Origin of the sequence: Parasediminibacterium schistidii, assembly GCF_046546515.1 — a bacterium.
Taxonomy (GTDB): Bacteria; Bacteroidota; Bacteroidia; order Chitinophagales; family Chitinophagaceae; genus Parasediminibacterium.
On record NZ_JBKHKJ010000007.1, the window covers coordinates 1 to 57,671 of the forward strand.

Below are 57,671 nucleotides of genomic sequence, written 5' to 3' on the forward strand. Positions count from 1 at the left end.
CCCTCAATAAACTATCATTTTCCTATCAATAAACTATCATTCTATTATCAATAAACTATCATAAAATTCACTTAAATTATCATAAAAAATGAGGCTTAAAAAACATAAACAACTGAATATCAATTAGTTACAGGCCAAAAATGGAAAACAGCAAAAAAAATAAACCACCAAAAAACAAAAAATAACCCATTTCAAACCCGGATTTTGCAATAGATTCAACTACAAAATTTGGGTTAAACTTTCTTCCTCTTTGTTACTTCGTGCATTTGTGGCAAATTGCCTTTTAATTGTAGTTTAATAATAACAATTTAAAATGGTTAATTTGTAAATTATTTCAACGGAGGTTTACACATAATAAGAATGATAAATAAGAGGATGGCTACTTGTAAATATATGCTTTTGTTGGTGGCACTATCCATTTGCCACTTTGGTTTGCTTGCACAAATAACTGCCAATGGCAAGTTATTGCAAAAAAATGCCAATGCTTATCATCAAATGGCAAGCACCAATAAGCAAAAGGCTTACGAACTGGCCAGGCTAAAACACTGGGACACTACCAAAACAAGCGGCAGCCACAGTTTTGCACGGCTAATGGGCATAGACAGGTTTAACTACCCTGTTTATTACACCACTTTCAATAATATTGACGCAGCAGCTACCATTGGCACCAACCAGCTATGGAAGGGCGGCACATCGGGGCTAAACCTTAGTGGGTCTTCTGCTAATATGAAAAACAAGCTGGCCATTTGGGATGCTGGGCGTGTTTTGGACACCCATGTGGAACTGGCTGGCAGGATTGTGCGGATGGACAGCTCTAATTACACAGGCGGCGGATCCGACCATGCAACGCATGTAACTGGCACCATGATAGCAACTGGCATTAACCTAAATGCAAAGGGCATGAGTTATGGCTTGCAAAGCATGTTGGCTTACGATTTTGACAATGACATAGCTGAAATGGGCTTGCAAGCAGATAAACTGCTTTTGTCCAACCATTCTTATGGAGATGCTTGTGGGTGGTTTTATAACAGCGTTTATGGGTATTGGGAGTTCCTAGGCAGGGCAGGTGAAAATGAAGACTACAAATTTGGTTACTATGATGATGGTGCCGCATCCTTGGATGGCATAGCATACAATGCCCCTTATTATTTAATTGTAAAAGCAGCGGGCAACAATAGGAATGTAACTGGTCCGCCCGTTGGCGGTGATTATGTAAGGGTGGACAGTACAGGCACCAAGGTAGATGGCACGCGGCCTGCGGGTATTTCCAGCAACAACAGCTATGGCATTATACCTACTAACTGCAATGCAAAAAACATCATTACCGTAGGTGCTGTGTATGCTATTACAGGTGGCTATACCAGCAAAAACGATGTGGTAATGAGCAATTTTAGCAACTGGGGGCCAACAGACGATGGTCGCATAAAACCAGACCTCGTTGCCGATGGCATATCGGTATTGTCAACCTCGGCAAGTGGCAATACCAGTTACCTTTCAGAAAGTGGCACCTCAATGGCCGCACCGGGTGTTACAGGTTCTTTGCTGCTGCTGCAGGAATATTACGCGCAATTAAATGACAGCAGCTTCATGCGGTCTGCCACGCTAAAAGGGCTGGCCATCCATACTGCAGACGAAGCTGGGGATAACCCTGGCCCCGATTATAAATTTGGATGGGGCTTGCTGAACACGCAAAAAGCAGCAGCTGTGCTTACAGCAGCAACCCCGTCAAAAAGCGAGGGCAACTCAAAGCACCATATTTTTGAATATTTATTAGAAAATCATGTAATTAATGGCTACAATTATACAGCCCTTGGTGATGGCAAACTAACAGCCACACTTTGCTGGACAGACCCTGCTGGCAATGTAGAAACAGTAAACGTGCTGAACAACCCAACCCCAAAACTGGTAAACGACCTAGACTTGAGGGTAACAAAAAATGGCACTACTTACTACCCATGGGTATTGAACCCCATTATACCCGCTGCTGCCGCAACAAAAGGAGATAATACCTTGGACAATGTAGAACAAGTGGTAATTGATAGCTTAAAAAAAGGGGATGTGTATAGTATAGAAATAAGCCACAAAGGGAGTTTAACGAATGGCGAACAACTATATTCATTAATCATCACAAACCCTTTTGATACCATCCTGCCATTGCGGTTATTGAGTTTTTCCGCTTCGCTAAATGGCACTAACGCATTACTGAAATGGGCTACCACCAGCGAGGTAAACGCACAGTCATTTATAATAGAACACAGCATAGACGGCATAGCGTGGCAACAAGTGGCTACCCTACCTGCCAATAATACAATAGGCACCCATAATTATTCCACCTATGCCACACCCGTTGATGGCATCAATTACTACCGTTTGAAAATGATAGATTTGGATGGGGCATTTACCTACTCTCCAGTACAAACAGTACAAGCAAAAGAGCGAGATGATTTATTTATTATTGCCCCCAACCCCGCATCAAACAAAACAGTTATTAGTTTTAAAAACGGCATACAACAAGCTGTATTAAACGTATATAATGCAGATGGAAAATTGATGCAGGCGCATCAGGTAAACTTGCCAAATGGCGGCAATTATGTTTTATCAACATCTACCTTAGCGGCTGGCAATTATACGGTAAGCGTAAAAACGGGTGGCGGGGTATTTACAAAGAAATTGGTGGTGAAGCAAGGTGCAGGTTATTAAGCCACCCCCTACCCCCTCCAAGGAGCTAGAGTATATACACATCTTTTTAGCCCTTTTAGTTTAACCAAAATTGATAGATGCAAGGGGAATTTATCATAAAATCTCTTGAATTTTGTCAAGCGTTGGCTCCCCCTCGCCTTTGGAGAGGAGGTTGGGGGGTGAGGTTTACATGCAAGAGGGCAACATTTGCTTCAATGAGATTTGTGTATATACTCTAGCCTAGAGGGGTAGGGGGTGGGTTTCCGAGCATTTGCAATACTTTATTTATCAGAAAAAATACAAAAACATAAATCAGCATTTCCCCCAACCACATTATACAAATGAATAAAATACGCACCCTATCATTTATAATTGCCTTTATTTTCAATTGCAATGGCATCTACGCCCAAACTGTTACCAACGAAAAAGCTTTGGAATCAACAGCAACAGTTTTAAAAACCGATGCTGCAAATAACCTGCAAAAAGCTTACGCCTTTGCAAAAGCCAAGAATTGGGACATGGGGAAACAAACCCGCAATAGGCTATACAGCCTAATGGGCGTAAACCAGTTTAACCACCCTATTTATTACACCACTTTCAACAACATCATTGCTGCTGCCACAGTAGGTACAGACCAGCTTTGGCCGGGTGGCTCATCTGGGCTAAGCCTGAATGGTTCTTCCGCCAATATGAAAAACAAACTTGCTATTTGGGATGGGGCACGTGTGTTGGAAACGCACGTGGAACTAGCTGGCAGGGTAATGCGGATGGACAGTTCAAGTTACAGCGGCGCCAATACGGATCATGCTACCCATGTTACCGGCACGATGATAGCCACAGGCATAAACCCCTTGGCAAAAGGTATGAGCTTTGGCCTGCAAAGTTTGCAGGCTTATGATTTTTACAACGACAATAGCGAGATGAGTGCCGCAGCACCTAGCTTGCTTTTATCCAACCATTCTTATGGCATCATCTGCGGATGGTACCAAGATGGCAGTGGCAATTGGATTTTTGAAGGCAATAATGGGGATACTGCCGATTATAATTTTGGCTACTACGATGATGTTGCATCCTCCTGGGACAATATTGCTTATAATGCCCCTTATTATTTAATAGTGAAAGCTGCTGGCAACAACAGGAACGTAAATGGCCCTGCCGTGGGTCAACCTTATGAATATTACGATAACAGCGGTAATTTGAAAACAGCCAACAGGCCTGTGGGCATATCGAACAATGACGGCTACGATATTATTGGCACCAGTGGCAATGCCAAAAACATTATTACAGTTGGTGCCGTTGCTGGCATACCCGGTGGGTACACAAGGAAGGAAGATGTGGTAATGACACCTTTTAGCAGTTGGGGACCAACAGACGATGGCAGGATAAAGCCAGACTTGGTAGCCGATGGCGTGAATGTGCTATCCTGCTCTGGCAGCGGCAATACAGACTATATTACAGAAAGCGGCACTTCTATGTCCACGCCCAACGTTACAGGGTCGTTGTTGTTATTGCAAGACTATTATGCGCAGCTAAAAAATGGGGCTTTTATGCGTTCTGCAACCCTAAAAGGGCTAGCCATACATACTGCCAGCGAAGCGGGCGATTTCCCAGGCCCTGATTATAAATTTGGCTGGGGCTTACTGAATATGCAGCAGGCAGCAGCCGTGATCACGGCTGGGGTGGGCAGCAACAATGGTTTTAGCAGCAAGCATTTATTGTTCGAAAATGTATTGGTAAACAAACAGTCCTATACCTTGAATGTTATAGCAAATGGCAGCAGCCCCCTTACTGCTACCATTTGCTGGACAGACCCTAAAGGAAACGTGGAAAACGTAAATCTGCTAAACAACCGCACCCCAAAACTGGTGAACGACTTAGACATAAGGATTACAAAAGACAATGCCACTTTTTTCCCATGGAAATTAACCCCTGCTGTGCCAGCAGCAGCGGCCACCACAGGCGACAACACTTTAGACAATGTAGAAAAAATAGAAATAGACAGCGTAGTGCCAGGGCAGGCATACACCATACAGGTGTCGCACAAAGGCACATTGACCAATGGCTCGCAAGCATATTCCTTATTGGTTAGCGGCGTTGGGGGAAATGCCTACTGCACTTCTGCCCCAAGCAGTTCGGCAGGTACTACCATAGATAGCGTGGCTTTTGCAGGCATTAACAATAAAAACAAAACGGGTTGCACCACATACAGCAATTTTACCAACCTCACGGCCAGCATAAAACCCAGCCAAACATTACCTATAACGGTGAAGCTAGGTAGTTGCGATGCTACCCAGCAAGACAAAACCGTGAAAGTATTTATTGACTATAATGCCAATGGCAGCTTTTCCGACTCGGGCGAATTGGTGGCCATTGGTCATGTAACGGCAGCAAATAGTAAATTTACTGCTAGCATTGTTACGCCTTCAAACTTAGTTGTTGGCACTTATGCCCTCATGCGTATCGTGGCAGTAGAAACCACTAATGCAGACAGTGTAAGCCCTTGTGGTCAATATGGCAAAGGCGAAACACAAGACTATAAAATACTGGTTATACAGCCAGACAATGATATTGCAGTAACAGGCATACTCACCCCTACCACGGGCGACTATTCCAACAGTTCGCAGTTAATTGCTGTTAAAATAACCAACAAAGGCTCTTTTACCCAGCAAGCAATAGCATTAACAGCAGTTGTAAAAAATGGCAATTCATCCACAACCTTTACTGGCATTTACCCATCCCCCATATTAAGTGGGGCATCGGCAACTTATACATTCCAAGCACCTTTTGTAAGTTTGCCAGCTACCAATTATACCATTACGGTTACAGCCACTATACCCTTGGATGAAAACACTACAAACAATACTTTTTCTGCCAACATTGCCACTGCAGCCCCAGTTGCTGCCACAGCAAATGACTGCAACAACACCATTAACCTAAAAATTGCCAACCCTTCAAGCAGCACTTACTACGCTTGGTACAATAACTTCTCGGCAGTTGCACCCATTGCTACTGGCAGCAAAGCCACTACAACTGTTATGCCTCCAGATGGCTTATTTTATTTGGGAGCCGGGAACAGGGGTAATGTAGGGCTGGCAAACAAAGGCAGTTCCTCTGGCGACTACCAAGCAAGTGGCAACAATTACTTGAAATACACTGCCACTGCCGCCTCGGTACTAGAAAGCGCCCGTTTATATACACGCTACCCTGGCACGCTAAACATCATGGTAGCAGACATTAGCAATGCTACTGCCACTGGCTACGATTTTAAGGTGCTTAGTTCTAAAACAATTGATGTGTATGCCACCAACCCATCGCCTGCAGTGGGCAGCACAAGCGGCAACGACCCGGCAGACACTGGGGCTGTTTTTTATATCAACCTGCCATTGCCGGCTGGCAGCCATTCCATCATTGTTTCTGCAACAGATGCAACCATTTTTAGGAACAATGGCTTGGCAAAAAATGCCACTTACCCATACAGCATCCCCAACTTTTTTTCCATTACTGGCAATGGGGCCATTTCGGCAACAGATGCTACGGACACTACTTTCTATAAAGCATTTTATTATTATTTGTACAACATGAAAGTAAGGGCGCAAGACTATGTAGGCGATAAAATACCCGTGCCGCTCTATGTATCCCCTACCCCAATAATTAGCGATGTAAACGATACGTTGGTAAGCAGTGTTGCCACGGGCAACCAATGGTATGCAGATGGCGTGTTGGTAGCAGGGGCTACTGGAAAAACATATACGCCAACCAACACGGCACCGGCGTATTCAGTTACAGTAACAGACAGCTTTGGTTGCCAAACAAAATCATTGCCTTTCTATATTGGGAAAATAGTCCCTATCATTGCCCCCAACCCTGCAAAAGGAGCATTTAAGGTAAGTTTTTATGCAAATTTGCCCACTAATTTTTCCCTTTCATTAACCAGCACGGATGGCAAGTTGCTTTATACAAAAACTGTAACTGGCTTCAAGGGCAATTTTTCTGAAATGATTAATATCAGCAGCTTGGCATCGGGCATGTATATTTTGGAAGTATTCCACAATGGGACGATGGACAGAAAAAAAATAATAATACAACAATAATTAGGAATTATAAATTAGGAATTGGCAGCATTGTAGAAATTCTTAATTCCTAATTCTTAATTCCTAATTCCTAATTCATAATTAAAGATGGCTTTAATTTTAAATATAGACACATCAACCGAAATTGCAAGTGTAAGCATCTCTGAGGATGGCAAAGTATTTGGCAGCGAATCCAATCCTGATCCGAAAAACCATGGGGCTTTCTTACAGCCTGCAATAAAAAAATTATTGGATGATGTTAGGGTAACCTTTGATAGCCTTGATGCCGTGGCTGTGGCAAACGGGCCTGGTAGCTATACAGGGCTAAGGGTGGGGCTGTCTTCTGCCAAGGGCATTTGCTATGCCATGAGCAAACCATTAATTACTATCAACACCCTCCAAGTATTGGCATTGGCATCGTTGCAGGCAACTGCCATAGATAGCAATAAAACCAATACATGCCTTTTATGCCCAATGATAGACGCAAGGAGGATGGAAGTGTTTACTGCCCTTTATAATGTTAAAATTGAAACCATAATGCCGCCACAGGCAATTATATTGGATGCAAATTCCTTTAACGGGCAATTAGCAAAAAATACAATTGTTTTTTCGGGAAGCGGAAAAGAAAAGTTTAAAAACATTATAAATAACAATAATGCTTTGTTTGTTGATATACAGGATAATATTGCTTCAATGGCAGTATTGGCACATCAATATTTTTCACGAAAAGATTTTGCCAGCCTAGCTTATGCTGAGCCATTTTATGTGAAGGAAGTTTATTTTGCCGAGAAAAAGTAGCATTTATACAGAAAAATTACCGTTTTCATATATTTAATCGGTTTCGTTTATGTAAAATGGCTATTTTTAGGTTGTTGTATAATCTTTTAAACTACCAATCAAATTTTATGACACAATCACTTACGACATTATCGCTCACGAATGGAGAGATAACCGTGAAATTAGACTTTGCGCAGACAAAAAAAACGGCAGCTATCCTACGTGCGCTCAATCACAAATTGAGGCAACAAATGTTAAAACTTTTGAATGATCAAAAAAAAATGACGGTTACTGAAATGTATGTAAAGCTGCGCATTGAGCAGTCTGTTGCATCGCAACACCTAGCCATTTTGCGCCGCGCAAATTTGGTAAGCACGAAAAGGGATGGCAAATTCATTTTTTATGCGGTGAACTATGCCCGACTCGAAGAGGTGAACAAGTTTATAAAAGATTTGGTAGCATAATTTTTTTATTTGATTACCCTAAATTTATACGTGCATGGCTGAATAGTTGTAGCTAATTTTGCCTGCAAATAGATATTATGTTTGTAAAACAATTATATACTAGCTGTATTAGCGAAGCAGCCTATTATGTAGAAAGCGAAGGAGAGGCAGTAATAATAGACCCTCTTAGGGATATAGAAGAATATTTATTGCTGGCAACTGAACGAAAAGCCACAATCAAATATATTTTTGAAACACACTTCCATGCCGATTTTGTAAGCGGCCATTTAGATTTAGCTGCATCTACAGGGGCTACCATTGTTTATGGCCCTAATACCCAAACAAAGTTTAAAGCGCATGTTGCCACAGATGGGGAGGTTTTTACCATTGGCAATATAACCATAAAAGTATTGCACACGCCAGGGCATACGCTAGAAAGCAGTTGCTACTTGCTTTGCAATGAGCAAGGGCAAGAATATGCTGTTTTTACAGGTGACACGTTGTTTGTAGGCGATGTAGGCAGGCCAGACTTATCGCAAAAGGAGGAACGGCTAACCACAGAAGCCTTAGCTGGGATGTTGTACGATAGCCTACAATCGAAAATAATGCCTTTGGCAGACGACGTTATCTTATACCCAGCACATGGTGCAGGCAGTAGTTGCGGCAAAAACCTCGGTACAGAAAACGAGAGCACTATTGGCGAGCAAAAGCAAACCAACTATGCCTTGCAGCCTCAAACCAAAGAGGAATTTATAAAAGCCATAACCGAGGGCTTGCAAGAGCCGCCCAAATATTTCCCTATTAATGCCCAAATAAATAAAGAGGGGTACGAAAACTTGGAAGCCTTACTTGAAAAAGGGATGCAACCTCTTTCGGTTTCAGCATTTAAAGAGAAAAGCAAGCAAGACGAGTGCATTATTGTTGACACAAGGCCTGCTGCCCTTTTTGTGGATGGCTTTGTGCCAGGGGCTATTTTCATAGGGCTAGAAGGCCGCTTTGCAGAATGGGCTGCCAGCATACTTCCGTTTGACAAACGTATTTTACTAGTAACCGAAGATGGAAAAGAAAAAGAAACCATTACCCGTTTGGCAAGGGTTGGGTTCGAGAATATAGATGGCTGCCTTAAAGGCGGATTTGAAGCATGGAAAAACGCCGGCGAACCCATTGATTTATTGATAGAGGTAGATGCTGATGAACTAGCCATGGACATACCTTTTGACGACAACCTAGTAGTAGTAGATGTAAGAAAGGAAACCGAATATGGCAATGGGCATTTAAAGCAAGCCATCAATATACCACTGGAAAACCTGACAGACCCCGCCAGCATGGCCGACCTTGACGACAACCATAATATATATGTGCATTGCGCAGGTGGGTACAGGAGCGTGATTGCTTCCTCATTATTAAAAAGGGAAGGCATACACAATATCAGGAACATTACAGGTGGCTGGGATGCCATATTGGAAGAAAAGGACAGGTTTGTTATTGAAAAAACAGAAGCTGTTTTGAATTAAGTTTTTTTGCCACAAAGTCAGGAAAACACCAAGTAGCAATAAGAAAGAATAAGGGGTATAAAGCATAATTTCCTGCTTTGTACCCCTTATTTCTTCTGTTACTAATAAGGTGCAAATTGGCAATAAAACTATTTGTTTAGTTTTTCAGCGAGGCCATGTCAATTACAAAACGGTAATGCACATCGCTTTTCAGCATCCTTTCGTAGGCTTCGTTAATGTCCTGTATCTTGATGATTTCAATTTCAGATACAATATTGTGCTCGCCACAAAAATCCAGCATTTCTTGTGTTTCTGCAATGCCGCCAATGAGCGATCCTGCAACAGATTTTCTACCTAAAATTAAAGGAACCGTATTTAAAATAGGTTCCAGCCCACCGAGATAACCAACCAATACCAATGTGCCGTTGATGGTTAAAGTGCCAACATAAGGGTTTATGTCGTGGACAGATGGTACAGTATCAATAATCAAATCGAATTTTCCTGCTACTGCCTTTATTTGATTTTCGTCAGTAGAGATAACAACTGCATCTGCTCCCAATTCCAACGCATCTTTTTCTTTGCCCGGTGTCCTTGAAAACAGCGTTACTTCTGCACCCAAAGCATGTGCTAGTTTAATGGCCATATGGCCTAAGCCGCCTAGGCCCACAACGGCTACCTTGCTACCCTTGCCCACTTTCCAGTGGCGCAGTGGCGACCAAGTAGTGATACCTGCGCAAAGCAACGGGGCTGTTGCTGCCAAATCTAGGTTTGCAGGAACTTTTAATACAAAATGCTCATTCACAATCACTTTCTCGGAATACCCGCCAAAAGTCTGTGTCCCTAAATGTTTGTCTTTCCCGTTGTAAGTGCCTACCATCCCCCCTAAACAAAATTGTTCTAGGTCTTGCCTACAGCTACTACAGGTACGGCAAGAATCTACCAAGCAGCCAACGGCTGCATAGTCCCCAACTTTCAGTTTTGTAACCTCATTTCCTACCTTGGTAACCTTGCCTACAATCTCGTGACCGGGTACTGCGGGGTAAACGGTGCCGCCCCAATCGTTCCTTGCCGTGTGCAAGTCGGAATGGCATACGCCACAATACAAAATGTCAATTTCAATATCTTTTGCAGTTACTTCCCTGCGCACGATGTCTATTTGCTTCAAATCGGCATCTGGTGCTGCTGCACCATAAGCTTTTACGTTTGTTGTTGCCATGTTTTTTTATTGATTTTTTTATTGAGTACTATTCAATTTAAACAAGTTATTGCACTTAAAGTTCTCGGCTGGCCTTACTTCTAGGTTTTCAAATTGCTCATTCCATTTTTAACTAGGCATGGCTGGCTGCATATTCTTCATCGGTAACAGGGTTTAGCCAGTCAACTGCCCCTTTTTCGGTTATATTGGTAATGGCAATATGGGTAAAATGGCTGTCTTTTGTTGCCCCATGCCAGTGCAGGGTATGGGATGGTATTACCACAACATCGCCCTTTTTCAATTGCCTTGCAGTTTTGCCTTTCTCTTGGTAAATGCCCAACCCTTCGGTAACAAGCAGTACCTGTCCTGCTGGGTGCGTATGCCAGTTGTTCCTGCAGCCCGGTTCAAAAGAAACATCCCCAATTGAATATTTGCCAGTTTCATCTTTTGGCACTAAGATATTTACCCAGGCATTGCCTGTAAAATAATCAGGCGAAGCTTTTTCGCCTTTTGAAAAAATTGAACTTTTATTTTGAGAAGTATCCATCATTATCTTTTTTTGTTACTGCTTAGTTATGTTTTTGCCTCATAGCACGTAGCCTATGTGGTGAGCGATAAAACTGTATTTATGTCACAGCAAAGTTCGGGCTAGAAAAGGTGTTGCTACTAATACAATTCAAACATATCATTACAAAAATCACACATTAAGGAATATTAACGGGATAGGGGTTTTTTCTTCTTTTTCCGCTATTTATTTTTTATCAAGACTGCCTTTTTGTTTGTAACTCATTGTCATTCAGCTATTTTTTGTTTTTTTAACCTCGTTTTTTATGATAATTTAAGTGAATTTTATGATAGTTTATTGATAGTAGAATGATAGTTTTACTATAGTAGAATGATAATTTATTGATAATAGACTGATAAGATTTTGATAGTGAATTATCATTTTCCAAAACCAACTACCATCCGATGCAAGAGCTAAAACTAAGCTGGTTAGTTCCTGTTTTAAGGTAAAGTTGGCATAGATAGGTATATAGCCCAAAATAAAAATCCTATATGGGGGAAATATGCCCCCATAAGCATCCCAAATTTCCCCCATATAGGATTTTGACACTGAGGCTAGTCATAGGTGCATAAAAGCTTCTCGCTTAAGCTATCAACATTTTCATAAATCTACACTAATCCCATCGGGATTTCACGTCTATAGAAATCAAAAATGCCCTTATTCTTCGACCCCGAAGGGGGCGCATGTGCCTTGTATATCAATTGTTTTCTATAAACGTTTGATGCCGATGGCATCAGCCCAATTAAATAAACAGATATTTTCATCCTAAAAGTTAGCGTTGTACCAATAAAGCTAAAAACTTTTATGCCCCATTATTTATTTTGTTACCAATTGTACCCAATGAGCCGAATATTGAGCTTATTCGGCTCAAAATAAAGGATATAATGAGCCGAATATTGAGACTAATCGGGAAATACCATTTATTTGTTTAGTTGTGATGCGCTTCGCTAACATTATGCCTGATGGATATGCAAAACAGGAGTTTTGAAAACACAGGGGGCGTAGTCAGGAGACATACGCCCAGCAGTGTTCTTTATTTTAGGAATTCTAAGCCGAACAGGGGGAGATGATTATAATCAGGTGAGTAGGCAGTGGTCAGTGGTCAGTGGGGAGCAGGGAGTTGTGGATAGTTTTAGACTTTATTTTTTATCAGGAAAGCGGAGTTAACTATTATTTGGTTATTTTAAAACACTTATTTTGCTTTTGATTATTTACAACCATTGGTTGGAAGACGAAAACAGATGACAATGAACGCACAACAATTTGCCGAGAAATGGATAAGCTCCTGGAACTCTCATGATTTGGAGGATATTTTATCGCACTATGCGGATGATATTGAGATTACGACACCGATGATAAAATTGGCGGCGGGTATTGACAGTGGCTCACTAAAAGGGAAAGAGCAGGTGAGGAAGTATTGGAAAAGGGCATTTGAGAAAATACCCGATTTGCATTTTGAGTTATACGAAGTAACCACAGGGGTAAATTCAGTTGCTTTGTTCTACAAATCGGTTATGAACAAAAAAGCTATTGAAGTTATGTTTTTTAATGCGGATGGGAAGGTGAATAGGATGTTTGCATTGTATACGGAGTGAGGGGGGCGACTAACAACTAATTTGAACGACTGAAAAAGCAATTTCTACTGGTGCAGCTGGGTATTTATGCCCAAATAGAGTTGCTAGCCTTCAAAAGGTTGACAACCCCACAATAAAACTAACCAAAGCGGAAAAAATATTTACCCTCGTGTTTTCCCCCTCAATCATAAATTCCCTATATTCGTTTTGGCTATTCTAATACAGCAACACTAATTTTTGAGAAACAATGACATATAAACTGCTTACTAATATGGCAAGCCTAGCCGAGAAAAAATTATACGTATACACTTTCACGGTTTCCGTTAATACAAATGTCGCATACCTAAATACAGATAGCGTATCTGTTAATACAAATACCGTATTTGCCAATACAAATGCCGCATACCTTAATACAAATAGCGCATTTGCCAATACAAATGCCATATACCTTAATACAAATAGCCTATACCTTAATACAAATGAGGTAATTGTAAATACAAAAACCATTACCGTCAATACAAATGCTGTATTTGCCAAGACAAATTAGGCTACCAACAACACGTTTTCGTTAACAATCATTATAAACCATTTAACCCTAAGCACATGACAAAGCAAAGGATTATTACAGACTACAGCACACTAACAGATGCTGATTTAGACATTACCGCCAGTGCAGGCATTAAGGGCATGACAGGCAACACTAATTTCACTTTCACGCACAGTGAACTAACCAATGCCACCACTGCCCAAACGGACTATCACACAGCATTGGCTGCCTTAACTACTGGAAGCAGCGCAACTGTTACTGCCAAGAACACGGCAAGACAGAAATTGATTGACACTTTGTATGTATTGGCTGCGCAGATAAACATACAGAGCAATGGCGACCTGAAAATATTACAAGGCACAGGTTTTCCGCTGGCGAAGAAAGGCAGCCACCAAACGATGGGCGAGATAATCAATTTCCAAGTACGCCGTGGCACCGTGGCAGGAACAATGGAACTAAGCGTTGCAAACCCTGGCTACAGCCACCACGGCACTGTGTTTGCCTTCTGGAACCCCGACCTCGGCGCCACCCCCAAAGATATTGACGACTGGTTTCAACGCTCTGCCAACGGGCATAGCATTACCCTAACAGGCCTTACCCCCGGCAAAACCTACTCCTTTTCCTCCGCCTACAAAGGCAGCGACGATGATGATTTGGTGTGGGGCAGTATTGTGAGTAAGATGGTGGGGGATTAGGAATGATGCAGTAAAAAATCTGGAGATTTGTAAACACAACGACATAGTCGAAAGACTAAGCCGAACAGGGGGAAGTGCAGGAATCGATTTCTTTTGTATTTCCCCCTATTAGATTTTCTTTTCTCCCGATGTTCAGAATCATCCCTCTCCCTAACAACAACTATTTTGTTGTTGGTAATATAGTAATGAGATTTGCACTTAAAATCCCAGTTTCCTATTGATGGATATAAACTAATTGACTTCCCATCAAAAATTAGTTTCCAGTCTTTAGGAGTTATAGGGGTAACCACTTTATTACCACATCCACAAATGCATTTGTGTACCGCTGTGCGATATTCAATAGTAATGTAAATTATCCCTTCTTCTAAAATATCTGGAATATACTCCACGAACTTATGCTGCAAAGTCTTCATTAATTAGTTTATTAGTATTGATGAAAAAAAGACTGTTATGCTCCTCTTTTAAATCTTGGTAAAACCCGTTTATCTTCTTCCATTTAATTACAGCTAATACAGCATTCAGACAGTTCAATTCTGCAATTTGAATATTAGTAGAATACTCATTTTCCTCCTCATTTTCCATAGAGCCAATTCGATCTGCAAGATGATCATTCTTCAAATTCGTTCCAGCAGTAACTCGAACTGTGCCTATTAGATGGTCATCTACTATCTTAACACCTAACCCAACATCTATGAAAGCTATATTCATTGACAAAAGATTATTAATGATTTCACTTCTAGCTGTATTGCTATCAACACTAATGAAAACTAAATCAAACCCACTCAGATTTTCAATATTCTCTTTAGTTACGTATTTATGATGTGGAATTATGCCACCATGTATATTGGAGTAAATTTCAAAATAATAACCTACTTTAGTTAATCTATCTAATTCGTCAAACTTATCTGTAGGCGTAGCACCAGGAGCCCTAAAGGCATTATGCAATTGAAAAGTATCTCCGTCAAAAAGATGAATTTCTTTTACAGGTGTTTTTGATACAAAATCTAAAATGTAAGAACCAGTGCCGCCTAAGCCTATTATCGCAATCTTTTGGTTCTCGAACTTATAATTCAGATAATCTATCTTAGCTCTTGAAGAGTTGGTATCAGGGTATTTAAATATATCATTTTTCATCTTAATCAATTTTTAAACGAGGTTTATATGTAACGGAACTATCGAGAGCTCTTGCTTGAGAACTAAGGATTTCTGAATAAGTTCTTATTTTTTCATAATGGTTATCATAATAACCTATTGAAGGTTTACTTGAGAAATAAAAATCCGCCACAATACTTTCCGTCAGTTGTTGCTTTGTATTTGAATTGATTACTCGACTCAACGCATTCCCCTCAATATCACAAGGTGTTTCGCCGCAAAAATAAATTGTGTGGTCTTGAGGTTTGCCTACAATACTTGGGGTTACAAGCGTCAAAATATTGACTAAAGTGCCATATTTAACGTCTTTAGCGGGATTTAAATAAGGTATGTGGTGGACGAGTAAATACCGTCCACCAATAACCTCCATTTCATAGCCCTCATCCAATAACCTCTTTAGGTCTGGATTAAGATTTATCAGTTGCTGTTGCATGAAATATCATTTTATTTTTTACAAAAACTTCCGAATCTTTAATCATAGAACCTTCTGGATTTTCTTTAGGACCATCTTCATAGCCAACAGTGTATGTCCAGTTATCTTTAAAAGTCCCATATGCTAGAATAATTACCTCTTTAAAGTTAATTTTCTTCTTATCCCACTTTTTAGGACTTCCGTCAACAATAATGATTACTTCTTTGTGTTTTTCCTTTGAAAAGAAATGCTCTTTCCCTTCAACCGCCAAATCAATACTGTCCTCATCTTTAATTAACTGATTTTCCCAACCTTCTTCTACTTTTAGGAACACCTCATCTTCCTCTGGAATGTTTCCTATCTTTTTAATCTCAGCACCGGTTATGTACTGTTTGTGTGACTTAAATGGTTCCCCATTGATTGTAAAGTGCAAAACGTGTTCGCCATGTTCATGGTCTTTTTCTGTATTCATAATAATAATTTTTTGTTGAGAGTTTCCTCCATTTTAATTTAAAAGATAAAGGCATTTCACCTTTTTTGTTTTTGATTCAGATTAAGGAATGAAGCATTTCCTATTGTGTAAAATTTTAATCCATTTATTTATAATTTATTATTAACTACTCCTCTTTTACTTCTCGACCAAAAGATTAGACGAACATTTTTAAAGCATTGTTTTTTACTTTTCTTTCCTCACGCCTTTAAAAGGTGACGGGTCGGAAGTTTTCACATCCATAAACCTCCCTGTTTCAGTATCCCGTTTTGTCCAAAGACCAGTTTTTGGGTTTTGAACTTGTGAGCGTTCCCTAACTGCTCCTTTTCTTGAATTGTCCCCAGTGGGTTTGTTTGTAGCCATAATAAATTGCTTTTACATATAGAATATAAAAGCGTGACAAAGTGTGATTATTTATCTTCGTCACGAAATTTTCTTATTAGAATATATAAATCAATGGAACAAGGACAAATAGAAGAAATATTTTTACTCTTTTCTTACAAGGAAGAGAATGAAAATGCAGCTCATAAAGCATTTGACCAATTATATAAAGAGTATAGTAAATTCTTAAAAGGATTTATAAGAAAACAATTAAATAGCATGGGAATTAATGACGAACAAGTCCTAGATTCTACCATCAGTAACACCTTTATTAGTATTTATCAAAAGCCTCCTTTGGAGTTTAAGCCCAAATCGGGCAAATCTTTTGATGATTCGTTCAAGGCTTATTTATCTGTGACAGCAAAACATGAAATATTGAGTTTATACAAAGAATATTATAAATTAAATTCAGTTGTAGAAATTGAAGGAGATGAGATTGTATTTGAAGACACAGAAATAGACGATAATATTGCTGTCCATCTTAATACAAAAATGATGGAAGCCGCATTAAATACTTTATCGGAAAGAGATAGAGGAATTCTTAGAATGCTTTATAATTATCATGAAGAGGGAAAGAATTCGCCATCTTCCGTTTTAGACTCAATTTGTCAAATCTATGGTACTACAAAACCCAACATAAGACAAATTAAGAAGAGAAGCGAAACTAAAATAATTGAATACTTTTCTAAATTTTCAACATTAAAAGCAATAAAAAATGTCTAGTAAAAATAAAGGAATAATTGAATTGCTAAAATCAAAAGGATTATTATTTCCAACTACTCCTGATGAAATTGTTGAATTTGAAAAGAATTATAGTACTCAGGATGAAGTTCCTCAAGATTGGGAAAATCCTACTAACATTATTTTAAGAGGCAAACAATCTCTTAAAGATTTAAAACAAGCATTTAATGAAGATGCTGAAAACTTAGCCATGGCGGCAAGAGAGGGTAAAGATGCTATTACTGATGAAATTAGAAAACAAATGAATGATGATAGAACCAAAGCAAAAGACAAAAAATAATTTCCTTAACGAATTGCAAAAAAGTGAGATAGAAGACTTGGCAGAATATATAGCCAATGAATACTCACCAAAGGGTGCAATTAATCTTGAGGGAATTGCTGAAAACAATGGCATAACATTTAGCTATGGAAATTATAAAGACGCTTTTGATGGATTATTAGAACATTCATTTGGCAATTTTCATATTTACATCAATATCGATAGATTAGAACATGGATATACCGAAAGAGCTAGATTTACGTTCGCTCATGAGTTAGGTCACTACTTTTTAGATAATCATAGAAATGCTTTAGCACAAGGTTTAGCACCTAGCCACCCTTCTTTTACAGGGTTTATAAGCGAGAATCTTGTTGAGAGGCAAGCTGATTATTTTGCATCTTGCTTATTGTTACCTAAAACGAGAATAAAAATAGATTGCTTCAAAAGAAAGTTCGAATTCAAATTAATACAAGAACTGTCAAAAAAATATCAAACAAGCATTACTGCCACAGCATTAAGATATAGTTCTATCGGATGTAGTCCAATAATGGTAGCTTATTGCATGAATAATAGCATAAAGTGGTACTGGAAAACTACAGAATTCCCTTTTTGGGTTTTGAAATTTGGAAAATCTAAAGTTCCAGAAAATACTGCTGCTGGTGAATACTTTTCAAAAAATAGAAGATACACAACAGCCGAAATTGTTTATGCAGAGGATTGGTTTGATGTCAAATTTGATAGAGACAGAGAACGACAATTTCTTGAACATTGTGTTTATGGAACTAATGGCTCTGTACTTAGTATTGTTTGGGAAAAATAAATTCATCTGCCAGTCTTCCTTGCGGAAGACTGGTGTCTATATAATAAGCCAGTTTATAACTGGCATTCGCTTCGTTCTTCCCGTCATTTCGACGAAGGAGAAATCTAATTGATAAAATAATAGTTGTTTATGTGCGGTTAGATTTCTCCTAGGGTCGAAATGACGAAGGCTGATGAACCTTACTCGGCGTAGAGTTCCCTGCTGATCAGGATTTGCAATCCCTTCCTTTCAGTAAATTATTTGTAATCACTTTAAGCATCCAATACTCGACAGTTCCGAAAAAAAGATGCTCGACGTAGATTCTGATTAAGTCTCATTTTTTGCAAATCTTCCCAGATGAGTGGTGTTGTTTGAACATATAACTGAACACACCATATCAAATACTTAGTACTTACAACTAAAATGATAGCTGCCAGAAGTAGAATTTAATATTACATACTCATTCTCTTTACCAACAATTGTTATTTCTTTTATTCCAAAAATTGACTTGCCATTCTCACTAATATCTGTAGCTTCTTTTGCTGGAATAAAAATAGTGGCATGTGTATTTGCTGGAATAGTAACATCAATAGAAATTACACCATTTTCTATTTTCCAACTACAGCTCAATGTACCGTAGTAAGTATCTAAACTCGCACTTGCATGGCTAATTTCCGAAATAGGATGCGGTTGTATTTTACTATGTTTATAGCCTACCCCATCTTCATAGGTATCTATGCCTACCAGTTTTTTATATAACCAATCGCCTATTGCCCCATAAGAGTAGTGATTGAATGAATTCATACCTGCTGTTTGGAAAGTACTATCTGGTTTTTGTCCATCCCATCTTTCCCAAATAGTGGTAGCCCCCATCTTTACTGGATATAACCACGAAGGATAAGTATCCTGTAGTAAGAGTTTGCCTGCCAAATCGTTATAACCAAAATTGGTAAGTACAGAACATAAGTAGGGTGTACCTAAAAAACCTGTGGTTAAATGGTTTTCGTAGCTTTTTATGTTATCGGCTAGTCTTTTTGCGGCTTCTTTGCGTACAGGTTCTGGCAGCATATCAAAATTTAATGCCAACACATACGCAGTTTGTGTAGCAGAAACCAATCTTCCATTTGGGGTAGCATATTCTTGAAGAAAAGCAGCTTTCACTTTTTCTTGCAAATCATTATAATATGCCACATCAGCAGTATTTCCCAATACTTTGGCTGCATTGATAAGCAATTGTACTGAATGTGAATAAAAGCACTGGGCTATTAAATATTTATCGGTTATTGCACCACGGCCATCTTTGTCATTTTCGGGCTGAAAGTATAACCAATCCCCAAAATGAGCCCCAATGTTCCAAAGATTATTTTTACTGGTGTTATGCATATATTCTACATAAGCCTTCATGCTATTGTATTGGTTTTTTAAAATTGATGTATCGCCGAAGGCCAAATAAATATCCCAAGGTATAACAGTGCAAGCATCACCCCATCCCGCAGAACTTCTTGTTACTGCGCCCAATACGTTTGGTACTACATTGGGAACACAACCTTTAGCAGTTTGATCTGCTGCAATATCTTTCGTCCATTTGGTAAAAAAATTATGTACATCCATATTAAAAGCTGCAGTACTACAAAATACTTGCGCATCCCCTGTCCATCCTAAACGTTCATCTCGTTGCGGGCAATCGGTAGGTACATCTATAAAATTCCCTTTTTGCCCCCATTGTATGTTGTGTTGCAATTGATTCACTAACAAATTTGATGATTCAAATTTACCAGTCTGCTTCATATCAGAATAGATAGCTACAGCCTTGATGTCATCAGATTTTATCTCTCCTTTAATTCCTTCTATTTTTACATATCTGAAGCCATGCCATGTAAAATGCGGCTCAAAAATTTCCGTGCCACCGCTTAAAATATATTCATCTTGGGCTTTTGCTGCTCTTAGATTAGCCGTATAAAAATTTCCATTTTTGTCTAACACTTCTGCATGATAAAGCTTTACAGTATCTCCTGTATTGCCTTTCACCTTAAGTACTGTCCATCCTACAAGGTTTTGGCCAAAATCAATCACTTGTTCTCCTTTTGGTGTAGTAAAAATCTTAATTGGGTTAAACTCTTCATGCTTTTCCACCAATTCATTTTGTGTAGCTATTAAATTTTCTTTGGTAGAATCTATCTCTTTTGTCCCTGCCCAATCTTGGTCATTATAATTTGGCCTATCCCATCCTTTCTTTTCTAAACGGGAATCAATAATTTCTCCATCATATATTTCTGAATACCGTATCGCCCCTGTACTTGATTTCCACGACTCATTTGTAACGATGATTTCGTTGCTCCCATCAGCATAGGTTATTTGAACCTGCATCAATAACGCAATGTCTTTGCCATAAATATTATTGTAATTCTTCCAAGTTAAATGCCCACGGTACCATCCACTTCCTAGTACTACACCAAAGGCATTAGCCCCTTTTTTTATCATATTGGTCACATCATATACTTGATATTGGAGGCGTTTATTATAGCTAGTCCAGCCAGGGGTTAGGTAGGCATCCCCAACTTTTTCGCCATTGATACGTGCTTCGTATAAGCCATGTGCAGTGATAAATGCAGTTGCAGAAACTATTTTTTTAGCAATAACAAATTCTTTTCTAAACATCGGACTAGGCCTCATTATCGAATCTTCTACATAGCCAGGTATAATCCATTTGGCTTTCCAATCGGTGGTGTGCAACAAGCCCATCTGAAAAATTGCTTGCTCACTCCAATCGCTCGTAAAGCCAGTATTATCTGTTACACGAACTTGCCAAGTATATTTTTTAGCACTTTCAAGTGGTGTGGCAGTACTTGGATATCTTACCATTACGGATTGTTCGCTTAACTGTTTGCCTGATGCCCAGATTATTTTATTATCCAGCTTTACGTTTATTTCATAAGCAATTTGGTAACAATTGTTGTGAGTAGCAACCAATTGCCAGCTAAAACGTGGTTTCACCTCATCTATCCCCAAAGGATTATGTAGATTTTCGCATGTAAGGTTTTCTATTTTTATATCACTTTGAGAAGTTGATAAGCGTATTAAACCAGATTTATTATTGTTAATTACAGTAGGAATTACCTCCTTTATTGTATCAAATAAAAGTGGAATTGCAGATTTGAAATAAGTCAAAACCTTATCATTTGCAGAGGGTTTCAACTTTTGGGATAAAGGATTAGCAAGTAAGCCAAAGCAAATTAGTGGTATGACTGGTATAAGGATATTTTTACTCATAAATTTATTTAGCATGACTTCAAGCAATCGTTTATTTTATTTAGTATTAACATAATGAGCAATATGGCAGGTACGCATTAAAAAAATTACATTCTAACCTAGACAAATTTCTAATTATAAAGTTTAAACCAAGTTTACTATTCTCTTATTAATATACACAACAACAATAACTTAATCATGCTTAATGTCTTGTTAGTTCAATAGTTTCAAATACCTTACTTAGCTTGGCAACGTTCCGCAGGGTATTTCGCCTAAACAGATGTATGGGATTTCTTAATCCCAGCTAGCCTGTACTGACAAAACCTCCGGGGTAGGCTGTTCAGAATCAGGCAGTCTTTTTCGTACAGTTTTTAGCTGTATTTTGGTTTGAGTCATTGCATTTCAGGTACCCCATCCCCGTCCTTTCGAAGATAGGAGAAATCTAACAGGATTTAGTAGTGACTGATTTTCATGAAAGGTTTACCCTTATAACTCATAGAATCCCCAGAAATGGTTGCAGAAATTTTCCCTTTCTTTAAATACGATACCCTCCCAGAATTTGCCAAAGAAACCTTTTGTTTTTATAAAAAAACTCCTCGTCCCATACCCGAAATGTCAAGTATTACGCACCGTTTACTTGACAAATATCCGTTTTCATCTACCTTTATTGCATAAAGGCGGCTTTTAATGAAGGTTACAGAAAAAATAGAAAAAAGAATAGCACAAATGCCCGATGGTAATACATTTGGGTATCAGGAATTTAATATTCAAGAATCAGAATATACAGCAGCTACAAAAGCCATCGAAAGGCTTCTTAAAAAAGGGATAATAAACAGGGTTTCTACAGGCTTGTTTTATAAACCTAAGCAGACCTTATTTGGAAACCTAAAGCCCAAAGAAGAAGAATTACTAAAGCCTTATCTATTTGAGCAAAAAAAACGTGTAGCCTATATCACAGGCACAGCATTATACAATAGATTAGGCCTAACCACATAAGTTCCAAAAAATATAAAAATCTCTAGTCGGGATAAGCGGATTGCAACAAAGATTGGAAGTGTAGTAGTTACTTCGGTAAAAAGCTATTCAGATGTAACTGGCAATAATTACTACTTGATGGAGTTATTGGATGTTTTAAAAGACTTTAAAAATAATACCTGATGCAAATGCAGAACAAACAATAAGTTTTATACTTGAAAAGTTTGAAAAGTTGACTGCAAAAGAGTTGGAGAACATTATCAAAATAGCATTGAGGTACCCACCAAGAGTTAGGGTATTTTTAGGTGCTTTATTAAGCAAGATACATCCAGATGCAGACCTTTCAGAACTAAAAAAAAGTATCAACCCGCTTTCCAAAAGCAGGAACATCAGGTAGTTTCTATCGAAGAATTTTGCAAGTACATGGGTTTACAAGCACATGCAGTTACAAAGCAGTTGCGCTAACCACCCAGAAAACATCATTTATTCTGTAACAAGGCTTTCAATTCCCCAAAAACAATAACATTCTTTCCTTTATTTAGCCCTTCCTTTCTTTTCTTATAGTCGTTTCAGGTCACATTTGAGGTCGTAAAACAAAAAAGCAGCTACGAAACAACTTCGTAACTGCTTGATTTACAATGTGGGCCCACCTGGGCATGATCCAGGGACCCCCTGATTATGAGTCAGGTGCTCTAACCAACTGAGCTATAGGCCCTAAACCTATCGGTTTATTTGGGGTGCAAATATAGGATTTTGAAAATAATAAACAAACCTTTTTTTGCTGAATCATTTATAATGTACCCCAATCCCCATGTTGTAAAACATAAAAGCCCATTTGTCTGTTGCGCCTTCGGTAACCTGCTTGGTACTCATGCCTGCACCGTGGCCGGCTTGTGTTTCTATGCGGATAATCACGGGTGCATTGCCTGTTTGTGCTGCTTGCAAAGTAGCGGCAAATTTAAAAGAGTGTGCAGGCACTACCCGGTCGTCATGGTCGGCCGTGGTAACCAAGATGGCTGGGTATGCCGTGCCGGGTTTTATATTGTGCAGTGGCGAATAGCCTTTCAGGTACTCAAACATTTCTTTGCTGTCTTCTGCTGTGCCATAGTCATAAGCCCATCCTGCGCCAGCCGTGAACTTGTGGTAGCGGAGCATGTCCAGCACGCCTACCGCCGGGAAAGCCACTTTGCACAAATCTGGCCGTTGGGTAATGGTAGCACCTACCAATAAACCACCGTTGGATCCGCCAGCAATAGCCAAGTAGTCGGTAGACGTATATTTATTCGCTTTCAAATATTCGGCGGCGGCAATAAAATCGTCAAATACATTTTGCTTTTTTGTTTTGATGCCCGCATTGTGCCAGTCTTCGCCATACTCGCCGCCGCCTCGCAGGTTTGGCACAGCGTAAACGCCGCCATTTTCCAGCAATACAATATTGGCCGTGCTGAAAGCGGGCGTAAGGCTAATGCTGAAACCGCCATACCCATACAGCACCGTAGGGTTTTTGCCGTTTAGTTTCAGCCCTTTTTTATAGGTGATAATCATGGGTATTTTAGTGCCATCCTTGGATGGGTAAAATACCTGCTTCGATTCATAGTCGCTTGGATTGAACAGTACTTTTGGCTTTTTAAACACATCTGCTTTGCCTGTGGCAATATCCATTTTAAAAATAGTGCTTGGGTAGGTATAAGAGGTGAAGCTGAAATACAATTCCTTTTCCTTTTGCTTGGCCGAGAAGCCAGAAGCCGTGCCTACGCCCGGCAATGCTACTTCCCTAATTTTAGCCCCTGTGTTGTCGTATTGCAATACTTGCGACACCGCATCTTTCAAGTAGCTACAAAAGAAATAGCCGCCAGCCATGGTGGTGGACAGCACGTTTTTTGTTTCGGGTATAAAATCTTTCCAGTTTGCTGCTTGTGGCTTATCTATTGGGGCAGTTACTACTTTGTTGTTGGGTGCGTTCAGGTCTGTTTCTATGTAAAAATAATTGTCGTCCGCATCCATCAAGTTGTGGCTATTGGCCATGGTTTCTATCAATTTAATGATAGGGGCATCTTTTTGGGTTAAATCCTGCACATACAATTCGTTGCCATAAGTGCTATTGGCAGCGGAAATAACCAGCCAACGCCCATTTTCGGTAATGCCTGCACCAACATAGCGGCGTGGCTGTGCGGCACCGCCAAACACCAGCACATCGCTGCTTTGCGGCGTGCCCAGCTTGTGGTAATATAGCTTATGCTCCTGTGTTTTGCCCGAAAGCTGGCTGCCATGCTTGGGCTTGTCGTAGCTGCTGTAATAAAAACCCTCATTGCCTTTCCAGGCAATGCCACTGAATTTAATATCAAGCATGGTATCGCCTATTTGTTGCTTGTTCAAGGCATTTAGCACAATAATCTTGTGCCAGTCGGACCCGCCTTCCGATATTTGGTAACCAGCCAAGGAGCCATCCTTGGTAAATTCCATGCCGGCCAACGAGGTTGTGCCTTTTGCAGAAAACGTATTGGGGTCTAGGAATACTTCTGGCTCTTCATTACCACGCTGCCTGTACACGACAGCTTGGTTCTGCATACCCGAGTTCCTAGAGAAATATGTGTATTCACCTTCCTTGGAAGGGGCAGAAAAGCGTTCGTAGTTCCACAAATCTTTTAGCCGCTTGCGGATGGCTGCCCTGAACGGTATTTTGGCCAGATAGCTTTGCGTTACTTCGTTTTCTGCTTTCACCCATGCTTTTGTTGCTTCCGATGTGTCGTTTTCGAGCCAGCGATAAGGGTCGGCCAACTCTGTGCCAAAATAAGTATCTTTTACAGTCTCGTCTTTTCTTGTTGCGGGGTAAGTGAGTTGCATGTTGCTTGATTTCTGCTGTGCCAAGGCTTCGCCAGCACTAAAAAGGATGGTGTTGGCAATAATAATGGATAATGCTTTTTTCATAGTATAGAAGTTAAAAATATTTTTTTTGCCACAAAGTTACAAAGGCTCAAAGTGGCACTAAGGAAAGAATAGGAAAAGGAAAAAAGGGCACTATTCAAGTGCAAGTTTGTTTAATCTGCCACGAAGGCACAAATACACAAAGATGCACAAAGTTTTAAGGGAAGAAGAAAAGAAAAAAAGAAGAAAAATAATGTTAGCAATACCTTCTAACCTTCTTTTTCTTCGTGCTTCTTCGTGTTTTTGTGCCTTTGTGGCAAAATCTTCCCAGCCTATTTAGATTCTTTTACCAGTTTCCTTAATATAACCCATTGTTTCAGAGCATCTCTGGCATCTATGGCGGGGTAGCCCAGTATTTTTTTGCCAGCCTCAAAATTATTAATCACGCCAGACTGGCCACCTACCTGCACGCCTGCGCCGAGGGTTACATGGTCTGATATACAAGCGCCGCCGCCTACTATTACCCCATCGCCAAGTGTAACGGAACCAGCAAGACCACTGCTGCCTGCCATGATGCAGCAACGCCCCATTTTGCTGTTGTGCCCTATCTGCACTAGGTTGTCTATTTTACAACCATCGCCTACCACGGTGGAGCTAAACTTGCCCCTGTCAACACAGCTATTGGCACCTATTTCTACCCCTTTGCCTATCACCACATTGCCAATATGGGGTATTTTAACCAGCCCCCTGCCGTCTGGGCTTGGGCGGAAACCAAAACCATCTGCCCCAATGCTTACATTGGCATGGAAAATACAATAGGCCCCAACAATACATTTTTCCCTGATAACAGTACCTGGCCAAATAGTAGTAGCAGCTCCAATGGTGGTTTCGTCTAGTATGGTTACGTTGGGGTACAGTGTTACGCCATTGCCCAGCGAAACATTCTTGCCAATATAGCACCCCGCCCCTATCCTGCACCCCTTGCCAATGGTTGCTGTGGCATGTATAACGGCTGTTGGGTGAATTTCTTCCTCAAACACAGGGCCTTCTTCCACAAACAACTCCAGCAACTGTGCCATGGCGGTATCCGCATTTTTTACTTTTATTAATGCCCTGCCCTCGCCAGGCTCAATTGCAAATTCCTCATTCACTATTGCAGCACATGCTTTGGAGGATTCCCATAGCTTGATGTATTTCCGGTTGCCAATAAAGGTAATCTGGCTATCATTTGCTGCTTCCAGTTGCTCGGGGCCTGTGATGGCATTTAAAGTATCCCCCACTAGAATACCTTTGATAGCTGCGTTTATTTCTTGTATAGTAAATGTTTTCATGCGTTGTAATTTTCAATCATTTAGCGGTGTATAGGTAAGGAAAATTTGGGAGTTTGGGAAATAATGAACCTATTTAAGATTAATACAACCAATCATATATGATAAGAGTACACCCTTATGGTTCATAGGGCTGCACCCTATGCTGGCATATTACGCCCTTTAGGGGCTTGCCTTGGATGCATGGTTGCATGGTGTGTAACCCCGTAGGGGGCGGTATAAATTAGCGATGCGTGTAGCCCATCGGAAAAAGCAAATACTGACCTTGCTTCGCTAATTCATAGGGCTATACCCTATGCAGGTATATTACACCCTTTCGGGTCTTGCCTTGGATGTACCTTGGATGCATGGTTGCATGGTGTGTAACCCCGAAGGAGCGGTATATAATAGCGATGGGTTTAGCCCATCGAACAAAAAGGCGAGAGGGAAAACCGAAAAACTTTTATACAATCGGGTGCATCTTATGCTTGTTATCCCTAAATTTGTTTGTACCAGTTTGTTAAACCTATAATCAATTTTATATGCACAAAATAGCAGTAGCCAAGGGAGATGGCATAGGACCTGAAATAATGGATGCCGTATTGAAAATTTTTACTGCTGCCAATGTGCCGCTAGAATATGACGTGGTAGATATGGGCAAATGGGTTTTTGACAAAGGGTATAGCAATGGTATGACACCCGAGGCGCAGGAAACTATAGAAACATTGGGTATTTTATTCAAAGGTCCCATGGAAACTCCAAAGGGCAAAGGCGTGAAAAGCGTAAACGTTACCGCACGCAAAACATGGAATACCTATGCCAATAAACGCACTTTCCAAACCCTGCATGGCGTGGACACTGTGTTTAGCAAGGCTGGCATAACGATAGACATAACCATAGTAAGGGAAAATATTGAAGATACCTACGGAGGCATAGAACACATGCTTACGCACGATGTGGCATTGTGCCGGAGATTTATTACCCGGCCGGGCAGCTACCAAGTAATAAAATATGCTTTTGAAATGGCCAAGAAAAAAGGTGCAAGGCGCATTACTTGCGGCCACAAGAGCAATATCATGAAAATTACGGATGGCCTATTCCTGGAAGTTTTTTATGAAATAGCAAAAGATTATCCTGAGCTAAATGCAGACGATGTGATCGTGGACGACCTGTGCATGAAACTGGTAACCAAGCCCGACTTGTTTGACGTGGTGGTGCTCACCAACCTGCAAGGCGATATTGTAAGTGATTTGTGTGCCGGATTGGTTGGTGGCTTGGGCTTTGCGCCAAGTGCCAATATAGGCGACCATATTTCCATTTTTGAGGCCGTGCATGGCACTGCACCCGACATCATGGGTAAAAATATTGCCAACCCAACGGCTTTGTTGCTTAGCGGCATTGGAATGCTTCGCCATCTGGGCTTGATGGAGATGGCAGCCATCATAGAAAATTCTTTGCTGTACACGCTGGAAAGCGGCGTGCATACCGGCGATTTTGGCGACAAAGCAATCCCTTCTTTAAACACCACTGCTTTTGCAGATGCCGTAATTGCCAATTTTGGCAAATTGCCAGCACAAAACGCAAAGCCAGTTTTAGCCAACTTATATGTAACGCCAACAATATTTAAGCTGGATAAAAACCCAATGCTGGAAAGCATAGATGATGAGGCTATTAATATTCTAGGTGCAGATTTTTTTATTGAGACCAACCTGCAGCCAACCGAGGTAGCCGAAAAATGCCTTAAACATACCTTGACACTTTTTAAATTGGTAACTGTAACCAACCGTGGCACGCAGGTATGGCCCAAAGGGAGCGTGTTTACCAACTTGGTGAGCCAGTATGGCTGCCGTTTTGAAAGCATTGACAACCTGCCTTTAACGCAAGTAGATATACTGGAACTTACCAAGCGGATGATGAAGGACTTTAAAGTATGCTCCTATGAATTGCTGAACCAGTTTGGCTATAAAAAAGCATATAGCTTGGCACAAGGGCAATAGATGGGCTACTAGTTGAGTAAAATTGCCACAAAGGCACTAAGACAAAAAGAGACACAAAGTTTTAAAGTAAAGAAGAAAGACAAAACAAGTGTCTTTTCTTCTTTCTTCTTTGTGCTGCTTTGTGTCTTTATGACTATATTATTGTGTGTAGCAACAAAATATTTCTGCCCTTATAAAGTGTTATCTGTTGCAGCTACGCCAATTTCCATTAATTTCACGCCGCAATTAAAGAAACAATAGAAATCTTATGGCAGAAGTAATATTAATGCCCCGTTTGAGCGACACGATGACCGAAGGGGTAATAGCCGCTTGGCACAAGCAAGTGGGCGACACAGTAAAAAAGGGAGAAGTACTAGCAGAAATAGAAACAGACAAAGCCACTATGGAACTGGAAAGTTACAAGGATGGCATATTGCTGCATATTGGCACAAAAGCTGGCGGCAACCTGCAAGTAAATGATTTATTGGCTATTCTTGGCACGGCTGGAGAAGACATTAGTGGCTTGCTTAATGGCGGCGCTAGTGCTGCACCTGCCGCAACCCCTGCACCAGCTGAACCAAAACCTTCCGAAGCTGTACCCGTTGCTGCTGCATCAGCACCAGCCACATCTGCTGCGCCCGCTGTTGACCCAGCAAGCATGGAAGAAGTAGTATTGATGCCAAGGCTAAGCGACACCATGACCGAAGGCGTAATAGCCTCTTGGCAGAAAAATATTGGAGATACTGTAAAAAAAGGCGAAGTGCTTGCCGAGATAGAAACAGACAAGGCAACCATGGAACTGGAAAGCTATAAAAATGGCAAGCTACTGTACCAAGGTGCAAAAGCTGGCGACAAAATTTTGGTAAACGACTTGTTGTGCATTATTGGCGAAGATGGCTTGGATATAGATGCAATTGTAAACGCTGTTAAAAACCCAGGAGCGGCTTCAGCAGCAGCCCCTGTAGCAGAAGCAAAAACAGAAGCACCAGCTACCTCGACAGCAGCAACCACTGCCCCAGCAGCTGAAGCGGCAGTGGTAAATGACGGAAGGATATTGGCCTCGCCATTGGCTAAAAAAGTGGCGGCCGACAAAGGCATAGACCTTAAATATGTGCAAGGAAGCGGCGACAACGGCCGAATTATTAAAAATGACGTTGACAACTTTAAGCCTGCCGCCCCAGCCCCTGCTGCAAAAGCCGAAGCAGCACCAACAGCACCTGCCGCCCCTGCACCAACCGCATACTCAAAACCTGCAGAAACAGGTGTGGTGAGCTTTGATGATGTGCCTGTTTCGCAAATGCGTAAGGTGATTGCTAAAAGGCTTGGCGAAAGTTTGTTTACAGCACCGCATTTTTATGTAACCATGACAATAGACATGGATGCTGCCATAGCCGCCCGCACAAAAATTAATGAGAACGCAAAATCAAAAATTAGCTTTAACGACTTGGTGTTAAAAGCAACCTCGCTTGCGTTGAAACAGCATCCAAAAATAAACAGCAGTTGGCTGGGCGATAAAATACGCATCAACCACCATGTAAACATTGGCGTGGCCGTGGCCGTGGAAGAAGGATTGCTAGTTCCTGTCGTGCGATTTGCCGACACCAAAAGCCTTAGCCAGATAAATGCAGAAGTAAAAGACTATGCACAAAAAGCGAAAGACAAAAAACTGCAACCTGCCGACTGGGAAGGAAGCACATTTACCATATCTAACCTGGGCATGTTTGGCGTGGATGAATTTACAGCCATCATCAACCCACCAGATGCCTGTATATTGGCTGTAGGTGGCATAGCCCAAGTGCCTGTTGTAAAGAACGGCCAAGTAGTGCCGGGCAACATCATGAAGCTAACCCTCAGCTGCGACCACAGGGTAGTGGACGGAGCTGCTGGTGCTGCGTTCTTGCTTACATTAAAAAGCTTCTTGGAAGAACCGATACGGATGTTGGTATAACTATAATTTACTTTTTTGAAACTATAAACAAGCCCCATGCAAACATTTGCAAGGGGCTTGTTATATAAAATAGAACCCTTACTCAAATATTCTTACTCCAATTCATGGCAACTACAAATGGTTATTTAGCTATGAATTTTATGAATAAGACTTGAATTTGGTTCCAAGAATTGCTTTTAGTACCTCTTATTACTATGACCTTATTTTGAAAACCACTATTAAAATAATCCCAATTATTAAAAAGAAATGGCGGGCATCTAGCTCAATGTCAACATAAATAGTTTCGCCTTTTTTTGTTGCTTCCAATATTTTTTTTATCCATTTCATAAGGTAATTTCGAGTTGAAGAAGGGGTAATACTTCGCCAAGGTTTAACGAGAGCGTTTCAGGACTTTCGTTACTAATCCAAGTGAGCATTTAACTGTTAAATCTAACTTGAATTTTCCCAGCTCAATCTTCAATCATAACATGATTTAAAAGTAGCATTCGCTTGGAAATATCCAAACTAGTGCTACTTTTTATATTTTTTGTTCTTTTTAACAGCCAATCCTATGCCCGCTCTATTTTTACCGAGGTCATGGAAAAAGAACCGCCCACTACCTTGTCATTGAAAAAGGAAACTTTTTCGTTTTTGCCCCTCAATGCAATGGCGTAAATCATTGGCAAATAATGGTCTGCAGTGGGTGCAGATAATTGAAATGCCTTGCTGTACTGTTTAAAATTAACCAATGATTGATAATCATTTTCCATTATCAACTTTTTAAAATCATGGTTGGCTTCTATTGCCCAGTCTAAACCAAAAGCACTTAAGCCACCAGTATCAAAACGTGCAAAATTGAAATTATGCACCATATTGCCGCTGCCTATTATCAACACTCCTTTTTTTCGCAGCCCTGCCAGTTGCTTTGCTAAGTTGTAGTGATATTGGGTGTCTTTTGTATAATCTAGGCTTAGTTCTATTACGGGCACATCGGCAGCAGGGTACAGGTGTTTCAGCACGCTCCAGCTACCATGATCCAGCCCCCAGCTTTCGCTTAGCCCCACTTTTGTAGTAGTGACAATCTGTTTTGTTTCCTCCGCCAGCCATTTGCTACCCGGGGCAGGGTAGTTCACATCAAACAATGCCTTGGGGAATCCGCCAAAGTCGTGTATGGTTTTTGGCCTTTCCATGGCCGTAACAAAAGTGCCATTGGTTTCCCAATGTGCGGATATACACAGTATGGCCTTTGGTTTGGGGATTGTTTTGGCAACCTCCTTCCATCCTAAAGAAAATTCGTTTTCTTCAATGGCGTTCATTGGCGAGCCGTGGCCTATGAAAAGCACAGGCATTTCCTGATCTTGCTCGCTTAAATTATCGGTGTAGTTCTTAAAGGTGCTTAGCCTATTCATAGCTGTAAATCCTATTATTGAGTTTAAAAAATCTTTGCGTTCCATAAAATTTAGATTAAATTTTACAGGTACAAAGTTACCATCAATGAAACAGGTTTACGTTAACCTATGTTAAGAAGTGGGCGAATGTAATTTGCTACGGTCATGCCGTATTTTGCTAAGTGCTTCTGGCGTGATGCCAAGGTAGGAGGCAATCATTTTTTGGGGGATACGTTGCGCTATATTCGGGTAGATTTCTAAAAAGTCTTCATACCGCTCTAATGCCGTGGCACTCATCAGCATAATTACCCTTTTTTGAAGCACGGCATTCCTGTTTAGCAACAGCGTATTTATGGTTTTTCCGGAGGCAGCAGTGGAGGAGAAAAGAATTTCAAAAATATCTTTGGTAAAAACTTCAACCTCCGATGTCTCCAATACATCAATATACAAATCAGAAGGTTTACTGCTTGCCAATGCAACAATGTCGCCCATTATCCACCCTTCAGGTGCAAACATAAATATATGTTCTTTGCCTTTTTCATCAATGGCATAGCTTCTCAAAAGCCCCGTTTTTACAAAGTAGCATTTACAAGCTGTATCGCCCTGCTTTTGAAGCATTGTGCTTTTTGCCAAATGCCGTGTTTGTAGTTTTTGTTGTATTTGTAGTTTTAAGTTGCTTGTCATCAAGCCATCATCATGAAGTATGTTTACGAGTGATTCCATGCAATAAAAGTATTACATAAAACAAAACCAACTACATTCAAAATATGTCTTCCAGCTTGGCACCAAAGCCAGTTACCACGGCACTTTCAATGTAGCCTTGGCCAGTTATTTTTGCTTCCAGCATATATTCATTGCCTTGCAGCAGGTATTGCTCTATTGATTTTTTCTTTGTGTCCACTATCCAATACTCTGTAACGCCATGGGCGGCATAGTCTATTAGTTTAATGCCCCTATCATTTTTTTCAGTCGATTCCGATACTATTTCTATGATAAAATCGGGTGCAGGGAATAGCAGTTGCTCCGGGGCAAATGTATCTGCACGTTCTTTTTTAAAGAAGCAAATATCTGGTTCATAGTCGTTGCGGGTAAGCTGTATCATCACTTTTTCTACCCCAACAATGCCTAGTTGGTTTTTATCTACATGCACATGCAGTAAAGATGATAATTTCATGGAGGCATCCCAATGCCTCAACCGAACAGGCGAATGGAAAACAATTTGCCCATTGATAAATTCTGCTTTATGGTTTTCGTGTACTAGGTCGTAAAATTTTGCCCGATCCTCCCTTTCCTTGGCAAAAACCAATGTTGCAGCTTCTATTATCTTAATAGCATTGGGGCTATCTACCAGTGCGGCTAATAAAGAATCATTTGCCATATTGTTTCTTTGAGGTTTAAAGGTACAAAAAATGTTAGTACCCACACTTTATCAGCGTAGGGGTGCATTTAAAATCTTCCCTTTTTATTTATCGGCAACATACATAATTGATGGTAATAGCCCCACAAACCCTTCAACCTCACTCCAGCCCTCTCCAAAAGGAGAAGGAAAAAGGGGAAATTGAAGACTAAATGGAATAGTTTGAAACGGGTTATTTTTTGTTTTTCGGTGGTTTATTTTTTTTTGCTTTTTCCCTTTTTCCCTATAACTTGTTGATATTCAGTTATTTATTTTTTTTTAGCCTCATTTTTTATGATAATAAAAGTAAATTTTATGATAATTTATTAATAGGAAAACGATAGTTTATTGATAGGAAACTGATAATTTATTGATAAGAAACGGATAAGATTTTGATGGTAGATTATCATTTTCCTAAGCCAACTAAGATCCGATGCGAGAGGCAAGACCAAGATGCCCTAGTTGCTCCTTTAATGTAAAATTCGCATGGATAGGTATATAACCCAAAATGAAAATCCTATATGGGGGAAATATGCCCCCATGAGCATCCAATATTTCCCCCATATAGGATTGTCCTTTTGCACAAGTCCCAAATCAATCCCAACTTTGCACAGTATGGCTCTTTGTTTGCGCTGGCACAACCACTACTGTTGCCCTAACCTTGGCTCGTTGTCCCGTAAACCCAATTTTTAATATACTAAAAAAAAACGTCATAATGAACTACATACATGCTCAAAAAAACACAAAAAAGGACTCACTTTTTTGCACAAATCACTCACAAAATACGCACAAAACACACAAAAAAGAATCACTTTTCACTCACAAAACACTCATCTTAAAAAACAAAAAAGCACTGTATTTCAAAGAGTTACGATACAAGAATACCTAAAAACTAAATTCTGGGTCTCAAAAGCCAGCCAAACCAAGCGGGCAATGCCCCTGAAAATGGGCAATAAAAGTTATCGTTTTGCCACCTTAAAGGGTGCAGGCAATGCTAGGTTGGCACTCACCAGCAATTCAAAAAAGGAATTAGCCTTGTTGCCATGAGTGCATAAGGGGTCATAAAATTTTTTAGCATTTTTAGTTAAACCTTACCCCAACTCTATTTATTTATGAAAGGTTACATTTGCACCAATGGCAAAGGAACAAAAGGCAAAAAAAGTATTTGAGTTCTCATTAATAAGGCGGGTTTTCCAGTTTGTGCGCCCTTACAATGCGATGTTTTATACCAGCTTGGCATTGGCTATCGTAATGGCATTGGTTGCCCCTGTGCGGCCATACCTTATACAGCTTACGGTAAACAAGTCTATCCATTTTGCTATGCCCTTGCCAGCATGGCTAAACCCGCTGCTGTTGTTGCAGCAAAATAGCCCCATATTCCAGTTTATAGTCCACATAACCATTTTCCAAATTATCTTTCTATTTGCAGAATCTATATTGAGGTTTGCCTTTTCTTTTATCACTTCCTGGCTAGGGCAAAACGTGGTGAAAGATTTGAGGGTAACTGTGTATGAAAAGATAATGAGCCTTAACCTTAGCCAGTTCGACAAAACACCCATTGGCACCCTCACCACCCGCACCATCAACGATATAGAAAGCATCAATGATATTTTTAGTGATGGGCTGATACCTATCGTGGCCGATTTGCTCACCATTATTATTACGCTTATCACCATGTTTTGGATGAACTGGCAAGTGGCATTGGTAAGCCTGTTGCCATTCCCTTTTTTAATGGTGGCTACTTATTATTTCAAGGAAAGCGTAAACGCTAGTTTTATCAAAGTAAGGAATGCCGTGGCGGCCTTGAATGCTTTTGTGCAGGAGCATATCACGGGTATGCACATCGTTCAGGCTTTTGCTGCCGAAGGCAGGGAGCTGGCAAAGTTTAATACCATTAATAAAGAGCACCGGGATGCAAACATAAAAGCCATTTTTGCATACAGTGTTTTTTTTCCGGTGGTGGAGTTGGTATTGGCCATCAGCACAGGCTTGCTGGTTTGGTGGGTGGCAGATAACAGGCTAGATGCTGGCTTGCTGGTCGCCTTTATTTTATACCTCAACCAGATATTCCGCCCTTTAAGGGTAATTGCCGATAAGTTCAACGTGCTGCAAATGGGCATGATAGCGGCAGAAAGGGTGTTTAAAGTGCTGGATAATGAGGATGTGATGCCGAGCAATAGTGGCAAGTCGTTAGTGGTAAGTGGTAAGTCGGAGGAGAATCGGGAGTTAGCTGGAGTTAGTCGGGAATCGGGAGTTACTGGCAATAGCAAATTATCAACTATCAATTATCTATTATCTATTAAAGGAAGCATCTCCTTCCAGCATGTTTGGTTTGCATATATCAATGAGCAATATGTATTAAAGGATGTTTCTTTTGAAGTAAAAGCAGGGGAAACAGTTGCGCTTGTGGGGCATACCGGTAGTGGCAAAACATCTATCATCAGCCTGCTGAACAGGCTGTACTTTATACAGCGGGGGGTGATTAAAGTAGATGGCATTAATATAGATGATTGGCCAATAGAACAATTGAGGGGCAGCATTGGCGTGGTGTTACAGGATGTGTTCCTGTTTTCTGGCTCGGTGATGGACAATATCACGCTGCGCAACCCATTGGTGTCGAGGGAAAAAGTAATAGAGGCAGCCAAGATGATTGGGATGCACGAATTTATTATGCAACTGCCCGATGGGTACGATTATAATGTGTTGGAAAGGGGGAGTACCTTGAGCCTTGGGCAGCGGCAATTGATTTCGTTTGTAAGGGCTTTGTTGTACAACCCATCTATATTAATACTAGATGAGGCCACTTCTTCTATTGATACAGAAAGCGAGCTACTGATACAGAAAGCTATTGATACGCTGATTACTGGGCGAACTTCTATTGTGATAGCGCACCGCTTATCCACCATCCGAAAGGCCAACAAAATTATTGTGCTGGACAAGGGCGAAATAAAGGAAATGGGCACACACGAAGAACTGCTTGCCTTGGGTGGGTTTTATAACAAGTTGTATGAAATGCAATTTGATGCGGGAAAAATGCAGGCTGTTTAGAAAAGCGATTGATTTACAAAGACGTAAATTGCTTAGTGGCCTTATCAAAAATAACTTTCCTTAATGCTATTTTCATCGCAAAGCACACAAAGCGATTAAACGTAAAGGTTCGCAAAGGGTTTAATCCAAAGTGCTATACTTTATTAAGGTAAAATGTTTCCCTAGCCCCCAACCTCCGCCACAACCCCTAAAGGGGCAAAAATAGTGGTCCAACAAAACACAAAGAAGAGTGTCGCAAAGCCAGCAAAATGGGAAAGCTATATTAGGAAATGGGGAAATTATTTTAAGCGTATTACTAAATATCAACCGACAATTTTAGTTGCCTCCCAAAGCCTTCACGTATGATACGCATAAGTGTAGAGAGGCGAATGTCGCTGGCATTGTTTTCAATACGGGATATATAAGTTTTTGTCGTACCACATTTAATAGCAAGTTGCTCTTGTGTCATATTTTGTTCCTTTCGCATTTCTTGCAGCATAACACCCAATTTGAATGTTTCGTAACCTTCTTCAAAGGTTTCTCTGTCCTCTGTGCCACGAACACCAAATTGGTTATCTATGAATTCGTCAAGGTCAACTAATTTATTTTGCTTTGTCTTCATAATATTTCTTTTTTAGTTTTTTTGCTTTTTCAATTTCTTCAACTGGTGTCTTTTGGGTTTTCTTTTGAAACCCGTTCATTAAGATAACCAATTTTCCTTCGTCAAAAAAGCAAAATATGCGAAAGATGTCGCTTCCAGAACTAACCCGAATTTCATAAATCCCATCTGTCCCCGTCAAATGTTTAAGATACTTTTCAGGCACAAAAGGGATGTCACGGATTATGCGTATTGTCCACAAGATACGCGCTTGAATCTTTTTTGTCTGTTTGTTATAAAACGTCCAAAAATCATCGCCGTAAACTTTCAAACTTCGTATTTGTCCTTTGAAATCATCCACAAAGCGAAGTTAACTATTTAGGTAATATTATGCAAATCCTTTGCCAGGAAGGTTGGTTTCGGTAAGTGCTGCACTCATGACTCACAACAGCAGCACTAAGAACTAAAATTTCCACATAGGAAATAAGCCGTACATAGAATTTGGCACGAATGCACTAATAAACACTAATAAAAATATTGGTGGCTATTCGTGCATTCGTGGCAACTAAAGAAAATGACTATCAATAAAAAAGAAACCATATGCTTACCTTGTTCTTTTTTTTCTTCGTGCTACTTCTAGCCTTTTAGCCTTTGTCCCCATCTGCTTTTATATAGTTCCTATAAACCTTTTTTTATTTTTTCAATTTTAACTAATCCATTTTTTATTGCTATCCCCTTATCTTCGCCGAAATTTTAGGAGAAGATTATGCTGAATAAAATATCAAAATCTTTACTGCTAGTGGCTTTCAGCCTTTTAATGGTGTTTTTTTCTGCTGTTTCCTACGCACAGGAAAAGCAAGGGAATGAACCTGTAGAGGCAAAAAAAGAAGCTGCAAAATTCGATCCCGCAAAATTAATTATGGAGCATATCATGGATGCGCATGAGTTTCATTTCTTCTCCGTGGGCGACTTCCATGCAAAAATACCTTTGCCTGTTATTGTATATAACCAAGCAAAAGGCGTATCCGTTTTTTCTTATGCTAAATTAGAAGAAGGTGCTGTATATGATGGCTATAAAAGCGAGGAAGGCAAGATTGTTGCCGTGGATGCGGATGGCAAAATAGACGAAACTGCAAAAGTAATAGACATTAGCCTTACCCGCAACGTGGTACAAATGATACTCTCCCTTACCCTGCTTGTGGTTTTGATGATTGGCATAGCCAATAAATACAAGAAGAATGGCAGCATGGTTGCCCCTTCAGGCTGGCAAAATGCAATAGAACCTGTTATCACTTTTGTAAGGGACGAAGTAGGCAAGCCAAACCTTGGCCACAAGTATGAAAAATACATGCCTTATTTGCTTACTGTTTTCTTCTTCATCTTGATTAATAATATTGTAGGCTTAATACCGGGTACTGCCAATGTAACTGGCAATATTGCTTTTACCATGGTATTGGCTGTTATTTCTTTCGTGGTGATTATGCTTAGCACCAACAGCCATTTCTGGGGGCATATTTTCTGGCCTCCTGGAATGCCCATTTTTGTAAAAGTAATCTTGATACCTGTTGAATTGTTGAGCGTATTGCTTATCAAACCAGCCTCATTGATGATTAGGTTGTTTGCCAACATGGTAGCAGGCCACATTATCATTACTTGCTTTATCATGTTGATTTTCATTTTTGGTGCCATGAGCCCGGTAGCAGGCTGGGGTTTCTCTCCAGTTTCGATAGCATTTACCGTATTTATTTATTTTATTGAAATATTAGTTGCTTTTTTGCAAGCGTTCATATTCACTACTTTAACAGCTTTGTTCATCGGGCAGTCTTTTGAAGGGGAGCATGGGGAGCATGAATTGAACGGTGAAGAAGTACATATTTAGTTTTAACCATTTTTTTCATTAACAAAAACAGATAGTCATGTCTTTAATCAACACTTTGTTGGATGTTAGCTTAAGCCACTTAGGTGGTGCAATTGGTGCAGGTTTAGCTGCAATTGGTGCAGGTATTGGTATCGGCCAAATTGGTAAAGGTGCAGTAGAAAGTATTGCCCGTCAACCAGAAGCTGCTAATGACATCCGTGCTTCTATGATCTTGACTGCTGCGTTGGTAGAGGGTGCAGCCCTTTTCGCAGTAATTGCAGGTATCTTGGCCGTATTGAAAGCCTAGTAGTAGCACAAAACTTATTCCTGCACCCAATGCACAGGGCGGCGGATGCAGGAATTAATTTAAACATTATCAAATTGAATTTTATATGGAATTGTTATTGCCAGCCTTGGGCTTGTTATTTTGGACTTTCGTGGCCTTTATCATTGTTTATTTGATATTAAAAAAATTTGCTTGGAAACCCATCTTGGCTTCTTTGAAAGAAAGGGAAACAGGCATTGCCGATGCTATATCTTCTGCTGAAAAAGTAAAAGCAGAAATGGCTTCCTTGAAAAACGAAAACGAAGCTTTGATGAACAAAGCCCGTGAAGAAAGAGGCATCATGATAAAAGAAGCGAAAATAGCTTCTGATAAAATGATAGCAGATGCCAAAGAAAAAGCAAAAGTAGAATACGACAGGATAATTGCCGATGCTCAGCAAGCCATCCTTCAACAAAAAAATGCTGCACTTACCGATGTTAAAAATCAAGTAGGCGCATTGGTGATTGAAGTAAGCGAAAAGATACTTAGAAGGGAATTGGCTAATAAAGCAGAGCAAGAAAGCTATATCAAGCAATTAGCAGAAACAGTGAAGTTGAATTAGGAATTAGGAATTAAGAATTAGGAATTATTCCTGGTTCTAAGATTCTCTTTCAATTCCTAATTCCTAATTTATAATTCTTAATTATATCATGCCCAATCCACGTTTAGCACATCGGTACGCCAAAAGCTTGATTGACCTTTCTGTAGAAAAAGGGCAATTGGAAGCAGTGTATGCAGACATGAAATACTTGCAGGCTGTTTGCAAGGCAAGCAAGGAATTTGTAAACCTATTATCTAGCCCCATTATAAAAGCAGATAAAAAAGTAGCCATTATAAAAGCAGTTACTGGTACAAATATTGGTGAACTTACTGCAGCTTTTACAAACTTATTGGCTGTGAAAGGCCGTGAAGGCGATTTGCCTGAAATAGCGGATGCTTTTGTAAGCCAATACAACGAAATAAAAGGCATACATACTGTTGTTTTAACCACAGCAGTAGAAATAAGCGAAGACCTGAAACAAAGCATACAGGCCAAAGCCAATAGTGCGAATGCTTCTGGTACTGTAGAACTGGAAACAAAGGTGAACGAAAAATTGATTGGCGGCTTTGTACTAGAGTTTGATAACAAACTGGTAGATGCCAGCATCCTCAGGGATTTGAACGACATCAAAAAGCAGTTCCAAGACAATCATTATATACCTACGGTTTAGGTTTATGTAAGGAAAAGAAAATTAAGCATACAATAAAAGCGAATCGGTTTCTATGATTCCCCCATCATGAAAGAAAGGGCAATAATAAGGATAATCATTCCAATCATTTTAATCAGTGGTCAAAAACAAGAAATATGGTAGCAATAAAGCCGGATGAAATTTCAGCGATTTTAAGGCAACAATTAAGCAACTTCAATGCTTCTGCCGATTTGGAAGAAGTAGGTACTGTGTTACAAGTGGGTGATGGTATTGCCCGTGTATATGGATTGAATGGTGTAAGGAGCGGTGAACTAGTAGAGTTTGAAAGTGGCGTGAAAGCCATTGCATTGAACCTTGAAGAAGACAATGTGGGCGTGGTATTGATGGGCGAAAGCGGGGACATAAAAGAAGGTGCCAAGGTAAAACGTACTGGCCAAATTGCCTCTATTAAAGTAGGGGAGGGCGTGGTAGGCCGTGTTATCAATACTTTGGGTGAACCAATTGATGGCAAAGGCCCTATTGCTGGCGAATTGTATGAAATGCCTTTGGAGCGCAAAGCACCGGGTGTAATTTATCGTGAGCCAGTAAAAGAACCATTGCAAACAGGTATCAAAGCCATTGATGCGATGATACCTATTGGTCGTGGGCAAAGGGAATTGGTAATTGGCGACCGTCAGACTGGCAAAACAGCTATCTGTATAGATACCATTATCAACCAAAAAGAATTTTACGAAGCTGGCAAGCCAGTATTTTGTATATATGTGGCTATTGGCCAAAAAGCCAGTACTGTAGCAGGTGTAATGAAAACATTGACCGACAACGGTGCAATGGCTTACACTACTATTGTTGCTGCTTCTGCAAGTGAGCCAGCCCCATTGCAATTCTACGCTCCATTTGCGGGTGCTGCAATAGGTGAGTTCTTCCGTGATACCGGCCGTCCAGCATTGATTGTATTTGATGACTTGAGTAAACAAGCCGTGGCTTACCGTGAGGTATCCTTGTTGCTAAGAAGGCCGCCAGGCCGTGAGGCTTATCCAGGTGACGTATTCTACTTGCACAGCCGTTTGTTGGAAAGGGCTGCGAAAGTAATTGCCAATGATGAAGTAGCTAGCCAAATGAACGATTTACCAGCTTCTATCAAGCATTTGGTAAAAGGTGGTGGTAGCTTAACGGCTTTGCCAATCATCGAAACACAAGCTGGTGACGTATCTGCATACATCCCTACCAACGTTATCTCCATCACCGATGGTCAGATATTCTTGGAAGGTAACTTGTTCAATGCGGGTATCCGCCCTGCTATTAACGTAGGTATTTCCGTAAGCCGTGTGGGTGGTAATGCACAAATTAAATCCATGAAAAAGGTAGCAGGTACCTTGAAACTAGACCAAGCACTATACCGAGAATTGGAAGCGTTCTCTAAGTTTGGTGGCGATTTGGATGCTGCAACTAAGAATGTAATTGATAAAGGTGCTAGGAACGTAGAAATACTGAAACAAGCCCAATACACCCCATTCTCTGTAGAAAAGCAAGTTGCTATCATCTACCTGGGTACACAAGGTTTGTTGAAAGAAGTAGCCGTGAAAAAAGTGAAGGAATTTGAAGCACATTTTTTAATGGAGATGGAAAACAAATTGCCTGATGTATTGGCTGAATTTAAAAAAGGCCAGTTGAACGATGAAAGCATCAAGAAAATGGTTGCTTTGGCAAATGGCATCAAACCTGCATACAAGTAATAAAATACTAATTATATAAAATGGGCTAACCTTGGTAAAACGGGGTTAGCTTTTTTTATGCTAGAACCCATTTGCGTTTGCCAATCAATTTATGTCGTTTCTAATTTCACATCTGGCGAATCCGAAAAATAGGAATAACGTATCTTTTATCGTTTAGGCAGTCGGAAGTAGGGGCAGAAGATTTTCTGCCCATACGCGAAGATCCCAATGATTTACAAAAACTTCATTGTAACGCAAAAGAAATCTAACAGAATAAAAACAAGTAATTTATTTTGTAACAAGCATAATGTTTAATCTAAAATTTAAAATTCAACATTTAAAATTTCTATGGAACGCATAAAACTAAACCTTCCCACAACCTTTTCTTTTTCTACCCTTATCCCTATACGCATCACTGATGTAAACTATGGCGGGCATGTAGGCAACGATTCTTTTCTATCCTTAATACATGAAGCTAGGTTACAGTTCTTGGCTAGTTTTGGGTACAGTGAAATGGATGTGGCAGGCGTGGGGCTAATCATGAGCGATGTAGCTTTGGAGTTTAAGAAAGAAATGGCTTATGGCGATACCGTGAAAATATCTGTGGCGGCAACGGGATTTGACAGGATTGGATTTGATATATTCTATTTGCTAGAGCTGGTACAAGGCGATACCTTAACCCTTGCAGGGAAAGCCAAAACAGGGATGATGTGCTTTGATTATGCTACTAAAAAGCGAGCGAGTATGCCTGCAGAGGCAATCGCAAAATTGACAACTACTTTCCATATAGAAATCTAATCAAATGTGTTGGCGATTGATTTTTATGAAGAATAAGCTTAATAAACAATAGACCACCTATACACAGTTAAATTTCTCATGCCTCTAAATGACGGGGATAGAGAAAGCAAATGGATAGTTTTAAACTACATACGCACAAGTACATTTACTGTTTAGTAGTCTAGCCACACTGTTCTTTATGTCCTTTAAGTGAAACGGTTTACCTAAAAAGGAGCTTCCTTTGTGCTTCTTTGCGAAAAAATTTGTGTTCTTTGTGGTTAAACCTTCGCTTAAAACTGAACGAAGTCTTTAAAGCCTATTCTGAACAGCCTACCTGTCAGTTCTTGCAAGCAATAGCTCTGAAAATGGGTAAAGTTATTTTTAAAGTATTACCAAGTTAATTTGTATAACATAAGGCTAGTAATTCCCTTCATGGCACTTCGAGCCTTTGTGGCGAAAAACACCAACTAATTTTATTCCTTTATAAACTTTACCGCATTCACTTCCCCTTTTTTTGTTTTTATTATTGCCATGTAGTTGCCAGCAGGCAAGTTTTTAATGAAAAGTTGAGGATTTGTAGATTCCATTGCAATGCTTACAACTACCATTTTTCCTGCATTGTCTATAATTTGGACGCTTGTTATATTATTACCCTTAATAGTAAGCACATCCTTTGCAGGGTTTGGGAAAATAGTAAACGATGGGAAACGATTGGCCGTAAGCAATAAACTTATTACAGGACTAAATATATAATTGCCATCTTTATCTAATGCTTTTATGCGATAGTAAACTGTGGTGGAATTAAAACTACCAGCATCACTATCCTGAAAGCTATAGCTATTACTGCCACTGCCTGCTGCATTTATCCCTCCACAATCAGCAAAACTTTTACCCTCCATACTTCTTTGCACAACAAACGATTGGGTATTTATTTCATTGATAGTTTGCCATTGCAATAGCGTGTTTCCATTTATAGTTTTTGCCTGCAAGCTAATGCTTTGGATAGGTAAAGCAGTGATGTTGATGGTATCGCTGTATAGTTTCAATTGGTTTGCCAATACATTGCTAGCAACCATCCAATACCTGCCAATTGAACTGACCGTATAAGTAGAATCTCCAGCCACCGTGGCTATTAAACTATCATCTTTGTACCATTTAAAAGTGTCGTTTGCCAATCTGCCACCAACTGAAACGGAAAGTTGGTTGCCTGTCCTTTTGATAGGTATTATTGTATCTTGTGGTGCATAAGAATACATCATTGGGCCTTCAAGAATTCCGCTTTTTTGCCCAGTATCTATCATCAAGCCTAAGGCTTCCGTGCCAGTAAAGGTAAACTTATTGCCTTGCCAGCCAAAAATCCCACGCGACATCGCATTTTTTAAATTAGTAACCGAAAAAGGGATAGCCCCTAAAAAATGATTGTAAGACAAGTCTAAAGCAGTCGTACTACTTATATTTCCGATAGAACTCGGGATAAGCCCACTAAGTTGATTATTATTCAAATAAAGGGCATTTATCTTGTTCAATTTTCCAATAGAGTCAATACCGCCACCAAAAGCATTGTACTGCAAATTGAGGATTTCAAGGGTCTGTATATTGCAAATGGTATTGAATATATCACCAGTCAGGGTATTATTGTACGATAAATTAAGTGAGGAAAGGTTTGTTAGGTTTCGGATAGAGGAAGGTACACTGCCGGTAAGTTTATTATAAGACAAATCTAAATTAGTCAACTTTTTTAGATTGCCTATTGATGCAGGGATAGCACCTGTCAAGCCATTTGCACTGATTACTTGAAAAGCACCTACCCCACCAATATAATTATATTTAATATTGGTAAGATTTAATGTCCTTAATTCAGTTAAATCCCCAATTGATGAGGGCAGGCTGCCATTTAGGTTGATGCCGCTCTCGTACGGATAAAAATAATGGTTAAGGTCATTTAAAAGTACTAAACTCGTTACTCTTCCATTAGAATCTACTATAACCCCATACCAAGTACTTACAGGCGCAGTTGTTAGCCAATTGGTGTTAACATCCCATTTTGCACCATTGGTGCTATTGTATAAATCTACCAAGGCAAGGGAATCTTGTTTGTTTACCTGTGCTTTTAGCGAAGGGGTTAGTAAAACTAATAGGATAAGTGTAAGCAAGGCAATGGAAAGTTGTTTCATGTATTTGTTTTAGTAGTGCATATTTTGATAGGATGAAAGTATGCTTATTTGGGAATAGGAACAAAAACTTTATGGACACCATTGAATAAAACCTCTAGCCTATTAATAAAACTATTGTATTTTTAAGCCCTAAAAAATCCATTGAGTATGTCTTTTTAGTTAATTGTAGCACGAGAAATTATCTATATAAATAAACGATTGTCTTTTTCTTATAAATAATACAGCTTAAATCATCACTATGGCATTAAAATTTATTGATCACGGCACAGCAGAGTACGAGCAAATGGTTGCGCTTCGCAAAAAAATACTCAGGGATCCACTTGGGCTTTCTTTCACGCAAGAAGAATTAGAGAAAGAAAAAGACGATATTTTGCTAGGTTGCTTTGATGATGATGAAATGGAAGCCTGCTGCTTGCTTACCCAAACGGAAAAAGATGCAGTAAGGCTAAGGCAGATGGCTGTATTGGATGGTCTGCAAGGTAAGGGCATTGGCAGGGCATTGATGATTTTTGCCGAGAATGTAGCAAGGGATGCTGGGTTTAAAAAAATAACCATGCACGCAAGGAAGCCGGTAATAGGGTTTTATGAAAAACTAGGCTATGTTGTAAACGGCAATGAATTTATTGAGGTAACAATCCCTCACTACGAAATGGAAAAAGCATTGTAGCAGCCACTAAGGCTCAAAAACACGAAGGTTAAAAGATATTGATAATATAATTTTTCTTCTTTTTGTCTTTGTCTTTTCTTGCCTTAAAACTTTGTGCCGCTTTGAGTCTTCGTGCCTTCTTGGCTAATTAACCAAACTTGCACCTGAGTAGTAGCAGAAGCACAAAGCATTTAGTTTCTTGCCTATTGATTTCTAGCTGTTGCTATCCTTTATATTTGCTGCCTAAATTTTTTGCATGACTATTCACAAGGAAGGATACCCTACCATTGCCATCACGGCACTTTGTTTTGGCGTTATTAATGTATTGTCTTTTAGTTTTTTAAAAGATTCATCGCCTTTGTTATCTCAAGCTATTTTTATTGTTACGCTCGCCTTGCTGTTGTTTATCATATCCTTTTTCCGTATCCCCACCCGGAACCATATCCTGGACAACGGGCATATCATTTGCCCTGCCGATGGAAAAGTGGTGGTGATAGAAGAAATAACCGACGTGGAATATTTTAAAGACAAGCGCATACAGGTAAGCATATTCATGAGCCCAGCCAATGTGCATGTGAACCGGAACCCCATAAGTGGCGAAGTAGTGTATAACCAATACCACAAAGGCAAATACCTAGTAGCTTGGCACCCAAAAAGCTCTACCGACAATGAGCGCTGGAGCGTGGCAGTGAGAAATGAACGTGGCACTATCTTGTACAAACAAATAGCTGGCGCATTGGCAAAACGTATATGCAACTATACCAAAGTAGGCCAGTTGGTAAACCAAACAGAAGAATATGGCTTTATAAAATTTGGCAGCAGGGTAGATGTGTTGTTGCCTCCTGGTACTGAAATAGCCGTGAAACTGAACCAAGTAGTAAAAGGTGGCGTAACTGTTTTGGCTAACTGGTAGTTAGAAGAAAAAAGGGGATAGGTAAAGGGGCAAAGCGTATGGTAGCGAGTATAAAAGTAGTAATCGTTTTTTTAACAAAACATGCTCACTAATTATCGAAAAATGCGGCTTACTTTTGAAAAGAAATTAAATAATCATTAAAAAATAAACGATGAAAAAAGTATTTGTATTAGCCGCGGCCGCATTAGTATTAGGTGGTGCAGCCATTGCCCAGCAAGGAGAAAAGAAATGTACCAAAGGCAAAGAATGCTGTAAAAAAGAAGGGAAATCTTGCAGCAAAAAAACTGCTTCCACTTCTACAGCTACTCCTGCTTCCACAGCAACACCTACTACCCCTTCAATAGCACCAGCTTCTTCAGCTAAAAAAGCATAATTGAGTATTTTATTGTTTAGTGTTAATCAAATAGGCAGCCTTATTTTGGGGCTGCCTATTTTGTGTTTAAGTATATTTTTAAAATTAGTTTCCTATTTTTCTGCCACTATTTGTAACTGCCATGGCTTTTGTACCTACCACGGGTTGCACCCATGGCTACTTTTGTTCAAGCCGTTTAGGGTTCTGGGCAAACGCACTATCTCTTTAAAACTATCCACTTATCACTGATGACTAACCACTGACCACTCACCCCTTCTTCCTCCCTGCCTTTTCCCATAACACAGACTGGTTGCCTTTTAGGTAGCGGACAATGCCAGCCATCACGGCCCAGTTCATCATGCAGAAATAAAACGGGATAAACAGTAGCTTCACTTTTACTTGCCTGCTTTCAAAATACCATCCTAGCAGTGCCATGCTGTAAAACGATACTTGGGCGGCAAGTATAATGCTGTATAAAAAAGGTATTGCATTCAATGCCAGAAACCAGTTTAATACAAATACGAGCACCATAAGGAAAGGGGTGATTGTCCAGCGCAGTACCCGGTGGCTGATGTATTGAAAACTAAGCAAGGGAAATTTAAAGGGCAGCAGCAAGTCTTTCAGCCAAATAATAGATTGTAAGCCCCCGGCAGCGATGCGTATCTTTCTTTTTAATTCCTCTTTTACATTTTCCGATGTGTTTTCGCTGGCATAAGCATCTGGCTCATAAATAATGCGGTAGCCAGCCTTTGCAATCAACATAGAAATCATAAAATCGTCTATAATAGCATTGGGAGGCACAGGCTTGTACAAAGCTGTTTTAATGCTGAACAATTCCCCTGCTGCACCAACCACGGAATACATTTCAGAATCCCATGTTTTTAGTTTTGATTCATATTTCCAGTACATGCCTTCGCCAGCAGTGGCATCGGCGGTGGCGTCTATTTGCACCCTTTTCTCGCCAGAAACCGCACCTACCCTTGGATCGGCATAGTGGCGGCTGATGTTTAGAAGGGCTTTTTTGTTTAAAAACGTATTGGCATCGGTAAATACAACTACTTCCGTGGTTACCTCTTTCATGGTTCTGTGCATGGCCGCAATTTTACCTTTCCGCTCTGACGAATGCAATAATTTAATCTGTGGGTATTTTGCCACGATGGCGGGAGTGGTGTCTGACGAGCCATCTGTTACAAAAATATATTGCATCTTGCCGGCAGGGTATTCCAGCGACAATGTGTTTTGGATTTTTTGCTCAATAAAATCTTCCTCGTTGTAGGCCGCCACAATAATCGTAAGCGTGGGCAGGTGGTGGTAGCCGGGCAAAACAGGCCTGCCTTTAAACAACCGTTTTATTTTTATCATTATAAACAATACAATACCATAACCTAGGTAGGTATAAAAAACAAGGAAAAGGCTTATCCAAAAAATAATTTTCATCAGTAGTTGTTTTGCGTTTGCAAGGGAAATATATTGAACCCGGATTATGCAGTTGACTTCGTTATGAAAGGCTCAAATGCAATAAAGACAAGTATTTGAGCCGAATTTTTGGTCGAAAACATAGTGTACTATGGCAAGGCCAAAAAATCAAGCAAATGCTTGTGTTTGAAGTAGTTGAGTCTTGCAATAGATTTCAACTGCAAAATCCGGGTTGAAGCTATCAAGTGGCTGACACAAATCTCAAAAGCGAATTTAAATAGAATAGGGGTATATAGGCAGTGCCTAAATACAAGTTGCAAAATAGGCTACTTTTTCAGTTATCCCAAGAAAATACTTTGCTTTTCACTTGTATTTCAATTTAAATCTGATAATTGGCAGCTTGGATTACTTGTTTAAAATTTTGACGCTTAGCAAGTTTTGCGGGATCAATGTTTTCAATACCCTTTTAACTGTTGCGTAGCCAATAACCATCTCAATACCTGTATGTATTTCCTTGGATGAAATCGAAGGCTTTTCCTTTATTATATCAATTATGCTTTTTCGTTACTGCTTAATTCTCTCACCCCTTTTAGATTTATAGCTCAAACTATAAAAATATTTGACTCAAATAAAATATGGCTTATTTAGTATTATAAATATCTTTTATTTTAAAACTTATTGAGCTACAAACTAAAATTTATGAAGTACAATAATTGACAATCATCAGCACAAAAAAAGGGCTTCATTTAATGAAACCCTTTACTGGCTTGTGATTCCGCAGGGATTACTCTTATTGCACTCAATTTCGTAAAAATACATCGTAACTCATTGTAAATAAGCCCTTTAGCAAAACTAAAAAAGCATCTAAAAGTAGCCTAGTGTGAATAAATAAAGCAAATGTTTACCCCTTTGTTTACCCTAGTTTGCACTTTTTTGCGTAAATTTGAAGTATAACATCATTATCAAATGGCTAGTATTTCAATCGTTTTGCGCAAAGACAAAATAAACAAAAAGGGCGAGGCCCCAATTCACTTTCGTATCATAAAAGACAGAAAGATAAGCTACATTTCGTCTTCTATTTCAATCCCAGAGGATAGTTGGGATAGTACGAAAAACAAAATAAAGCCTAAGCATACAAATAGTGCCAGGCTCAATTCATTGCTTACAAACAAGTTTGCAGAGCTTCAGGATAAAGTATTTGAATACGAAACCATTAACAAGTCCACAACCACTACACAATTAAAAGAAGCAATTTACGGTAAAAAAGCTTTGAATTTTTTTGAATTTGCGGAATCAGCAATTGAGCCATTTTTAAAAGATGGCAAAATTGGCACTTACGATAAAAACAAAGCCGTCATTGCAAAATTAAAAAACTTTGCAAATGCTGCTACGTTAACCTTTCAAGACATTACCCCGGAATTTCTAACTAAATATCAGAACTATTTAAAAAACACCCTGAACAATAAAACCAATACTGCAAACAATAGTTTTAAGTTTATTAGCCAAATGTTCAAACTTGCTTACAACCAAGATTTGATAGATCATAAAATTATTCCTTTTAATAAATTCAAAATCAAATCAGAAAAAACCCAACGTGCTTATTTGTCAGAGGATGAACTTAATCTAATAGAAAATTACCAGCCTACGCCTGGCACCCGTTTGGAATTACACAGGGATATGTTTGTTTTTTCATCATACACTGGCGGCATTAGAATTTCAGATATTTTACAGTTAAAAAGGAAAGATTTTGACGGTACTAATCTCAATATCACTATGCAAAAAACAGGTGGCCAAATATCAGTAAAAGTGCCAAACAAGGCATTAGCAATAATTGAAAAATATACTAAGCCGGATGGCAATACAAATGACTATATTTTTCCTATGCTGGCAAATGATTTAGATGCAAAAAATCCAAGAGTTTTGGATAATGCACTAAGTAGTGCAACCGCATACATCAATAAAAACCTGAAATTAATTGCCACAAAGCTTAATTTAGATAAGCCCTTATCCTTTCATATTAGCCGACATACATGGGCTACGAGGGCATTAAGGAAAGGCATTAGCATTGATAAGGTTTCAAAATTAATGGGTCATGCAAATATCCGTGAAACCCAGATTTACGCTAAAATTGTAAGTTCCGAATTAGACAAGGCAATGGATGTTTTTAACGATTAACACACTAGAAAATATATGTAAAGCATGGATGATAAACTAATCAATCTAAAAGTAGAAGAAGAAATTTTTTTGGTAGAAGAACTTGAGAATTTTTTTGCAAATGAGAGTGTCATTTACTATAAAAAAGTATGTGATGAATGGGAGACACAAAAATTTGACCCCATGGATTATGACAGGTTGCTTTCAGGTAAAATACTTTGGGAATTTAATCAATTGATATATAATAAAATCAATAATTTAAACAATCAGGAAGCTACTCGTTTTTTTGCCTTATCCTTAACGCAATTTATAACACACAGCCCAGCAAATAGGATAGAGGCCTTTGCAAAAAAATATCATAAGGCTTATTGGGCACCTGAAATTGTGGAATTTCAAAGTAATGCTAGTGAATTAAATAATGTTAAATATATCTGGTCTAGTTATAAAAGAGCCTTTCCATATTATAAAGAAGCAACTGAAAAAGCTTTTGAAGACTATAAATCCACCGTTTTAGGCTTACAGATACAAAATCCTAAAATAAATGATATAAATACCAAGCAAATACAGTTTGAACAATTCTCGGAATTGCTAATAACTTTAAATGGGTATCTTACTCAACCTTTTTCACCTTTAGATTTTAAATCTAAACTTGAAATTTCTTTAGAAGGTGCTAGAAATGAAATTCTTAATATGCTCATTGCTTTAGGCAAGGATGATAGAAAGCCATATTTAAATAGGTTGCAACATTCTTTAAGACACCTTGAGCGATATAGTAATCGGGAACACGAAAATATTGATGTAATTTTATCCTACTACAACATTGATTTTGAAGGTATGATTCCTTGCTTACCAGTTTTTGATCCAGGTAATAAGCTATATGAAATCCTTTCAACTATCCCAACACAGGTAGATAACAAATTTACCCCAGATTATGATAGAGAATGGTATAATATTCAAAAAACTTTTTACCAATACTATTTCAATACTCACTTTGCCGCTATTCATAATTTTATCCAACAACAAATTGAAGAATTAAACCCAACTCCAATTATTCCAAATGCAGTAGATGAAAAAGTGCTTACCCCTAAACTAAAAACAAACTTATCCGTTCCGCAGTTGGCTCTTTTATTCAAAATGCTGAATGAACTAAAACCAAATATTTTTATGGTCAAAACAGAAGCGGAATTGCATAGGTTTATTTCTACTAATTTTGAAACCAAGCAATCCAAAGAAGAAGGGATTAGTACCGACAAACTACGCATTCTTTTCAACCAGCCAGATAGTAAAGCTGCTGAGTTTTGGGCAAAGCATTTTTACACTTTAACAGCAGAAATAAAGAAGTTTAAATAAAATTTTTTTCGCTGAAACCCTTTGCAGTAAAGGGTTTTACAAAGGGTTATATAACCCCCTGTAACCCTTTTATTTGCACCGTAGCTCTCATTTTTGCATTGTTGAATTAATTTATTACACGCAATTAAGTAAAAATGGAAGTAGTTACAATCCAATCAGAAGCATTCAACTTAATAGTTGATAAAATCGAATCGGTTCACAAAAGGCTTGATGCCAAAGAAAAAACACCCAAAGAAATTTGGCTCGACAACACAGAGCTGATGCAACAGCTTAAAATCTCAAAGCGTACAGCCCAAAGCTACCGAGACCAAGGCATTATTTCTTTCTCCCAGGTTGGGGCAAAAATCTACTATCGCTTGTCCGATGTAGAAGCTCTCTTAAACAAGAATTACCACAAGGCTTTTAAAAAATAAAAGCAATCTCTTACCCATTAATTTATAGTGCGGCCGCCTGTAAGTTCTACTCCTTTTTTATTGTATTGCCCTGTGTCTATTTCGCCAAACCTCCATTTGGCGTAGGGGCTTTTATTGTCATTTCAAAAACACTTTATGTATGCATCCACATACTAGTACCTTACTATTGCCTTTACCCAAGCATTCCTGCACACCAAAAGAATCACTTATTAATGCGTGGGGTGTTTATTTAGAAACGTTCAGTTGGCAGTATTACTGCACTTTCACGGCATTAAAACCAATGTCTTTAACGCTTGCCCGTTCTGCAATGACTAGCTTTTACGAAGCCCTAAACAAGCAATTTGCCCCAGTTACTATATTTTGGGTTGCAGAGCCTTTCGATACTACCTATGGCTACCATACCCATGCCCTTATTGATTTGTCTTTGCCTGTCAGCAAAAAAACAGAGAGTACCATTAAGAAAAATTGGTCAAATACAATCGGTGGCAAGTCCACCAAGTTTTATAACCGTACCCTTATCATGCCCTATGTAAAACAATGGGGTGCAAATTTTTATTTAAGCAAATACCTTCACCGGCACAGTTCAGACCACGATTTATTTATTTAGTTTTTGCCAGTTGCGTTTTTTAAAATCTCGCCTCTTTATATTTGGCAATATTTCATTATTCAATTTACTATACGATTAAGCAATATGTCAGAAGACCAAAAGAAACAATTGGAACAACAGCTTTGGAATATTGCCAATACACTTAGGGGCAAAATGGATGCAGACGAGTTTAGGGATTATATCCTGGGCTTTATCTTCTATAAATATTTGTCAGAGAAAATGCACATCTACGCCAATACCATTTTGCAAGAAGATGGCATTAAGTACGAAAGCATTAACGAAAACACAGCCGAAGGCAAGGAATATTTAACCGCCATTAAAGAAGCATCTTTAACCACCCTAGGCTATTTTCTAAAACCAAGTGAATTGTTTAGCCAGGTGGCAAAACGTGGCAATAAAGTTGCAGCAGAAGCCACCGAATTAAAAGATAGTAATACTTACCAAAGCAATTTTATTTTAGAAGATTTAGGCAACATCCTAAAAAATATTGAGCAAAGCACAATGGGTACAGATAGCGAAGATGATTTTGATAATCTCTTTGAGGATCTTGATTTAACCAGTACCAAGTTAGGGCGTACCGAAACTGAAAAAAATACACTTATTGCCAAAGTATTGGCGCATTTAGATAAAATAGATTTTCAATTAAGCAATACCGAGTTAGATGTTTTGGGCGATGCCTACGAATATCTTATTGGTAAATTTGCAAGTGGTGCAGGTAAAAAAGCGGGTGAATTTTACACCCCGCAGGAAGTATCTACAGTATTAGCCCGGTTGGTTACCATTGGCAAGCAAAAAATAAAATCGGCATACGACGGTACCTGCGGTTCGGGTTCGCTATTGCTTCGCATTAAAAAGCAAGTACAGGATGTAGGCAATTTCTATGGGCAGGAATTAAACCGTACTACGTACAATCTGGCCCGTATGAACATGATTTTGCACGGTGTGCATTACCAAAAGTTCGACATCAAGCAAGAAGACACATTAGAAAAGCCGCAGCATTTCGATATGCGTTTCGAGGCTATTGTTGCCAATCCCCCTTTCTCTGCCCATTGGTCGGCCAGCCCATTATTTATGAGCGATGACCGTTTTAGCCAATACGGCAAATTAGCACCAACCACAAAAGCCGACTTCGCTTTTATACAACACATGGTGCATCAATTGGCAGATAATGGCACAATGGCCGTTGTAGTCCCACATGGTGTATTGTTTCGTGGTGGTGCCGAGGGGCATATAAGGCAATACCTGATAGAAGACCGTAACTATCTGGATGCAGTTATTGGCTTGCCAGCCAATATTTTTTACGGTACTAGCATACCTACTTGTATTTTAGTGTTGAAGAAATGCAGGGAAAACCCAAACGATATTTTATTTATAGATAGTAGCCAATACTTTGAAAAAAGCGGCAACCAAAACTATTTGCGAGATGATGATATTGATTTAATTATAGACACTGTTAAAGAGCGCATAAATAAACCCAAATACAGCCATGTGGCTTTGTTGCAGCAAGTGGCAGATAATGGCTACAACCTAAACATACCCCGATATGTAGATACTTTTGAAGCCGAAGAAACCATAAATATAGATGCTATTGCCAATGAGCTAAAAGCATTGGAGACCAATATAAAAACTAACGATGCCACTATTGCCCAGTTTTGTCTAGAATTAAATATTATAGCCCCTTTTTAATATGGAAAACACAATAAAAATACCTGCGTTGCGTTTTACTGAATTTAAAGGTGAATGGGAAACAAAAAAAGTGGGAGAACTATGTGACAGCATTGTACCTGGCAGAAATAAGCCTACAAGTTTTGAAGGCACTATTCCATGGATTACTACACCAGATATACAACATAATGGCACAATAACTTTTTCAAAAAGCGGTTTGAACATTTCCAGAGAAGAAGCAAAGAGGGTTGGTTCGAAAATAGTTCCAATAAACTCTATTGTAATTGCTTGTGTAGGTGAACTTGGGTTAGCGGCTATAACAGGTAAAGAAATCGTCATTAATCAACAATTACATGCTTTTATACCCCAAAGCGAAATCAATTACAGGTTTCTTCTTTACCAAGTAAGTCTGCAAAAAAAATATATGGATAGGGTTGCAACTAAAACGGCTGTACCATATATGAATAAGGACAATTGTAATGCTATTCCAATTACTTTCCCCACCCTTCCCGAACAACAAAAAATAGCCTCATTTTTCACAGCTATAGACGATAAAATACAAGCCCTCAAAAAGAAAAAAAGCCTTTTAGAACAATACAAACAAGGCATCATGCAGCAATTGTTTACCCAACAATTACGCTTTAAAGATGATAACGGAGAAGATTACCCAGATTGGGAAGAAAAGAAGTTGGGTGAGGTTTATTCGTTTAAGATTACAAACTCCTTTTCAAGAGAACAATTGAATTATGAAGATGGCACAGTAAAAAATATTCACTACGGAGATATTCATACAAAATTCCAAACCCTATTTGATATAACTAAAGAGAGTGTTCCTTTTATTAATAGTGAAATATTTATAGGCAGAATTTCAGAAGATAACTATTGTAAAGAGGGTGATTTAATTCTTGCAGATGCTTCAGAAGATTTGAATGATGTGGGAAAATCTATTGAATTAGTAAATCTTAACAATGAAAAATTGTTATCGGGTTTACACACCATTTTGGCAAGACCAGATTTAGAGAAATTAAGTATCGGCTTTGGAGGGTATCTTTTTAAATCAACATTTGTTCGTACACAAATTCAAAAGGTATCCCAGGGTTCAAAAGTATTAAGTATATCAGCAACTCGTTTGTCAAAGCTTTTATTAAGTTTCCCTTGTGTTAAAGAGCAAACCAAAATCGCCAATTTTCTTACTTCAATAGATGATAAAATAAATAAAGTACAAACCCAAATAAACGAATCCACCCAATGGAAAAAGGGTTTGTTACAAAAAATGTTTTGCTAACTATGATACAGAGTACAAAAAACTTGTTGAAACAAACAAGGTTGATTATCAATCACCAAAAAGAAGTTGAGAAATTAAAAGGCGAAAGCTTTAATGTATTTTCTATTCTAAAAATGGAAAAGATGGAAACAAAAACCCATACCCCATTTTTAGCCGAATTACTCAATCCTGATGGCAAACATTTTAAAGGCAATTTATTCCTTCAATTATTTTTAGAAACAATCGGTTATTACGACCTAGAAAATATAACGCCATTAAATGTAAAAACAGCTTCTGTAAAGCCTAATCACTATATAGGTCCCGTAATTACAGAGAATGGTAAAGAATCAGGCGGTAACTTAGATATTTATATTCAAGCCGATAAGCAAAGTATTACCATAGAAAATAAAATCGATGAAAATACCGAGCAAGAAAAACAAGTAGTAAGATATTGCAATTACAATAATCCTTACAATACGGTTTTCTATTTAACGCCCTTTGGTACAAACCCATCATCTTATAGCAAAGGCGCACTTGAATGTGGGGTTGATTATCATTGCATTTCTTATAAAACACACATTATTAGTTGGCTTCAAAAATGTTTAAAAGAATCTGCTGAACAGCCAATACTAAGGGAAACAATCAGGCAATACATACTACTAATTCAAAAAATAACCTATTCAATGGACAATAAACAAGATGATGAACTCAATAAGCTAATGCTCCAAAATTTTGAAGAAGCTACTTTTATAAGCAATAACTTTTTTCCTCTGAAAAAAAGAATTTATGAGAATACTAAGCAATCTATAATTACGATTTTATCCGAAAAATTAGGAAATGAATTTAAAATATATGCGGGTGATAATGCACAGATATGGATAAAATACAAAAAGTATGAAGGCAGTAATTTATTTTTTGGCTCGGAGTTTTTCAATGAAAGTAGTAATACAGTTTTTATAGGGGTATTTAATATGGGTGGTAAACCTACCTTATATGATGCAGGCGAAAAATCCGAAAGGCCTTGGTGGCCATATAATCTTACTTTGCCACCATTTGAAGGTTATGAAATCACCTTTAGTAATAGTAACATATTAAGTAAGCTTTATGAAGATAAAGAGTTTAATAGCAGATTTGTTTTACATATTGTTGCTGAAATAATAAAATTTATAGACATCCATAAACAACCATTATTAGCATTTTTAGATAAAACCGCACTACTTTAAGAACAAAATAAGCCAAATTTGTATTTCGTTTATTGTAAAAGTTTTCAAAAAAAGTATGTTTTTGTATCTCTAAACACTTACTTTCGCCGGAGATATCACTATCTTTATACCAAGTGTATAACTAAAAAACAAAAACGAGATGAAACCGATGTTAGAGGAATTAAGAAGGTATCTCAACGAAACACCTCAAAATCAAATCGAAGAAGATTGGTTAAAAACCGAAAAATACGATGAGGCTGGTGTTACAATAGATGAATTCTTACAAAAGACACACTATTATTTTAAATTAGGGGAAGCTAATATTAGCTGGCAAAAACCAAATTTTTTAAATAACATTCAAAATCCGAAGTTTACTTCGGATTTTTTAATTTTACAACATGAACAAAGCCGCATTTTCAATTGAACAATACACTTTTACTAAAGTTGCCATTGATGTATCTAATTTTAATGACGAAGAATTAGAATTAGATTTTAGCCCTAAAGGAGTTTATAACAGTCAAGATGCAACTTTTGTACTTACTTTTAATTTCAAAGCTTTCGCTAAAGGCGAGCAAGACAATCCATTTGTAAGTATTCAATGTGTTGGTTTATTTAAGTTTGAAAACGTTTCATCTTTTGAGGAAATCCCTAGCTATTTTTTCAGAAATAGTAT

The 57,671-nt window shown here is 39.1% G+C and carries 51 protein-coding genes, 1 tRNA gene and 1 pseudogene (1 of these 53 running past the window's edge); 34 read left to right on the forward strand and 19 right to left on the reverse strand.

All coding sequences use genetic code 11. From position 1 onward, the window contains the following. Positions 1-360 precede the first annotated feature (360 nt). The 5 genes from ACHFIY_RS05550 (at position 361) to ACHFIY_RS05570 (ending at position 9,483) form a co-directional block, all read left to right on the forward strand. Positions 361-2,700: a S8 family serine peptidase gene (locus ACHFIY_RS05550; RefSeq protein ID WP_410845074.1), complete on the forward strand. Its 2,340-nt coding sequence runs from the start codon at positions 361-363 to the stop codon at positions 2,698-2,700. Positions 2,701-3,020: 320 nt separating this feature from the next. Continuing rightward, entirely contained in the window at positions 3,021-6,770 is a 3,750-nt protein-coding gene (locus tag ACHFIY_RS05555) for a S8 family peptidase (protein ID WP_410845075.1), read from the forward strand. An 87-nt stretch (positions 6,771-6,857) separates the two neighbouring features. Then, entirely contained in the window at positions 6,858-7,547 is a 690-nt protein-coding gene (gene tsaB / locus ACHFIY_RS05560; protein ID WP_410845076.1) for a tRNA (adenosine(37)-N6)-threonylcarbamoyltransferase complex dimerization subunit type 1 TsaB, read from the forward strand. A gap of 107 nt (positions 7,548-7,654) precedes the next feature. Continuing rightward, positions 7,655-7,990 carry an ArsR/SmtB family transcription factor gene (locus ACHFIY_RS05565; protein ID WP_410845077.1) on the forward strand — a complete coding sequence of 112 codons (336 nt, stop codon included), beginning with the start codon at positions 7,655-7,657 and terminating at the stop codon, positions 7,988-7,990. Positions 7,991-8,067: 77 nt separating this feature from the next. Beyond that, positions 8,068-9,483: an MBL fold metallo-hydrolase gene (locus tag ACHFIY_RS05570; RefSeq protein ID WP_410845078.1), complete on the forward strand. Its 1,416-nt coding sequence runs from the start codon at positions 8,068-8,070 to the stop codon at positions 9,481-9,483. A 136-nt stretch (positions 9,484-9,619) separates the two neighbouring features. On the opposite strand, the gene ACHFIY_RS05575 is transcribed toward ACHFIY_RS05570, so the two are convergent. Then, complete coding sequence (locus ACHFIY_RS05575; protein WP_410845079.1) at positions 9,620-10,678, reverse strand: NAD(P)-dependent alcohol dehydrogenase; 1,059 nt, start codon at positions 10,676-10,678, stop codon at positions 9,620-9,622. 112 nt (positions 10,679-10,790) lie between these two features. Beyond that, positions 10,791-11,207: a (R)-mandelonitrile lyase gene (locus ACHFIY_RS05580; protein ID WP_410845080.1), complete on the reverse strand. Its 417-nt coding sequence runs from the start codon at positions 11,205-11,207 to the stop codon at positions 10,791-10,793. 1,262 nt (positions 11,208-12,469) lie between these two features. Here ACHFIY_RS05580 and ACHFIY_RS05585 point away from each other — a divergent pair. From ACHFIY_RS05585 to ACHFIY_RS05595, 3 genes are all read left to right on the forward strand, one after another. After that, positions 12,470-12,817, forward strand: a complete 348-nt coding sequence (locus ACHFIY_RS05585) for a nuclear transport factor 2 family protein (RefSeq protein WP_410845081.1) — start codon at positions 12,470-12,472, stop codon at positions 12,815-12,817. A gap of 226 nt (positions 12,818-13,043) precedes the next feature. Continuing rightward, positions 13,044-13,343 (forward strand): hypothetical protein, encoded by a 300-nt coding sequence (locus ACHFIY_RS05590; RefSeq protein ID WP_410845082.1) that lies wholly within the window; start codon positions 13,044-13,046, stop codon positions 13,341-13,343. A 56-nt stretch (positions 13,344-13,399) separates the two neighbouring features. Then, positions 13,400-14,038: a hypothetical protein gene (locus ACHFIY_RS05595; RefSeq protein ID WP_410845083.1), complete on the forward strand. Its 639-nt coding sequence runs from the start codon at positions 13,400-13,402 to the stop codon at positions 14,036-14,038. On the opposite strand, the gene ACHFIY_RS05600 is transcribed toward ACHFIY_RS05595, so the two are convergent. The 5 genes from ACHFIY_RS05600 to ACHFIY_RS05620 all read right to left on the reverse strand — a co-directional run bounded on the left by ACHFIY_RS05600 (position 14,035) and on the right by ACHFIY_RS05620 (position 16,455). Next, the gene (locus ACHFIY_RS05600) at positions 14,035-14,451 is read right to left on the reverse strand and encodes a ubiquitination-like system serine protease family protein (protein WP_410845084.1); all 417 of its coding nucleotides are present in this window, start codon (positions 14,449-14,451) and stop codon (positions 14,035-14,037) included. The two genes, ACHFIY_RS05595 and ACHFIY_RS05600, sit on opposite strands and share 4 nt — an antisense overlap. Further along, positions 14,432-15,172 (reverse strand): ThiF family adenylyltransferase, encoded by a 741-nt coding sequence (locus ACHFIY_RS05605; protein ID WP_410845085.1) that lies wholly within the window; start codon positions 15,170-15,172, stop codon positions 14,432-14,434. The genes ACHFIY_RS05600 and ACHFIY_RS05605 overlap by 20 nt, the downstream gene beginning before the upstream one ends. A gap of 1 nt (position 15,173) precedes the next feature. Further along, the gene (locus ACHFIY_RS05610; protein ID WP_410845086.1) at positions 15,174-15,623 is read right to left on the reverse strand and encodes a DUF6791 domain-containing protein; all 450 of its coding nucleotides are present in this window, start codon (positions 15,621-15,623) and stop codon (positions 15,174-15,176) included. Next, positions 15,598-16,074, reverse strand: a complete 477-nt coding sequence (locus ACHFIY_RS05615; RefSeq protein ID WP_410845087.1) for a multiubiquitin domain-containing protein — start codon at positions 16,072-16,074, stop codon at positions 15,598-15,600. The genes ACHFIY_RS05610 and ACHFIY_RS05615 overlap by 26 nt, the downstream gene beginning before the upstream one ends. 204 nt (positions 16,075-16,278) lie before the next feature. Then, positions 16,279-16,455, reverse strand: coding sequence for a hypothetical protein (locus tag ACHFIY_RS05620; RefSeq protein ID WP_410845088.1), 177 nt, complete (start codon positions 16,453-16,455; stop codon positions 16,279-16,281). 93 nt (positions 16,456-16,548) lie between these two features. Here ACHFIY_RS05620 and ACHFIY_RS05625 point away from each other — a divergent pair, with 93 nt between their 5' ends. Genes ACHFIY_RS05625 through ACHFIY_RS05635 form a run of 3 tightly spaced genes read left to right on the forward strand, consistent with a single transcriptional unit; the run spans position 16,549 to position 18,293 of the window. Next, entirely contained in the window at positions 16,549-17,196 is a 648-nt protein-coding gene (locus tag ACHFIY_RS05625; RefSeq protein WP_410845089.1) for a sigma-70 family RNA polymerase sigma factor, read from the forward strand. After that, the gene (locus ACHFIY_RS05630; RefSeq protein ID WP_410845090.1) at positions 17,189-17,494 is read left to right on the forward strand and encodes a hypothetical protein; all 306 of its coding nucleotides are present in this window, start codon (positions 17,189-17,191) and stop codon (positions 17,492-17,494) included. The genes ACHFIY_RS05625 and ACHFIY_RS05630 overlap by 8 nt, the downstream gene beginning before the upstream one ends. Then, complete coding sequence (locus tag ACHFIY_RS05635) at positions 17,460-18,293, forward strand: ImmA/IrrE family metallo-endopeptidase (RefSeq protein ID WP_410845091.1); 834 nt, start codon at positions 17,460-17,462, stop codon at positions 18,291-18,293. Before ACHFIY_RS05630 ends, ACHFIY_RS05635 begins: the two co-directional genes overlap by 35 nt. A 384-nt stretch (positions 18,294-18,677) precedes the next feature. Here the strand turns inward: ACHFIY_RS05635 and ACHFIY_RS05640 are convergent, their stop codons facing one another. After that, complete coding sequence (locus tag ACHFIY_RS05640; RefSeq protein ID WP_410845092.1) at positions 18,678-21,440, reverse strand: family 78 glycoside hydrolase catalytic domain; 2,763 nt, start codon at positions 21,438-21,440, stop codon at positions 18,678-18,680. Positions 21,441-22,208: 768 nt separating this feature from the next. Between ACHFIY_RS05640 and ACHFIY_RS05645 the strand changes: the two genes are divergently transcribed. Further along, positions 22,209-22,517: a DUF6088 family protein gene (locus ACHFIY_RS05645; RefSeq protein WP_410845093.1), complete on the forward strand. Its 309-nt coding sequence runs from the start codon at positions 22,209-22,211 to the stop codon at positions 22,515-22,517. Positions 22,518-23,137: 620 nt separating this feature from the next. Here the strand turns inward: ACHFIY_RS05645 and ACHFIY_RS05650 are convergent. The 3 genes from ACHFIY_RS05650 to lpxD form a co-directional block, all read right to left on the reverse strand. Further along, positions 23,138-23,211: transfer RNA gene (locus ACHFIY_RS05650), tRNA-Ile, on the reverse strand. 71 nt (positions 23,212-23,282) lie between these two features. Further along, complete coding sequence (locus ACHFIY_RS05655; RefSeq protein WP_410845094.1) at positions 23,283-25,424, reverse strand: prolyl oligopeptidase family serine peptidase; 2,142 nt, start codon at positions 25,422-25,424, stop codon at positions 23,283-23,285. A gap of 269 nt (positions 25,425-25,693) precedes the next feature. Further along, positions 25,694-26,692 carry a UDP-3-O-(3-hydroxymyristoyl)glucosamine N-acyltransferase gene (lpxD, locus tag ACHFIY_RS05660; protein ID WP_410845095.1) on the reverse strand — a complete coding sequence of 333 codons (999 nt, stop codon included), beginning with the start codon at positions 26,690-26,692 and terminating at the stop codon, positions 25,694-25,696. 518 nt (positions 26,693-27,210) lie between these two features. Between lpxD and ACHFIY_RS05665 the strand changes: the two genes are divergently transcribed. Next, a complete protein-coding gene (locus ACHFIY_RS05665) occupies positions 27,211-28,665 on the forward strand; it encodes an isocitrate/isopropylmalate family dehydrogenase (protein ID WP_410845096.1) in 1,455 nt (484 codons plus the stop codon). A gap of 247 nt (positions 28,666-28,912) precedes the next feature. Beyond that, positions 28,913-30,592: a pyruvate dehydrogenase complex dihydrolipoamide acetyltransferase gene (locus ACHFIY_RS05670; RefSeq protein ID WP_410845097.1), complete on the forward strand. Its 1,680-nt coding sequence runs from the start codon at positions 28,913-28,915 to the stop codon at positions 30,590-30,592. 192 nt (positions 30,593-30,784) lie between these two features. Here ACHFIY_RS05670 and ACHFIY_RS05675 read toward each other — a convergent pair whose 3' ends face one another. The 4 genes from ACHFIY_RS05675 to ACHFIY_RS05690 form a co-directional block, all read right to left on the reverse strand. Continuing rightward, positions 30,785-30,919 carry a hypothetical protein gene (locus ACHFIY_RS05675; RefSeq protein WP_410845098.1) on the reverse strand — a complete coding sequence of 45 codons (135 nt, stop codon included), beginning with the start codon at positions 30,917-30,919 and terminating at the stop codon, positions 30,785-30,787. Between the two features lie 221 nt (positions 30,920-31,140). Beyond that, entirely contained in the window at positions 31,141-32,025 is an 885-nt protein-coding gene (ygiD, locus tag ACHFIY_RS05680) for a 4,5-DOPA-extradiol-dioxygenase (RefSeq protein ID WP_410845099.1), read from the reverse strand. Between the two features lie 66 nt (positions 32,026-32,091). Further along, the gene (locus ACHFIY_RS05685; protein ID WP_410845100.1) at positions 32,092-32,682 is read right to left on the reverse strand and encodes a Crp/Fnr family transcriptional regulator; all 591 of its coding nucleotides are present in this window, start codon (positions 32,680-32,682) and stop codon (positions 32,092-32,094) included. 37 nt (positions 32,683-32,719) lie between these two features. Next, on the reverse strand, positions 32,720-33,337 hold the full coding sequence (locus ACHFIY_RS05690; RefSeq protein WP_410845101.1) for a Uma2 family endonuclease: 618 nt from the start codon (positions 33,335-33,337) through the stop codon (positions 32,720-32,722). 1,152 nt (positions 33,338-34,489) lie between these two features. Here ACHFIY_RS05690 and ACHFIY_RS05695 point away from each other — a divergent pair. After that, a complete protein-coding gene (locus tag ACHFIY_RS05695) occupies positions 34,490-36,403 on the forward strand; it encodes an ABC transporter ATP-binding protein (RefSeq protein ID WP_410845102.1) in 1,914 nt (637 codons plus the stop codon). A 295-nt stretch (positions 36,404-36,698) separates the two neighbouring features. On the opposite strand, the gene ACHFIY_RS05700 is transcribed toward ACHFIY_RS05695, so the two are convergent. Together ACHFIY_RS05700 and ACHFIY_RS05705 are read right to left on the reverse strand one after the other, a co-directional pair. Further along, positions 36,699-37,004, reverse strand: coding sequence for a helix-turn-helix domain-containing protein (locus tag ACHFIY_RS05700; RefSeq protein ID WP_410845103.1), 306 nt, complete (start codon positions 37,002-37,004; stop codon positions 36,699-36,701). Further along, a complete protein-coding gene (locus tag ACHFIY_RS05705) occupies positions 36,985-37,341 on the reverse strand; it encodes a type II toxin-antitoxin system RelE/ParE family toxin (protein ID WP_410845104.1) in 357 nt (118 codons plus the stop codon). The genes ACHFIY_RS05700 and ACHFIY_RS05705 overlap by 20 nt, the downstream gene beginning before the upstream one ends. A 405-nt stretch (positions 37,342-37,746) precedes the next feature. Here ACHFIY_RS05705 and atpB point away from each other — a divergent pair, with 405 nt between their 5' ends. The 6 genes from atpB to ACHFIY_RS05735 all read left to right on the forward strand — a co-directional run bounded on the left by atpB (position 37,747) and on the right by ACHFIY_RS05735 (position 42,863). After that, on the forward strand, positions 37,747-38,859 hold the full coding sequence (gene atpB, locus ACHFIY_RS05710) for a F0F1 ATP synthase subunit A (RefSeq protein WP_410845105.1): 1,113 nt from the start codon (positions 37,747-37,749) through the stop codon (positions 38,857-38,859). A gap of 37 nt (positions 38,860-38,896) precedes the next feature. Beyond that, complete coding sequence (atpE, locus tag ACHFIY_RS05715; RefSeq protein ID WP_410845106.1) at positions 38,897-39,145, forward strand: ATP synthase F0 subunit C; 249 nt, start codon at positions 38,897-38,899, stop codon at positions 39,143-39,145. A gap of 85 nt (positions 39,146-39,230) precedes the next feature. Further along, the gene (gene atpF, locus ACHFIY_RS05720; RefSeq protein ID WP_410845107.1) at positions 39,231-39,725 is read left to right on the forward strand and encodes a F0F1 ATP synthase subunit B; all 495 of its coding nucleotides are present in this window, start codon (positions 39,231-39,233) and stop codon (positions 39,723-39,725) included. An 88-nt stretch (positions 39,726-39,813) separates the two neighbouring features. Next, positions 39,814-40,374 (forward strand): ATP synthase F1 subunit delta, encoded by a 561-nt coding sequence (gene atpH, locus ACHFIY_RS05725; RefSeq protein WP_410845108.1) that lies wholly within the window; start codon positions 39,814-39,816, stop codon positions 40,372-40,374. Between the two features lie 134 nt (positions 40,375-40,508). Continuing rightward, positions 40,509-42,086 carry a F0F1 ATP synthase subunit alpha gene (atpA, locus tag ACHFIY_RS05730; protein ID WP_410845109.1) on the forward strand — a complete coding sequence of 526 codons (1,578 nt, stop codon included), beginning with the start codon at positions 40,509-40,511 and terminating at the stop codon, positions 42,084-42,086. A 327-nt stretch (positions 42,087-42,413) separates the two neighbouring features. Further along, positions 42,414-42,863, forward strand: coding sequence for an acyl-CoA thioesterase (locus tag ACHFIY_RS05735; RefSeq protein ID WP_410845110.1), 450 nt, complete (start codon positions 42,414-42,416; stop codon positions 42,861-42,863). A 452-nt stretch (positions 42,864-43,315) separates the two neighbouring features. Here ACHFIY_RS05735 and ACHFIY_RS05740 read toward each other — a convergent pair whose 3' ends face one another. Then, complete coding sequence (locus ACHFIY_RS05740; RefSeq protein WP_410845111.1) at positions 43,316-45,016, reverse strand: T9SS type A sorting domain-containing protein; 1,701 nt, start codon at positions 45,014-45,016, stop codon at positions 43,316-43,318. 238 nt (positions 45,017-45,254) lie between these two features. On the opposite strand from ACHFIY_RS05740, the gene ACHFIY_RS05745 reads away from it, so the two are divergent. From ACHFIY_RS05745 to ACHFIY_RS05755, 3 genes are all read left to right on the forward strand, one after another. After that, a complete protein-coding gene (locus ACHFIY_RS05745; protein ID WP_410845112.1) occupies positions 45,255-45,683 on the forward strand; it encodes a GNAT family N-acetyltransferase in 429 nt (142 codons plus the stop codon). A 235-nt stretch (positions 45,684-45,918) separates the two neighbouring features. After that, complete coding sequence (locus ACHFIY_RS05750; RefSeq protein WP_410845113.1) at positions 45,919-46,575, forward strand: phosphatidylserine decarboxylase family protein; 657 nt, start codon at positions 45,919-45,921, stop codon at positions 46,573-46,575. Positions 46,576-46,726: 151 nt separating this feature from the next. Continuing rightward, entirely contained in the window at positions 46,727-46,948 is a 222-nt protein-coding gene (locus ACHFIY_RS05755; RefSeq protein WP_410845114.1) for a hypothetical protein, read from the forward strand. A 246-nt stretch (positions 46,949-47,194) separates the two neighbouring features. On the opposite strand, the gene ACHFIY_RS05760 is transcribed toward ACHFIY_RS05755, so the two are convergent. Continuing rightward, complete coding sequence (locus ACHFIY_RS05760) at positions 47,195-48,364, reverse strand: glycosyltransferase family 2 protein (protein ID WP_410845115.1); 1,170 nt, start codon at positions 48,362-48,364, stop codon at positions 47,195-47,197. A gap of 945 nt (positions 48,365-49,309) precedes the next feature. Here ACHFIY_RS05760 and ACHFIY_RS05765 point away from each other — a divergent pair. From ACHFIY_RS05765 to ACHFIY_RS05810, 10 genes and pseudogenes are all read left to right on the forward strand, one after another. Beyond that, positions 49,310-49,573 (forward strand): annotated as a pseudogene (locus ACHFIY_RS05765) (Arm DNA-binding domain-containing protein); the annotation flags it as partial. A 39-nt stretch (positions 49,574-49,612) separates the two neighbouring features. Continuing rightward, entirely contained in the window at positions 49,613-50,518 is a 906-nt protein-coding gene (locus tag ACHFIY_RS05770; RefSeq protein WP_410845209.1) for a tyrosine-type recombinase/integrase, read from the forward strand. Between the two features lie 24 nt (positions 50,519-50,542). Next, positions 50,543-51,847 carry a hypothetical protein gene (locus tag ACHFIY_RS05775; protein ID WP_410845116.1) on the forward strand — a complete coding sequence of 435 codons (1,305 nt, stop codon included), beginning with the start codon at positions 50,543-50,545 and terminating at the stop codon, positions 51,845-51,847. A 134-nt stretch (positions 51,848-51,981) separates the two neighbouring features. Continuing rightward, positions 51,982-52,260, forward strand: coding sequence for a helix-turn-helix domain-containing protein (locus tag ACHFIY_RS05780; RefSeq protein WP_410845117.1), 279 nt, complete (start codon positions 51,982-51,984; stop codon positions 52,258-52,260). Between the two features lie 139 nt (positions 52,261-52,399). After that, entirely contained in the window at positions 52,400-52,867 is a 468-nt protein-coding gene (locus tag ACHFIY_RS05785) for a hypothetical protein (RefSeq protein ID WP_410845118.1), read from the forward strand. An 84-nt stretch (positions 52,868-52,951) separates the two neighbouring features. After that, the gene (locus tag ACHFIY_RS05790) at positions 52,952-54,553 is read left to right on the forward strand and encodes a type I restriction-modification system subunit M (protein WP_410845119.1); all 1,602 of its coding nucleotides are present in this window, start codon (positions 52,952-52,954) and stop codon (positions 54,551-54,553) included. A 1-nt stretch (position 54,554) separates the two neighbouring features. Next, positions 54,555-55,817 (forward strand): restriction endonuclease subunit S, encoded by a 1,263-nt coding sequence (locus ACHFIY_RS05795; protein ID WP_410845120.1) that lies wholly within the window; start codon positions 54,555-54,557, stop codon positions 55,815-55,817. Between the two features lie 2 nt (positions 55,818-55,819). Continuing rightward, the gene (locus tag ACHFIY_RS05800; RefSeq protein ID WP_410845121.1) at positions 55,820-57,019 is read left to right on the forward strand and encodes a PDDEXK-like family protein; all 1,200 of its coding nucleotides are present in this window, start codon (positions 55,820-55,822) and stop codon (positions 57,017-57,019) included. 139 nt (positions 57,020-57,158) lie between these two features. Then, entirely contained in the window at positions 57,159-57,422 is a 264-nt protein-coding gene (locus tag ACHFIY_RS05805; RefSeq protein ID WP_410845122.1) for a hypothetical protein, read from the forward strand. After that, positions 57,397-57,671 carry the 5' portion of a protein-export chaperone SecB gene (locus ACHFIY_RS05810; RefSeq protein ID WP_410845123.1) on the forward strand. It continues 136 nt past the right edge of the window, so 275 of the gene's 411 nt are visible here — the first part of the coding sequence; its start codon is at positions 57,397-57,399; the stop codon falls past the right edge of the window. Before ACHFIY_RS05805 ends, ACHFIY_RS05810 begins: the two co-directional genes overlap by 26 nt.

Coding starts and splice junctions, on each gene's coding strand:
- ACHFIY_RS05550 (WP_410845074.1), top strand. CDS start 361: ATGATAAATAAGAGGATGGCTACTTGTAAATATATGCTTTTGTTGGTG.
- ACHFIY_RS05555 (WP_410845075.1), top strand. CDS start 3,021: ATGAATAAAATACGCACCCTATCATTTATAATTGCCTTTATTTTCAAT.
- tsaB (WP_410845076.1), top strand. CDS start 6,858: ATGGCTTTAATTTTAAATATAGACACATCAACCGAAATTGCAAGTGTA.
- ACHFIY_RS05565 (WP_410845077.1), top strand. CDS start 7,655: ATGACACAATCACTTACGACATTATCGCTCACGAATGGAGAGATAACC.
- ACHFIY_RS05570 (WP_410845078.1), top strand. CDS start 8,068: ATGTTTGTAAAACAATTATATACTAGCTGTATTAGCGAAGCAGCCTAT.
- ACHFIY_RS05575 (WP_410845079.1), bottom strand. CDS start 10,678: ATGGCAACAACAAACGTAAAAGCTTATGGTGCAGCAGCACCAGATGCC.
- ACHFIY_RS05580 (WP_410845080.1), bottom strand. CDS start 11,207: ATGATGGATACTTCTCAAAATAAAAGTTCAATTTTTTCAAAAGGCGAA.
- ACHFIY_RS05585 (WP_410845081.1), top strand. CDS start 12,470: ATGAACGCACAACAATTTGCCGAGAAATGGATAAGCTCCTGGAACTCT.
- ACHFIY_RS05590 (WP_410845082.1), top strand. CDS start 13,044: ATGACATATAAACTGCTTACTAATATGGCAAGCCTAGCCGAGAAAAAA.
- ACHFIY_RS05595 (WP_410845083.1), top strand. CDS start 13,400: ATGACAAAGCAAAGGATTATTACAGACTACAGCACACTAACAGATGCT.
- ACHFIY_RS05600 (WP_410845084.1), bottom strand. CDS start 14,451: ATGAAGACTTTGCAGCATAAGTTCGTGGAGTATATTCCAGATATTTTA.
- ACHFIY_RS05605 (WP_410845085.1), bottom strand. CDS start 15,172: ATGAAAAATGATATATTTAAATACCCTGATACCAACTCTTCAAGAGCT.
- ACHFIY_RS05610 (WP_410845086.1), bottom strand. CDS start 15,623: ATGCAACAGCAACTGATAAATCTTAATCCAGACCTAAAGAGGTTATTG.
- ACHFIY_RS05615 (WP_410845087.1), bottom strand. CDS start 16,074: ATGAATACAGAAAAAGACCATGAACATGGCGAACACGTTTTGCACTTT.
- ACHFIY_RS05620 (WP_410845088.1), bottom strand. CDS start 16,455: ATGGCTACAAACAAACCCACTGGGGACAATTCAAGAAAAGGAGCAGTT.
- ACHFIY_RS05625 (WP_410845089.1), top strand. CDS start 16,549: ATGGAACAAGGACAAATAGAAGAAATATTTTTACTCTTTTCTTACAAG.
- ACHFIY_RS05630 (WP_410845090.1), top strand. CDS start 17,189: ATGTCTAGTAAAAATAAAGGAATAATTGAATTGCTAAAATCAAAAGGA.
- ACHFIY_RS05635 (WP_410845091.1), top strand. CDS start 17,460: ATGATGATAGAACCAAAGCAAAAGACAAAAAATAATTTCCTTAACGAA.
- ACHFIY_RS05645 (WP_410845093.1), top strand. CDS start 22,209: ATGAAGGTTACAGAAAAAATAGAAAAAAGAATAGCACAAATGCCCGAT.
- ACHFIY_RS05655 (WP_410845094.1), bottom strand. CDS start 25,424: ATGAAAAAAGCATTATCCATTATTATTGCCAACACCATCCTTTTTAGT.
- lpxD (WP_410845095.1), bottom strand. CDS start 26,692: ATGAAAACATTTACTATACAAGAAATAAACGCAGCTATCAAAGGTATT.
- ACHFIY_RS05665 (WP_410845096.1), top strand. CDS start 27,211: ATGCACAAAATAGCAGTAGCCAAGGGAGATGGCATAGGACCTGAAATA.
- ACHFIY_RS05670 (WP_410845097.1), top strand. CDS start 28,913: ATGGCAGAAGTAATATTAATGCCCCGTTTGAGCGACACGATGACCGAA.
- ACHFIY_RS05675 (WP_410845098.1), bottom strand. CDS start 30,919: ATGAAATGGATAAAAAAAATATTGGAAGCAACAAAAAAAGGCGAAACT.
- ygiD (WP_410845099.1), bottom strand. CDS start 32,025: ATGGAACGCAAAGATTTTTTAAACTCAATAATAGGATTTACAGCTATG.
- ACHFIY_RS05685 (WP_410845100.1), bottom strand. CDS start 32,682: ATGGAATCACTCGTAAACATACTTCATGATGATGGCTTGATGACAAGC.
- ACHFIY_RS05690 (WP_410845101.1), bottom strand. CDS start 33,337: ATGGCAAATGATTCTTTATTAGCCGCACTGGTAGATAGCCCCAATGCT.
- ACHFIY_RS05695 (WP_410845102.1), top strand. CDS start 34,490: ATGGCAAAGGAACAAAAGGCAAAAAAAGTATTTGAGTTCTCATTAATA.
- ACHFIY_RS05700 (WP_410845103.1), bottom strand. CDS start 37,004: ATGAAGACAAAGCAAAATAAATTAGTTGACCTTGACGAATTCATAGAT.
- atpB (WP_410845105.1), top strand. CDS start 37,747: ATGCTGAATAAAATATCAAAATCTTTACTGCTAGTGGCTTTCAGCCTT.
- atpE (WP_410845106.1), top strand. CDS start 38,897: ATGTCTTTAATCAACACTTTGTTGGATGTTAGCTTAAGCCACTTAGGT.
- atpF (WP_410845107.1), top strand. CDS start 39,231: ATGGAATTGTTATTGCCAGCCTTGGGCTTGTTATTTTGGACTTTCGTG.
- atpH (WP_410845108.1), top strand. CDS start 39,814: ATGCCCAATCCACGTTTAGCACATCGGTACGCCAAAAGCTTGATTGAC.
- atpA (WP_410845109.1), top strand. CDS start 40,509: ATGGTAGCAATAAAGCCGGATGAAATTTCAGCGATTTTAAGGCAACAA.
- ACHFIY_RS05735 (WP_410845110.1), top strand. CDS start 42,414: ATGGAACGCATAAAACTAAACCTTCCCACAACCTTTTCTTTTTCTACC.
- ACHFIY_RS05740 (WP_410845111.1), bottom strand. CDS start 45,016: ATGAAACAACTTTCCATTGCCTTGCTTACACTTATCCTATTAGTTTTA.
- ACHFIY_RS05745 (WP_410845112.1), top strand. CDS start 45,255: ATGGCATTAAAATTTATTGATCACGGCACAGCAGAGTACGAGCAAATG.
- ACHFIY_RS05750 (WP_410845113.1), top strand. CDS start 45,919: ATGACTATTCACAAGGAAGGATACCCTACCATTGCCATCACGGCACTT.
- ACHFIY_RS05755 (WP_410845114.1), top strand. CDS start 46,727: ATGAAAAAAGTATTTGTATTAGCCGCGGCCGCATTAGTATTAGGTGGT.
- ACHFIY_RS05760 (WP_410845115.1), bottom strand. CDS start 48,364: ATGAAAATTATTTTTTGGATAAGCCTTTTCCTTGTTTTTTATACCTAC.
- ACHFIY_RS05775 (WP_410845116.1), top strand. CDS start 50,543: ATGGATGATAAACTAATCAATCTAAAAGTAGAAGAAGAAATTTTTTTG.
- ACHFIY_RS05780 (WP_410845117.1), top strand. CDS start 51,982: ATGGAAGTAGTTACAATCCAATCAGAAGCATTCAACTTAATAGTTGAT.
- ACHFIY_RS05785 (WP_410845118.1), top strand. CDS start 52,400: ATGCATCCACATACTAGTACCTTACTATTGCCTTTACCCAAGCATTCC.
- ACHFIY_RS05790 (WP_410845119.1), top strand. CDS start 52,952: ATGTCAGAAGACCAAAAGAAACAATTGGAACAACAGCTTTGGAATATT.
- ACHFIY_RS05795 (WP_410845120.1), top strand. CDS start 54,555: ATGGAAAACACAATAAAAATACCTGCGTTGCGTTTTACTGAATTTAAA.
- ACHFIY_RS05800 (WP_410845121.1), top strand. CDS start 55,820: ATGATACAGAGTACAAAAAACTTGTTGAAACAAACAAGGTTGATTATC.
- ACHFIY_RS05805 (WP_410845122.1), top strand. CDS start 57,159: ATGAAACCGATGTTAGAGGAATTAAGAAGGTATCTCAACGAAACACCT.